This is a genomic window from Parafrigoribacterium humi, assembly GCF_040227205.1.
In the GTDB taxonomy this organism is placed as follows: Bacteria; Actinomycetota; Actinomycetes; order Actinomycetales; family Microbacteriaceae; genus Parafrigoribacterium_A; species Parafrigoribacterium_A humi.
This window is the reverse complement of the sequence record NZ_JBELOA010000001.1, coordinates 308763-366433: the sequence shown is the minus strand read 5'-3', so window position 1 is coordinate 366433 and position 57671 is coordinate 308763. Positions and strand designations below refer to the sequence as shown.

Sequence of the window (57671 nt, the reverse complement as noted above, 5' to 3'; positions counted from 1 at the left end):
GTCGTCGTAGAGCATCGCGATCCACTGAACAGACCAGTCCCACGGGGCCGGATATGCGGGGAAGTTGCTGGGGAAGAATGGGTGGAGCTGGCCGTCGGCTCCCTGGCCCTCCGCGAGCGTCCTGATTGCGAGCCGCCTCAGTCGCGTGTCGCCATACCAACTGGCCGCGATCTGGGCGCGCGGTCGGGCATCCTCGATCCACTGTCCGTCCTCCCGGCCGGGAGTGTCAACGAACGCGTCGGACATCGTGACTTCCGCGTGAATTTCGCACAGCGTGACAATCTGGTCGAGCAGTTTGTGTCCGGACCGAAAGGAACCGAGTGGCTCGATCGGGTATTGAGACTTCACGATTCCCAGATCGTGGATGACGACGGTCCCGTCAGCGGGAAAGGTGATGTGCACGCTCATCCAGCGCGCGGTTCGCTCGTCGGGCAACTCGTAACGTCTGCGTTCTCTCGCGGCGAGCACGCGATCGGCATAGCCTTTCGCGACGACGCCATCGACGTCGATCCACCCGTCGTCGCCGACCAGGGCGCGGCCATCGAAGGGGGAGAGCGCGATCTCCCCGTACCCGATGTCGATGTCCGCGTCGATGTCTGCCGATGCTTCGACGAGGGGATAGCCGTGTATGGGGCGACCGAAGTCAACGGTGATGTAGCGAGTTTCACCCGCGCGCCCGGTGACCGTGACCGGCCGGCCGCCGAGGAGCGCGTCGGCGTCGCGTGCCATGCCGCTGTCCGGGCTGAGCCGGGATGCGGCGAGCATCGACGGCGAGTGCTCGCCCGGATCGGTTGTTCGGGCCGCGTGACCCGCGGCAAGGATCGAGATCGGATGCTGGTCGCTCTCCCGTTGTGCGGGTGTTTCGACCACCGCGGGCTCACGGGGCCAAGGCCCATCGGTGACGACGGCGACACGTGCCCATCCGCTGTCGTCGTCGGCCGCACCAATGACATCGTGGCGAAGGTCCCGCGCTGTTCTCGCGTTCCAGAGAACCGGAAAGCGGATGCGCGGGGCCTGGTCTGCAAGACCCAGGAACTGGGCTTCGTCGCTCCCGAATTCCTCCGCCGCCTTCCACCGCCAGCTCTCGTCACTGTTCAGCCAGGAACTTTCGAGATACAGCCCGGCATGGGCGTTCTGCGTTCTCTGGAAGGTCGTGATCGGGCCCCAATTGTGGTGCAGCACCGTGACGATGTTGGGGCCAACAGTCAGGTGCGCCGCAGCGTCGACCTGCTCGGTACGCAGGCGCGGCTCATGGAATCTGGTGACCTTGCGGCGAAGCGGATGCCCGCCCAGCCACAGCTGGGCCGTGCTGTCCGCGCCGAATCGCAGCGAACCGTCCGCGGGAACCTCATCGAGTGTGACGACCGTTCGGAACCAGGTGAAGGTGTTGACGGGCGACGGCCCGCCCTCGCTTCTCCAAATCCATTGTGCTGTCACGTACTGCGCCCTCCGGTTCGCATCAGGATACCGAGGGGCGGGAACAGGAACGCGCCCGCCCCACTCGCTCATTCGATCGTGACCTTGTCGAGGAACGCCGTGTTGTCTCCCGCGGTGGTTCCCCTGAACTCGAGTGTGTGAGATCCGTTCGTCGTTGTGAAGCTCGGCGAGGTGAAGCTCTGGAATGCACCGCTGGACGGCGGGGCGAACGCGGAGGCGTTGATCCTGGTGCCATCGACATAGAAGTCGAGCGCCTGGGCGCCGCCGTTGTTCGTGCGCTGGGCGACCGAGAATGTCACGGTGTGCGCCCCCGCCGAGAGGTTCAGCGCCTGCTTCACCGAATCCGTTCCCTGGATGAACGCGGTCTGCTGCCCGTCGGCTGCCGACTGCGCACCGCTGAAAGCGCTGTGGTTGCGCTGCACTCCGGTGGACCCGAGGTACTGCCACACGCTGGCCGGTTCGTAGCTGTAGAAGTTGGCCGAGGGGTCCTCGAAGCCGCCGTCACGCAGGCGGTTCACGAAGAGGTCACCGGTCCCGGAGACCACGATGCTGTCGATGTTCGTCTGACCAGTCGTGTCGATCGGATCGACCCGCAGCCAATTGACTTCGCCTGTCCACAGCGGATTCGACGCCACATCGATCGTGTACGTGGTGTATCCGCTGTTCGGCTGCACGGCGAAGGGCACGGCCTTCGACTCGCTTGGGCCGGGGGAGGACGTGGTCGTGAAGTACAGTCTTCCGGCCGTGCTGCTGGTGGCGTTGCTCATCCGCACGGTCACCGTCGATGCGGTTGCGGCATTGAGGTGCAGTTGGTTCGATGCCGACTCGACCCTGGGATCGTTTCCGTTCGAGGTCAGGTTGAGCGCGTTCGGATCCGTTCCCACAGCGGTACTTGATGTCGCGCCATAGACATTCCAGCCCGCTTCGTGACCGCTGTTGAATCCCCAGTTGTACGCCTGGCCCTGGCGGGAGGTGTACGAAACGCTCGGCGTCCAGCTCGCCCTGTCGTACGAGGATTCGCCGTTCTCGTTCGTCTCGAAGCGGATGGTGTCTCCGGCGTTCACGGACAGGTTGTCGAGCACGTAGCTGACGCCCGTGTACTCGTCCCCTGCCGCGACCGTCTGCGTGCCGCTCGCGGGCCAGACCTGTTGTCCGTTCTTGGTGATTCTGGCAAGGATTCCGTTGCCTCCGCCGACGTTGTCGGACTTGAGGATGCGCCCGCGCAGGCTCACGGTCCCCGTGCTCGGTGCGGTCCAGGCCCTGGCGACCCAATTCGTGGCCGAGGCTCCAGGGTGCTGGTCGAACTGGGTGATCTCCGGCACGGATTGCCCGGGTGGCGTCCACTTCTTGTAGGTGGAGTTGTAGATCAGGTTCGTGTAGCTCGACCCGTCGAACGACTGGTACGACCATCCGTTCTGGCCCTGCACTCCACTGAAGTCCGCCGCGGAGAAGTACACGTCTCCGGATCCGTTGGACAGCGTGCGGTTGTTCGTCGTCGAGAAGCCCGCGAATCCATTGCCCTGGTCGTAGAGGAACTTCCTGTTGACGTTGATGTTGTCCTTGATCGTTCCCGTGATCGGTGACGAAGCGCCGACCATGTTGAGCACCAGGACCGGGCCGAACCCCTGTGCCACCCCGTTGTTGATCATCACGTTGGATGACGACTCGTTGTTTGTCGAATAGTCGCCTGGACGGCCTCCGAGGCGCAGGAACGACATCGCCGAACCGGCGGTGTTTGCGAAGAGCGAGTTGCGGGCCCTGACGTTGTTGTTGAAGATCTCGAAGTCGAGCGCGTTCTCATCGTTCGAACCCGTGTGCATGACATTGGTGAACATCGAGTTCACGATCGACACGTCTTCCAGATGACCCAGAATCACGGTCGTCGTGCCGCCGACGTTCCAGCACGGAGCCTCATTGTTGAGCGCCGAGTTCATGACGACCGCGTGCGTGACAGTGAACAGGCGGAGTGCCTCGTCGCACTGCCAGTTGTCGTCATGGCTGGTCAGGTGGTCGATCACGACGTTCCGCACCATTACGGCGCCTGCCCCACCGCTGCCGCCGACGTTGGAGGTGACCTGCTCGCCCGGCCCGAGCATGTCGATGCCGATGGTGTTGAGATTGTGATCGCCGCTGACGTAGTTCATCCGCACGTCCCGGATGAAGTAGTCCGAGGCGGAGAAGGTCGTGTGCTTGCCGGTGATCTGGATGCCGGAGGAGTTGCGTATGTTGTCGGCTGTCGCGCTCGCGAGCGCGCTGCCGGTGTTGTTGTCCTTGTAGTAGATGACGCCGTTGATGTCGTGGACATAGACATCGTCGAAGCTCAGCCCGTTGTGGCCGGTGGTGTCGTAGTAGGCGAGGATGCCCGAGGCCGCGTCCGACACCTCGAGGTGGCTGAAGCTCCAGTAGTCGCCGTTGACAAGCTTGATGCCCCGGTCATCCACCGAGCCGTTTCGGCTGATCTTCGGGTTGGCGCCGCTGCCGTACGCGCTGACAGATATTCCATTCGATGCGGTGCCGGAGCCAGAGAGGTTCATCTGCTGGTTCCAGGTGGCGCCCTTCGCGAGAAGAATTTTGTCGCCGGGGCCGAATGCGCCGTGCGAATTGATCGGGGTGAACGTGCACCACGGCTGCGCGAGCGACGCAGGGCCAGTATCACTGCAATTGGAACCGGCCTGGTTGTTCACATAGAAGGTGGTGTTCGTTGCCCAGGCGGGCGTGCTGATCCCGGTGAGCGTCAGCGCGGCAAGCGTGGCCGCGGTGAGTGCGCCTATCATCCTTTTCTTCATGGCAATCCTCTTCGTCGGTGAAGCCGGTGTTGCTGGAAAGGGCGGGCCTTCCGGTGCTGAAGGCCCGCCCCGTTGTGCAGGACGCTATCCTGCGCGTCTTACTTCGTTGCCCAGTCTTCTGTCCACTTGCCCTGGACCGCCTGTTCCTTCGCCCACGCGATTCCGTTGGCGTTCATCTGTGCCAGCGTGTCCTTGAGAGACGTGCTGCCGAGGAGGTAGCCCTCGTACTTGTTCTTTGCGGCGATCGCGGCGGGTACCTGGAAGAGCCCGCTCTGGCCGAGGGGAGGAACGGTGGCCCAGGCACCCGTGTTCATGGCTTCGAGCCCGGGAGGGGCCGTCAGGCCGGTGACAGCGGGAATGCCGCCGGTCTTGTCGAGCCACGACTGAACCTTGGGGCTCGACACGTACTGCAGGAAGGTGATGGCCGCGTCGCGCTGAGCTCCCTTGATGTACGCCGGGATCATGTAGGCGGTTCCGCCGGCGGTCACACCGAACTGCGCAGGCTTGCCGGATGCCAGGCTCGAGTCGCTCTTCGAGAGGGTCGGGAAGGGCACTGTGCCGTATTTGAAGCCCGCGTCGGCGAGTCCGGTGGTGGCGAAGTTTGTTCCCCAGGCCATGGCGGCCTTACCGCCGGGGAAGTCCGTTCCGCCGGTGAAGGCACCCTGCGACTTGATCCCCGACCAGTTCGGGGTTGCGCAGCTGTCGTAGAACTTCTTGAGCATCTTCAGCAGCTCCGCCGAGCCCGGGTCGGTCGTGACGTCGAGCTCGCCGGTCAGGTAGGCATGGGCGATACTCTTCTTCGTGACAACGGCGGCCTTGCCCGCGCTGCCGTCTGCGGCGAACTGGTTGATCTCCTCCGCCTCGGGGTTCAGCAGCATCGAGTTCAGCGCCACAACGGCCCAGCCGGCGGGTAGGTTGCCGCTATCCGTAGCGAGCGGCGCGAAGCCTGCATCCTTGATCGCCGTGCACGCGGTGGTGAAGCCATCGAATGTCTTGAGGTCCGAGACATCCACATGCGCCTTCGTGAGAATGCTCTTGTTGTAGTAGATGCCGACAGCAACCAGGTTGAACGGAATCGCCTCATAGTTGCCAGCCGCGTTCATCAGCTTGTCTGAGTCTTTGAAGTACTGCGGGATGAAGTCCTCCATCCACGACTTTCCGGAGGACGAGAACGGGTTTGGCTTCTTCAGATAGCTGTTGAGGGAGACGACCTGATCGGGCGTGTGAGTGGTCTGGTTGAAGATCAGCTCAGGTGCCGTGCCCGCCGTCAACTGGGCGGCAGAGGTCTGCGACCATGACGCAAGCGGCAGCACGTTGGTCTTCAACGTGATCGTGGGATTGTCCTTCTCGAAGGCCGCGACCAACTTGTCCCACGCGGGTCCGAAGGTGGTCGTGTCACTCGTGAACTGGTTGGGGCCCGAGAGCGTGATGGTGACGTGATCCGCTTTGCTCGGTGTTGACGACGAACAGCCGGCAAGTGCGGCCGCGACGCCCAGCACGGCGACAGTCGCGATTGCCACCAGGCCAGTTCGCTTCTGCCGCAACGTCTTCGTTGTTATTAGCATGCTTCCTCTTTTCTTGGTGTGATACGGGAACTGCGGTATATCGTTTCATTCGCGATCCGTAAAGGACCGTCCGTTACTCGACTTCGAGTGCGGCTAGTGGGCGCCGGGGAGACCTCCCTGCACTCCGGCGAGAAAGTACTTCGACAGGAAGGTGAAGAGTATGACCAGGGGCAGGCTGGCGAGCAGGTATCCCGCCATGAGGGGCCCATAATCGGTCACGTTCTGGCCCTGGAAGAACTGCAGGCCTACTGACACGGTTCGCAGGCTGTTGTCCGAAAGGACGAGCAGCGGCCAGAAGTAGTCGTTCCACACCTCGCTGACAATGAGCAGCGCAATCGTGCCGAGAACGGGTAGCGAGAGCGGAAGCATGAGCGAGCGATACATGCGCGCGCCGCTGGCACCATCGATACGTGCCGCGTCGAACAGCGACTGCGGGATGCCCTCCACAAAGTTGCGAATCAGGATTGTTCCGAGAACGAGCCCGCCCGCGGTGTAGGGAATGACGAGCACCACGTAGGTATTGAGCAGCCCGAGATCCTTCATCACGATGAACAGCGGGATGAGCTTCGCGAGGCTCGGCACCATCATCAGGATGAGTACCGCTCCGTAGATGAAGCTCTTGCCCAGGAATCGGTACCGTGCGAGCACAAAGCCGGATACCGAGGCGATGGCCAGGATGAGCACGAGGGACAGCACCGCGACGATGACCGTGTTGATGAGATACGGTGCGATCTGCATCCAGGCGACCCCGTAGTTCTCGAAGTGCAGCGGGAAGGAGATCTGCCAGAAGCTGTCTGCGAACTGCTGGTTGGTCTTGAGCGAGGTGACCAGCATGAAGAGGTAGGGGGCGAGTGACACGGCCGCCAAAACGATCAGCACGACTTTCAAACTGAGCTGTCGCGACTCCCGGGTTCTGGTTGCGCTCACATTGCACCTCCGTCCGCGGTGCCGCTGTCACCTTTTCGCACGAGCACGACTACTGCGCCGAAGGCGAGCGTGATGAAGAACAGTGCTGTCGACAGGGCTGCAGAATAACCCCAGTCACCGCCCTGGAAGGCGACGTTGATCATCCTGAGGATGGGCACCATGGTCGCGTCGTTTGGACCGCCTGCCGTCAGAACCTCGGCAACGAGGCCGTATTGCAGGGTGCCGACGATGACGAGGAACACCAGCAGGCGAACCTGGCTGGCCATGAGCGGCAGGTCGATCTGCAAAAACCTTGTGACCCTGCCGACGCCGTCGAGCTGGGCCGCCTCCAGCACCTCCGACGGGATGTTCTGCAGGCTCGAGTAGAAGATCAGGAACGGCAGGCCCGCAATGAAGGGGAAGCCGACGAAGAGCAGGGAGAGCAGCGCCGTGCTCTCCTGTCCGGTCCAGTTCTGGGCGAGCGCCTGAAGCCCCAGGGCTTTGAGCGTCTGGTTGATGACTCCGTCGTTGGGGCTGTAGAAGAAGCCCCAGACGAGCGCGGTGACGACCGCGGGAAACGCCATCGGGATGATGAGCAGCGTGCGGAGGACGAACTGCCAGCGTGCGCTCTTGAGAGAGATGAGGAGTTCAGCGGCGAGCAGCGGGATCGCCCACGACACGACCGAGAACACGAAGATGTAGCCGAGGTTTCTGAACGACGTCCACCAGATCTGGTCGTTCATCATCGTGACGTAGTTGCCGAATCCGATGGGAGTCGATTCGGAGGCCGGGTTCCAGTGGAAGAAAGACCAGAAGATGGCGGACAGTGCAGGGTAGTACGAGAACCAGCCGACGATGAGCGCCAGCGGAAGCAGGGCCAGGTAGATCCACCAGCGGAAGACGCGCCTGCGTGACGCGCTGCTGTGCGGCTCCGGCTCGGGGGACGGCGATGCGATGACGGGCACGGTCTCCACGGACAACACCACGGTCATCACCTCATCCTCGAGTTGGAACTCAAATAAAACGTTTCACTATCTTGTTCCGTCTGCGGGCGGTACGTCAAGTGATTTTGGTGAATAAATCGATTCATTTTTCTTGTCCTACCAAGTCCGCGTCACTGTGCTGAACCCGACCTCGCTGAGATGGAACCGGGCGCGACTGTCGTTTTCGGTCGGGTAGACGGCCAGGGCGTTGTTCGCGAGCGCGTCGCCATATTCCAGCCCCACCTCGATCGCGGTTATCGTGACCCCGTCATCGAGACCCCCGGTGTCGACAGCAACACGATTCCATCCTGCAGGCCACCCGGTCGACGCGTTCTTCCGTGTCTCTCCGTTACTCAGATGCAGGATGAGGAGAGGCTCAGCGGTCTGTTGCGGCACCTCCACGCACTGGTCGATGAGGGCGTAGACGAAGGTGATTCCGTCGGCCGCGAGTGGAGCGGGCGGAGTGAGGATCACCGTGGGAGCATCGTTCTGAGACCCGTGCGCCGTGCCGACGACCTTGAGCACGGCATGGTCGGGCTGTTCGTGGGGGGCCGGCATGCATCGGAGCCGCGGGAGCATCTCGAGAGCGGGATCCGCTCGACCGGGCGCGAGCTTCGACTCGGTAAGGAGAGTGCGTGAGCCGACCACGTCCGCGGCGACCGGAGCGGAGGGGAGGGTCACGCGCTCGAGCGGAGGCTCGGGGGCGTGAAGGGTGTCGATCTCGAACTCGACCAGGTGCGTGCCCGGCGAGAGCACGGCATCCGCTCGTCCCTCGATCACCAGCGTGGCCTCGCTGCCCGGGGGAACGTCCACCTCGATGCGCACCCCCGACTCGCTGCGCGCGTATCGGATCATGACCTCGCCGCGGACCGTTTCTGCGCGGAGTTCGAGTCGGTTCACGCCACGGACGAATTGTGGTGCGACCCGGAATCTCGAGTATCCCGGTGCCGTCGGCGTGAGGCCGGCGAGACCCTCCCAGGTCCAGGCGGCGAATGGCCCGCCCAGGCCGACGTGGTTGAGGGACCCGGTTCCCGTGTTGGTCGGATCGATCCACCAGCACTCCCAGAACGTGCCGGGGCCTGAGCTGATCATGGCCCCGACGCCGGGCTCGTCTGGCTGCAGGAGGATGTCGTAGACGACCTGGGAGCGGCCGAGCGCCGTGAGCGCCCTGACCACGCTGCGCGTCGTGGCAAAGCCGCTCGACACGCGGTTTCCCCGTGCCCTGATCAGGGCGACGAGACGTTCTCCGGCTGCACGGGCGTCCGCCCCGGTGAGGATCCCGGCTTCGATGGCGGTGGCGTACGACCCCTGCGATCCGTTGCCGAAGGTTCCCGTGGTCGGGTCGAAGAATGCGCGACGTGCGGCTGCGCGCAACTCGTGGGCGGCCGCTCGGCGGCGCAGCGCGGCATCCGATTCGCCTATCGACTCTTCGAGAGCGGCGAGCGCCAGCAGGCAGTCGATCACCGCCGCGGTGTGATGAATCGGCGGTGGAGTCTGCTCGAGTGCCAGCCAGTCGTGGCCGTAGCTGATGGGCGAACGCGAGATGACGCCGTCATCATCGGCGCACGACAGCTGGAAGTCTGCCCACCTGCGCAGCGTCGGGATTGCCCGCCGCACGAGTCGGAGGTCGCCGTAGTGCATCAGGTGGCCCAGGAGCATCCGGTGCAGCGCCGATCCCCAGACCGGGTCGGACGGCATCCGATTTGCGTGCACGTCGGGCGTGACGGCGGGCAGCTGCCCGTCCGTGCCCTGGCTCGTTTCGAAATCCGCGATCCATTTGTTGATGAAGGTCTCACTGTCGAACGCCGCGAGTTCATATTCTGCGACGGATGCGGTGTCGCCCGTCCAGGCCGCCTGCTCTCGCGTGGGGCAGTCTTCCGGCACGCCGTGGACGTTGTTCAGCAGGGTGCGCCTGGCGGTGGCAAGAAGTCGATCGATCGTGGGGCTGTCTGTCACGACCGTTCCCGACGAGGCAAGGTCGGTGTGCATCGAGTATGCGGTCACCTCCACCACGGCGTCGTCGGGGAGCCCGCGGATCTCCACGTAGCGAAAACCGAAATAAGCGAACCAGGGCTCGAGGAGCTCGCCCTGGAGGCCTCTGGAGACGTATTCGACCAGCTGCCGATCTCGACCGTGGTCATAGGGCATCGTGAGGTTCGTCGTGTCGATGTGGCCATCCGTTCCGACGTGCTCACCGTGCAACACCTGGATGACCGTGCCCCGGTCGATCTCCGACTGCACAACGAGCTTCGATCGACCGGCGATATTCACTCCGACGTCGAAGACGCGGGAGCCGGCAGAACGATGGATCTCGGTGGGAGCGAAACGTTCGACGGCGTGCAGCGGAGGAGTCGGATCTGCCGAAATGTTGAGCGGGGGAGTCGCGGGAGAGCTCGGTGATGCCGCCGGGTGCAGCACGACGGGGGCTGCGGGCAGCTCGGAGGCAGCCAGGGCAGCGTCGGGATCGTGGCGTTCGAGGTAGAACGGCTCGTCGACGGAGATCTCGCAATTCTGCACTTCTGAGCGCGGGCCGGGAGCAACACGAGTTATCGATCCGTTCTCATGCCACAGCAGGAGCTCGGCGAGAAGCCTCGGAGATTCTGCCGTGCGATCCCACTCCCCGACGCCGGCGGCGAATGCGATCGTGTTGTCACCATCCTGGAGGAATTCGGTGACGTCGTATGTCCTGTAGAGAGCGCGGACGAAGTCTGTTCTCGTCGGGTCCATCCTGTCTGGATTGACGTCGCGGTCATTGACCCAGGCGCGCAGGACGCCCTGGCCGGTGAGATAGAGCCGCGCCCTGATGACGGGGTTGGTCGTGCGGAACGGAGTCACGATTCGAGCGAGGTGGTCGACCGCGAGCCACTGCGCGTGCCAGTCCGAATAGTCGAACGGCCCGGTCTCCACGGTCGAATGCGCCCAGGGCGACCATCGCCCGTCGCCGTCGGTCACGCGCACTCCCCAGCCGTAGCTCGAATGAGGTGAGAGTTCGTGCCCGACCGTGATTTCAGTAACGGTCGAATTGATCGTTCCGGAGCCCCACAGCGGTTGGCCGAACGAGTCGCTGAGCTCGACCTCGAACCCGGAGACGCCGCGAGCTGCACACCCCGGAGTGATCTTCCAACCGAGCACCGGAGTTGTCGTTGCTGCGCTCACGACGTGCAGCTCGCCGGGAACCCGTGCCGTAGATCGGCCGTCCACGACGAGCCCGAACGGGGCGTCGAGGTGGTCACCAGCGAAGGTCGCCGTGGCCGCCTGACCACGCGCGTCATTGGCGTCCGGTGAAATCATCTCTGGCACTGTCCTCGTCACTCGACCTCATTGTCAGCACGTCGCTGTCTGCGGTGAAACGTATCACAGGTTTAGACAACTTTATTCACCAAGTTTGCAGTCATTCCAGTGAGAAAGCCGGAGTAATCGATATGATCGCAGGAAGACACCGGCGCGTCGTGCCGAAGAGGTCGCGCGAGTCACAGGAGCGTTCAATTGGTCAGCATTAGGGATGTGGCGCTTCGAGCCGATGTGTCGATCGGAACGGTGTCGAAATACCTGAACACCCCCCTGCGCGTGGCACCAGAGACCAAGAAGCGCATCGTCAAGGCGATCAAGGATCTGGGGTACGTTCGCAACGAGGCCGCTCGCCAGCTTCGTGCGGGCGAGAGCCGCACACTCGCCTTCGTGGCACTCGAACTCAACAACCCGTTCTTCGGAGACGTGGCAGACGCCATCGAGCGGCGCGCTGCCAAGAACGGGCTCTTTCTTTTCATCGTGAGCAGCAATGGCAACCCCGAGCGCGAGGGCCAGTACATCGAGATGTTCGCGGAGCAGCGCGTCTATGGCGTGATCCTTGCCTCTGGAATCACCAGGAAGCGAGAACTCGATCTCCTGTCCAAGAGACGAATACCGACTGTTCTCGTCGATGCCTATGGCGATACATCCCAGTTCTCGTCGACATCCGTGGATGATTTCCTCGGAGCAGAGAGGGCCGTCAGCCACCTGATCGAACAGGGCTGTCGCTCGATCGTGTTCGTCGGAGGCGAGATTCAGATTCACCAGATCGCCGAACGACTGCGCGGAGCTCGCGCGGCCGTTGACGCGCATCCTGGGGTGCGGCTCGAGGTGATTCCGACAGTGGAGAGGTCCGTGCGTGCTGGCCGCGCCGCGGGAGAGCAGTTGCTCGGCCGGGCGAAGAAGGATTGGCCCGACGGGGTCTTCGCGGCGAACGACTCGCTTGCCATCGGAATCATGCAGGCGATCTCGGCGACCTCCGGCCTCCGCATCCCGGAGGACATCGCGATCGTGGGCTACGACGACATCGACTTTGCGTCGTCCGCTGCTGTTCCGCTCTCGACAGTGCGCAGGCCCCGCGAGGTCTTCGGCAGAAGCGCTGTCGACCTGGTGCGGGACCAGGCGGAGTCCAAGGAAGATCTGCCCGTGCGCAGCATCGTCATCCAACCGGAGCTCATCGTGCGTCAGAGCTCGCTGCGTAAGTAGCCTCGCTCCAGTTCTCACCGCGCAATCTTCATCGGGCGGGTATCACTCGAGTTCGAATCGTCGCTCGCGGTTGACCGCGCGATACCAGTGCGCTGAGGACTTGTAGCTTCGGTCGAAGGTCTCGGGGTCCACGCGCACGATGCCGAAGCGCATCGTGTACGCCGCCGCCCACTCGTAGTTGTCCAGGAGAGACCAGAGGTAATACCCCTGGACGCCGAGGCCCTCGTCGTGTGCCCGAACGGCCCGCCGCAGGAACTCGCTCACGTAGCGAACACGATCGACATCGTCGACCACGCCGTCGTTCGCCTCTCCCTCGACGGGTGTGCCGTTCTCGGTGATGTAGATCGGCACGGTCACCCCGTATTCATGGCGAGCGACCCGAACCGCGTCGAGGAGAACGTCGGGGTATAGCTCGCTCCCGTTGGAGAGATAGTTGCCTCCGGGCTTCTGCTCGACCAGGTCCGGCGCGGTGGTGTCGGCGGTCGAGTCGACCACGACGCGCGCGTAGACGTTGAGACCGAGAAAGTCGATCGGCTGTCCCGCCAGGTCGGAATCCCCTTCGCGAATGTCGGGGAGAGTGTCATCTCTTCTGAGCTGCGCAAGCGAACGATCGCTGAGGCCGCCGGCGAAGAGCTCGTCGAAGAAGAAGTGGAAGGACTCGTCTTCCTCGCGGTCGGCGATCTGTCTGTTCTCTGCGGTGTCCGCGGCGAGGTATCGCTTCCAGACATCGATGACGATCCCGATCTGCCCGGGGGAACCCGCCGCCCTGAAGTTCTGCACAGCCCTGCCGTGGGCGAGCATCGCGTTGTGCATCGCCTGTTTGCCCTGGCGCGGATCCTTGATGCCCGGGGCGAACACGCCCAGACCGTAGCCGACCCAGAGGGAGATGGGCTCATTGAGGGTGGCCCAGAGTCGAACCCGGTCACCGAAGCGAGCGAATGCCACCCGGGAATACTCGTCGAACCAATCGACGACCTCGCGGTTCGCCCAGCCTCCGCGATCCTGCAGCGCCTGGGGAAGATCCCAGTGATAGAGGGTGACATTCGGCTGAATTCCGGATGCGAGCAGGCCATCGATGAGTCGGTCGTAGAACGCGACCCCCTCCTCGTTCACCTCGCCGACACCGTCGGGGATGAGCCGCGACCAGCTGATGGAGAACCGGTAGGAGTCGATCCCGAGATCTCTCATGATCGCGAGATCTTCGTCGAGACGGTCGAAGTGGTCAGACCCACGATCACCCGGAACGTCGTCGCGCACCGTGCCGGGGGTGTGGCTGAAGGTGTCCCAGATCGACGGTGAGCGGCCTCCGCGGTCTGCGGCTCCCTCGACCTGATAGGCGCTCGTGGCGACCCCCAGGATGAACCCATCGGGGATTATTACCTCTGTCACTGGGCCGGTCCCACTCTCGCAGTCGGTGATCGCTCGCTTGACGCGGTCGAGGAGCGTGAATAGCCTCGGGTGAAACGATTCACGAATCATGATACAGAAATCGCGTTGCGCACGGTGACCATCGTCCGCTGCGGTGACCTGTTCGAGGCTGATCGCCTGCACCTGAACGCGTCTGGATATCGCGTGTTCGCCTCGGTCATCCGCCCTGCACTGGTTCGCGGATGATTCGCAACCGGAGCGTTCCGGACTCCGCTGCCCGGCAGCGCGCATACACGGCGTCGTGACGGGTGCGCCTCCACGCGGCGCGATAGGAGGACAGGTTAGGCTTGCCTAGGCGCGATTGCCCACAATTCGTGACATCGAGGAGGCTTCAATGGCAGATCTCATTGACACCACTGAGATGTACTTGCGCACCATCTATGAGCTCGAAGAAGAGAACATCGTTCCTCTTCGCGCGCGCATTTCGGAGCGCCTCGGCCATTCAGGGCCCACGGTCTCGCAGACCGTCGGACGCATGGAGCGGGATGGCCTGGTCGTGGTCGAGGGCGACCGTCACCTGGCACTCACCGAGGCCGGACACAGCAAGGCGGTGAACGTGATGCGCAAGCACCGCCTCGCCGAACGGTTGCTCTCCGACGTGATCGGCCTGGACTGGGCGCTCGTGCACGAGGAGGCATGCCGCTGGGAGCATGTGATGAGCGAGCAGGTCGAGCGCCGCATCGTCGAGATGCTGGAGCATCCGACGCACTCGCCCTACGGCAACCCGATCCCCGGGCTCGAGGGCCTGGGGCAGAAACCCACCGGCAAGTTCTCGGACGGCGTGGTCAACATCGTCAACTACGTGTTGGGCGCCGTGGGCCCGATCCAGGGGACCATCACGCGTCTGGGCGAGCCGGTGCAGTATGAGCCCGAACTGCTGGAGCAGTTGAGGGCCGCGGGCGCGGTGCCGGGCGCGCGGGCCAGCTTCACGGCATCCGGTTCCTATGTGCTTGTGCAGGTCGAGGGTGCCGACGAGGGGCTCGAGCTGCCCAACGAGGTCGCCATCCACGTCTACGTCGGCATCTGACGCTACGCGTAATTAGCTGGCTAAATTCTGGTCGCTGAGCTCGTCGAAGCGTTAACGAACGGTAACGCGGCGCGCCCTGGTAAGAGGCGTGCCCTTTTTTGCGTTAATCTGGGTGTCTTGCAACTCTGAGAGTGATTTCGGGAGAGCTGATGTCTGATCGCCGCACCATCCACGCCTTGGATGACCGCGGCTTTTTTCACATCCGGCATTTCTGTCAGGTGAGCGGATTCGTCCGCGCGCGCACTTCGGGCACTGTCACTGCGTGACGGTGCCTTTTTTGTTTGACAGTTTTCTCTTCACTAGCTGAGCCGCAGGACGCATCGAAATGCCTGGAAGCCGTCCAGGGATCTGTCGATTGGATGAGAATGCGCACGCTAGTCCTCAACGCGGGCTTTGAGCCCCTCGCCGTGGTCTCCTTCAAGCGAGCGCTCGTGCTCGTGATGAATCAGAAGGCGACGATCGTCTCGGCGGATGCGGAGCATCCGGTGTACGGTTCGTCCGGTTCGTGGGCGCGCCCCTCGGTGATCCTGCTCACCCGTTACGTGCGCATTCCGAATAGTCGGCTAATCCCGGTGTCGCGCCGCGGTGTGCTGCGCCGCGACAACCACCGCTGCGCATACTGCGGTGGCTCGGCGAACACGATCGACCACGTGCAGCCGCGCTCGCGAGGCGGGGCGGACAGCTGGGAGAACCTGGTGGCCTGCTGCCTGCGCTGCAACAACAAGAAGGGCGATCGCACCCTCGCCGAGATGAGCTGGAAGCTGCGCATCCGCCCCCGCGCTCCGCACGGCACCTCGTGGATGGTGCGCGGCATCGAGCGCGACGTTCCCCAGTGGGAAGAGTTCCTGGCTCCTGCTGCCTAGCGCGGTGGTCGAATAGCGAGCGACGAGCGTATCGAGACCCCCACGCTTCGACCCGCACCATCCCTAACTTCGGAAGAATTGCAACACGCCGCCCAAAACCGTCACTTTTCCCCGGCGTTTCGCATTTCCTCCTGAGTTATCGTTGTCCGCCGGCTTCTCGGATGTCCCCGCTAGACTTTCCAAGCCAGCCTCTGTAGCTCAACGGAAGAGCAGTTCCGTCCTAAGGAAACGGTTGGGGGTTCGAATCCCTCCAGGGGCACCAAATGTTCGTCTCTAGAACCCTCGACCAAGGAAATCTTGGCTGAGGGTTCTTCTTTTTGCCCCGCAGCGGTTGTGGTCGCCATCGGTTCGGTGGTCAGGATCATCTCGAATGGCTCCGCGAGTTCGGTGCGGATCTCGCCATTCTGGTCGACAAGGATCCGGACGAAGAGCGCCTGGTTGAAGCGTCTACGGATATGGTCGGGCGCTCTGCGATAAGCCTCGTAGCAATTTTGGAGCAGCTCCATCGCGCTGACGAGGTTGCTCTCTAGCTCTGAGAACTTGATCGTCATCGTCGAAAGCCGCTCGGAGATAGACGAAAGCTGGAGTGAGATTCCACTTTGTTCTGCGGCGTACAGGTCCGCCGGAACTACACCGTCAAGGTGGCCATCGAGCAACTTTTTGCTGCGGGCTTGCAGGCGCGCTTGCTCGAGCAGAAGGTCGTGCTGTAGCCGATGGGTCTGTTCCATCCCCTCTTCAAGCTCCTGCTTTAAGGTGATTTCTATCTCTGCACGCAGTTCGGGGCTGAGGGCAATCGTCCGATAGTGATCGACAATCTTGCTCTCGACAAGGGCAATGTTGACTGCGGGTTGTAAGCAGTCAGTTCGTTTCTCGTGACGGCCGCTGCAGATGAAGTACTCGTAGGTAGTTCCGTGTCGATTGACAGCATGGTGCACGATTAGTCGGCTGCCGCAGTTTCCGCAGAACACACTGCTTTTCAAGTAATGGTGATGGTCGCGTACCTTCTCTCCGGCGACGTGGGACGCCATGACGTCTTGCACCTTTTGCCATACAACCTCATTGACGATCGGTTGATGGCGTCCTGGATAGACAGCGCCTTGAAACCGGACTTCGCCCTTGTAGTAGGGGTTCATGAAGATCTTATGGAGCTGGTTCGCCTGAATCGGCTTGCCCGGTCGAGCAGGTGTCGGGGCTGAAATAAGGCCGCGATCGACAAGCTCTTCCGCGAGACTACGGATCGTCCAATCGCCGGTCGCGTAGGTCTCGAATGCCCAGGCAATTAGTTGGGCACGTTGCTCGTCGACGACGATGGTGCGCACTTCGCGTCCCTCGGCGTTGGTGACGCCGGCGTTGTGATATCCGATTGGTGCTTTACCGGGTGTGCCACCGGTCTTCGCTTTTTGGTGCATTCCTTTGAGGACTTCGTTGGCGAGGTTGCGCGAGTAGAACTCCGCGATCGACGACATGATGCCGTGCAGGAGCATGCCGCTTGGTGTCTCATCGATGTTCTCGGTCGCGGACACAAGCCGCACCTGCGCTTTTTGCAGCGCCAGGTTGATCGCCACATCGTCGGCGCGGTTGCGGGCCAGGCGATCGACTTTGTGGACGATGCAGTAGGCGATCGGTTGCTCCCGAACAAACTCCAGCATCTTCTGGAGTTCGGGCCGATCGGCTGATCGAGCGGACTCACCTCGATCGACAAATTCTTCAACGATGTCTGCGCCGAGCGTTGCAGCGACACGTCGGTTCGCCTCGCGTTGGGCAGGAATTGAATAGCCCTCCGGGTCGCCATCTCGTTCAGCTTGTTCCTTTGTCGACACCCTCAAGTAGCTCACTGCATGCGGTCGCGGTGACGTCTCGGGTTCGGTATTCATTGCGTTGCCTCCCTTCCTCTAGTCGCCAGATTTGGGGCGGCATGTGCTCCTCCCTCGGATTGGCCTCCTGAAGATAGCTCCGTTGCACGGAGGAGTCCAGATGTTTGGTGTTGCGGAATTGTCTTCACTCCAGCCGTATCGGGGGTCGATCTGCCAGAAACGAGATCGATGAACTTGCCTGGTGCCACGGCGCAGAAGAGTCGTTCGTCGAGTAGCTTGTCCGCCTTGATTGCGGCCATAAGATGCTCCCGGCGTCGGGCCTCGACCATGAGCCAGACAACCTTAGGGAACACACCTGCGTCTGTTTGCTCACGGCCGCTTTCGAAGTAGCGCTGGTAGATCTTGCACTTGCCGATGACGGTCGGGAGCGATTCGGTCCCGTTGTCGATTTCGATGAACCAGTGGTCTTCGTATTCGCCAACAGCGGTAACCGCGTGAAGGTCCGGTTTGAGTATTTGGGCGGTCCCGCCTCGACCTACGAAGGTGCGCCAGTTCGTTGGTTCGGTTGTCACTGTGACGAGTTCAAGATCACTCCGGTGCGCGGCTTCCTCAAGCATGACGCGGGTCTCCGCGACGGCGAGCGTGTGAGCGAGGAAGAGCGCTGATGGGTCGAAGGTGCGCTGACGCTTCGTGTTCTTGGTGGTTTTTTCGGCGCGCAGGAGGCGGTCGCCTGCGTCGTCGATGCCCCAGATGTACGACCCGGAGCCTGCATGGATGCCTCCGATCTGCCTGCTGAGTTTGAAGATGAGCGCCCGCAGCTCCAGCCGAGTCATCACGCGAATGCATGCGCGGATTGCTGCGCCGGGAGATGCGTGATCCCAAAACAGCAACCGCTGAATCTGTTTGGTTGTCAGGAATCTGTGCTCGCGGATTAAGCGAAGGATCTCCATGTCGCGAGGCGTCACCATCGATTGCAGCATGGCGATGCTGTACGTGCCTAGACGGTTATTCGGGGTCATGGTTGTCGCCTCATTTGGTCCGGGACTACCACCCGGAATCGGGTGGTAGTCGGCTCCCGAAACGGCAGATATTGGGCCAAAGACGCCGGAGTCTGGCAGGTGTTCGACGATGCGAACGGATACCCGACCGGACGGTCAGATACACACTTCTGATCTGTCATGACTGACTCCGTGTGCGCCGACCGATCGGCTCGTCTGCAGCAGGTTTCCGAGCATTGGCAACTGGTGCAGTTGAATCGGTCGCCGGTTCTGGGTCCCGTCCGTAGCGGGCCTGGCTTGCAGCGACGATTTCGACTGTGTTTGACATCGTCGCTGGGGGAGGCAAGGTCTGACCAGACACCCAGCCAAGGTGTCGCCCGCTCCTCATGAGGGAGGTGTAGATGCCGTACTGCGGCAAAGTCATGAAGTCTTCGGCGACAAGTTCGGGTGCCATCGCTGCAACCTCGCGAGCATCTTTCGCGCCAAGGCCGAAGACGATCTTGTTCAGTGCGTTTGCGTCGAGCGCATTCTTCGTGTCGGTCGGAAGTTGATCTCGGAACTGATGTGCGAGATTCCAGACGACGCCGAGCGAGCGCGAACGGGCGAGGGCATCGGAGAGATCATTGCCGCCTAGATGGATAAACTCCTGCAACTCGTCAACGTAAATGGACACAGGTGGGCGGCTCAATTTGGGCAGTGCCGCGCGGCCAAGTGTGAGCTGCCAGAGTTGCGAGACCAACAGCGATCCGAGAAGCCGTGCGGCATCGTTGCCCAAGATTCCAGTGTTGAGAGGCACGAGCAAGACCTTGTGTTTGGTAAATACCTCATCAAGCTGGAACTTCGGTTCGCTCTGGTCTAATACCCGCTTGAGACTCGGGCGCAGCAGAAACTGGCGCAGCCGGGAGAGGACGGGACCAGCAAACTGAGCTTGCTGCCGCTCTGACATTGCGCCGTACTCAGCCCACAATGACTCAAGCCCGTCTGGATCGTTGAGGCCACCGATCAAGGTCGACCGAAACCGCGCATCGGTCAGAAGTCGTGGAAGCCACGTCAACGTCGCGCCCGGATGGCTGGCCAGCGTCAAGGTCGAGGCGCTCACCATCTCGCTGGTTCTAGGCCCGAATGCACCAGGGAACAGATCGCGGAAGATTGCGACGACGCCATCTGCAATCAGTTCGGCACTTGTGCCTGGCACGCGAAGTGGGTTGAGTCCGACCGGGGCCGAGTCTGTCGGGTCGAGCACGGCCACATCTCTTCGACGCGATTGCGGGATGCGTTCGAGAACGTCTTGAACGAGATCGCCTTTCGGATCGATCACCACGAGTCCGCGCCCTGCTCGAAGGTCGGCCACAATCAGGTTGAGCATGGCGGTCGACTTACCCGAACCTGTCGGCCCGACAATAACGGAGTGAAAGAGGTTGTCCTCGATACTCAGACCAAGGGGCTGAGTATTGCCGGGTGCGGTGGTTCGGGCGAAGACGCGGACCTTCTCGACGTCGGTGGTGGATAGTCTGAGCGCTTTGGGGTGTGCGGCCGGAAGTCCCGGGAGGTCGTCGGCTTCGAGTGGCCACGCGATCAGGCTGAGCGTCTCGGCGATGCTGAGGTGCAGCGGCGTCCAGAACGGGACCAGCGCTCGATCGAGCGAGTCACCGGAGTCTTTGACAAAATTCATACGCACGCCTGGTGCTTGCAGCGTGCGAAGTGCCGAAAGAAGTCCTTGCATAATCGTTATGCGACGCGCCTCCGAGTTTGCGGTCGCTGCCACTCGGATGACTGCCTCGAACCCGGGCTGACTGGCTTTGTCGCGCATGCGTCCGGCGAGCTCACTCGATGCTGGTCGTCCACCACTCGCAAGAACGTCGAACCACGACTGCGTCGGGTCCGCAGGTCGCGCTGCGAGCGTCTGGGGCGAGCGACCTCGCGAGAGTACGACTTGGAGAACAGCGTGCTCTTCACGGAAATGTGCCTCGGTGAGAGAGGCGAGGAGAGCCCGGGCCGCATGTGGGGCGTTGTCCGCAGCAAGGTGCAGTTGCTGGCCCTTTACCTGAAGGCGGGCGCTGCGGGCCACCCGTGGCCGGACGTCGCCCTCAGCGCTTGTTGCCGTGCCCGACACCAGCCCCTCAATGGCGCGGGTGACGGCCTTCACCTGGTGGGCCGGTGTTCCGACCACGTGGGTGACTGATCCCTCTGAAACACGAACCTCCCAGATGACCGGTTGCCGAGTTAGGTCTGAGGCCAAGCGACGCAGTAGTCCCGAGGCAAGCTGGGTGTCCAGCGGAACAGGCCAGTGCACCTGCTGCCAAACAAGCGCGCGACCTGGCTCAGGAGGCCTCATCTGGATCCTCCCTGCCGTGCTTTCCGTCGGAGTGTTCGGCTTGGGCCTGCGCTTGAGCTTCGGCATCAGCTTGCGCGAGTGCGATCAGCGCTCGACTTAGCTTCCGAAGATCCGGTGGGTTACGGCGAACAGTTCGTACCGAGATACGCCGCTCATAGGAACGTTTCGATTGTTGACGTTTCCGAATGCTCATGACTGGCTCCCATAGGATCCAGTGAGGCCCACCCCTGCGCAAGGTCCCTCACGCCTTGTAATACAACTTTTCGAAATTATGTCAATACCCAAATGGCTGCACGGGTGAGCGATCGGACGCGTGTGACCCCGAGAATTCGGGAGGCGAATGGCTTGCTGTGATGAGGCTTTCACCAGCGCGCCCGACGCAGCCGAAGCCAGAACGTGACTCCGGCGATCACCAACAGGACCACCACGCCACCCAGTAGCCACGGCCAGATTGACTCCATGAGTTTCACGCACAGCCAAAGCACCAAGCACGCGCCGAAGAGAAGCATCACGGCATTCCAGGCGGTGCGAACCGGCCCAGTCGGTTCGGACATCTCTACGCCACATCCGTTTCACTCCTTGTGGCAGGAGAGTCGGGCACCGGCCAGCCCGGTAGATCGACGTCCGATGGAATCTCATTACCCCAGACGGCCCACCCATGGTGAGGCCTGCGAGCAAAGAGCTCAAGATACGGGCTGGGAGAGACGCGCTCGATGATCTCGTGAACCTCTTCGGGTTTATGCGAATGGTCTTGGAGCGGGGCGAATAGCCACGTGCCTTGACCTCTGAATTTCACCGGTGCTTTGCCCCGAGTACCGAGCATGACGTGCTCGGTCATGTTGCGTAGATAGACGCCGAGTCCGATCCGAGGTTTGATCCAGGTCAAGATTGAGCGATATTGGAAGCCCCAGGCCTCGAGCACCTCCTGCCCGAGAGGAACGGTCGCGTTGGTCACCCAGAGCCAGCAATGCGCATCGTCGGATGTGATCTCGCGGATCGCTGGTCCCATGCTCTTGATGGCTTCTAGCGACATGGTGCCGTAGTGCTTTTCTCCAGATTGGCCCGTCCATGGCGGATCTGCGACTAGCGTTGAATACTTTGGTTGTGTCATTGAAGTTCCTCTTTTCTGCTGTCGGTCTTAGATCGTGCGGCTTTCGCCCGCGCACAGCTCCCTGAGTGAAGAGCAGAGCAATCTCACCGGCAACTGTCCGATCGTTCCCAGTTCAGAGCGACCGGACAGTCGCCTTCCGTTGGTGCCGTGCGGAACCCGGCGGCGATTGCGGGTGTTGTAATTCGGTCAACGAGGGGGCGTGGACTCGTCCCTCGATACGAGGAACGACTCCCGAATGAGCGCCTTACGCGCCTCGTGCGCATCGGCGCCGAGCTGTGACGCGAGATCCAGGATGGTCGCTCGCATACGGGCCTGAACTTGGTCCAGGTCGGCCTCGATGCGGGCGATCTTCGCCTCGCGGCGGCGTTCCCACCAGTTCATGGTTTCAACGATCGCGATGACAAGACACGCATACAGGGCGAGCACCAGGACAGAAGTACCGATGGTCTCAAGCACCCTCACCACCTCTGAATCGCTTGGGCGGCACCCATGGCGTAGGCGTCGACGATGTGCTTGTAACGTGCCTCTCCGATCGGGGCGACCTGGATCAGGTGCTGCTCCAGCGCCGACAGCGCACCGACGTTCTGCAGTGCCGTGTTGGTCAGCAGCGCCCGACCCTGCTCGTAGGTGTCCGCGACCAAGGCTTGCGCCTGGACCCGTTCAACCTCACGGCTTGCCTGACGTTGCATGCTGCCCGACATCTGGGCGAGCCCATTTGAGCTGAATGCACCGCCTGTCGACATCAGCTCGGTCTTGGAATTCAACATGTCCACTCCTTATCTCGTATCCCAGGACCTCTTGGAACTGGGCTATTTCGACGCTAAGTGCGGGCGAAAGTCTGGGGAGAAAGTCGGAATAAAGTTGGAATTACCGCCGCGCTAACCACCAAAGGGTCCGATGACATCCCGCACACCCCAAGCCGATGACCTCGCCTACGATTTGGCGTTCCTAAGGAAAGGCGAGGGCTTCACCCAGCGCAGGCTGGAGCAGGTACCGCTCGTCGCCGGACTACTCCGACAGGCCGAGGATGATTCCTTCGAGCGGGTACGGAGCCGCATGGTCTCGGCAATCGGATCGCTCGACGAGCGCGAGGCCGCACTCCTTATGGACGTTTTCGCGCTCGGTCCAGACATGGCACCACTGACGCGGCTGCAGGAGCGCCGGAAGGCGCATGCCGCCAAAGTCGAGCGCGGCATCGACACCGTCGCTAACCGCGAAACAGTCGCCCTTCAGCATCTAGTCTCCAAGCTTGTTGCTGGAACCTATGCGCAATCGCCGCTGACGCTGGACGTCCCTGAGATGCATAACGGCATCATCTACGAGACCACCAGCACCCTGATCGTCGTGGAGAACCGCACATGGAAAGAAACCCGCGAGCACTACCGATTCGTCGCTACCTTCGACGAAATGGACTACCTCACTATCAGCCGCTCCTACCCGGCGAAGGCGACCGCCATCTCAGGAGGTGCTTTCACTGTCAACTCGCGAGAGACCTCGAAAGGCTTCAACGACCACTTCTGGCACCGCGACACGACTGGCGAGCGTAACGAGCCGATGCGGCGCGGTGAGGTCTACGACCTCAAGTTCACCCTCGAACCCGAAGAAGCGGCCGAAGAGCGAGACACCATCGTCAACGCCAGTCGCGCCTTCCACGAGCGCTCGCTCCTCGCCTCGATCCAGGTCGGCTTCCTCGGCGAGAAACCGAGCACGGTCTGGACCTACCAACAGGTCAGCTTCTTCGCTCAACCGGGCACACCAAACGACAGCAACCAGATCCAACTCGATGACCGAGGTGTTGCAACGCTTCGACTCCGCGACCTCCACGGCGGTCTCTTCAGCGGCATCGCCTGGACCTGGTGACGAGAATTATCAACGAGGGTTTATCCCGGAAGCCTGATCCGGGTATCTAACCCCAAAGACCCTGGCTCTACGGCAATACGCCTAAGACATCGATGTCCGGAGCGTTTCCGTACCTGCGCACGACTAATAGCCGCAGCGGAGGGACTAGCCGAATCGTCTTTTTACGCTTGACTCATTACCGCTCATGCTCCATAGTCATGCTCAGAAATGTGGACGGCATCATCAAAACCACTTACTAAACATGACGGCCGACGCGGTTTCACGATCGTCGAGCTTCTTATCGTCATCGTGGTCATTGGTATCTTGGCTGCGATTACCATCGTCGCCTACAACGGGATTCAGCAAAAAGCACATGTGGCAGCGTTACAAAGCGATCTGAACGGTGCCGCCACGACTCTCGAGGTAGCCAACATCAGCAACGGAACCTATCCGACTGATCTGTCCAGCGCTGGACTGAAAGCTAGTGCTGGTACGACGTATCAGTACACGTATACTGCTGCTGGTAATAGCTACTGCCTGACGGGCACCAACAGCGGCGTGTCCTACATGGTCTCAACAGCGAATGCCGTGCCGACGGTGGGTACATGCAGCGGAGATATCAGCTGTGTCGCCAGCGGACCAAGTATTACCTGGACTCAACGCACCAGTGCGGGAGCCAAGAACTGGTGGGGTGTTGCTTCCTCGATCGATGGCGTAAAGCAGGTGGCCACTGAATACGCGGGCGGGTATATCTATACGTCGACAGACTCTGGTGCGACGTGGACTCAACAAGCCAGTGGTGCGAAAGCCTGGCTATACGTCGCGTCATCCTCAGATGGCACAAAACTCGTCGCAGATGAATACGGCGGTTATCTTTATACGTCAACTGATTCTGGGGTGACTTGGATGCAGCGTACAAGTACTGGCGCGCAAATCTGGTGGGGTCTCGCCTCTTCGGCCGACGGAAGTAAGATTTCTGCGGTCAATGGCAGCACTGGGGCAGGATACCCCTTTACTTCTACAGATTCTGGCGCAACCTGGACACAGCGGACAAGCGCAGGTTCACAAAATTGGGTCGCGCTCGCCTCATCATCAGATGGTACAAAGTTAGTCACTGGGGCATACGGCGGCGGTTACCTTTCCACTTCTACAGATTCTGGTGCGACATGGACACAGCGGGCAAGCGCAGGGGCCAGAAGCTGGCACTCGGTGTCGTCTTCGGCTGATGGTACAAAATTGATCGCGACCGACAACGCACCTGGCTACATCTATACCTCCACAGATTCGGGGGCAAATTGGACTGCGCGAACGTGTGTCGGATCCAGAAGTTGGGGTTGGACGGCGTCTTCGGCCGATGGCACGAAGCTGGTTGCTGGGGTCTATAACGGTGGCTATATCTATACCTCCGCTGATTCTGGTGCGACATGGACACAGCAAACGAGCGCTGGGTCAAGGCATTGGTACGGCATAACCTCTTCGGCCGATGGGACGAAAATCACAACCCTCGACTATGGCGGCTACATTTACACAGGGGTTTACTAATAACCCTTTCCGACACCGTTCCCAAGCATCGCAATTTGCGCTGAACCTCAGAGGTAAAACAGAGCGAAAAGGTTCTGGGATTTTGGTCCGGACTTGTGCGTCGGTGGCATGGACTACCCGTGGGCGCGGGGCGATCGAAGAGGTAACGATACTTCCTGACTGTGACGAAGCATGATTGTAACTGAATACGGGTGACAGCGGCCGATTTTGGGCAGAGTTCTCCCTACCCAAGATGCTTTGCGCGTTTTTGGCTAGCGCTTCTGCTGGCTCTTCGCCCTGGCAAGTCGGACGGCGCGAGCGTTCACGCGGTCTGATACCAGGGGAAGAAGCCGAACAAGGAAGACTCCAAGTCCGGTCAGCAGAGGCGTCACGAGAGCCAGATCCACAAGGATGCTGTGCATAACGCGACCTCCCCTCTTGGGTGGGTGTCAGTCATCTCGACTGACGCGACCGCAGCGCAGTGAGCTGCGGAGTTGTGGTGCCTCGCGGGCACAAAAAAAGCCGGTCGATGACCGGCTGAAAAATGGGCGCAACTATGACAAGCACTATCAGGATAGGCTTCGCGGCGGTCGACTGATGTGGGACACGCCGACGGGCGACTTCGGCACGAGGAGCTGTGCGGGCTACTCATCAAAAAATCCCCGGTCAATAACCGAGGATTTAGGCGCACTTCATGCGCGCACGTCCCACGCTACCAAGTACTCGGATGGTGTGAGCCACGACACTCATAAATTGAAGGCCCCAACTCGATTCGAGCTGGGGCTGTGGCTAGTTGACCGCGACCACCTTCACTTCGCCGGGCGGCTCCCAAACCTCCATCAGCGTCAGCGCATTTCTCGCAGCTTCGAAGAAATCTGCGTAGGTCTTGCCGATTCGGACCCACGTGTTGAACTGCTTACTGAGGCAGGCTTGGACCTCATAACTACTCGTTTCGAGCAGCAATGCGGTCAACTTCTCCGGCACGTCGTTCATTCTTCCTTGGTGGTATTCACCGAGGATCACGACATCGCCAACGAGGAAGTCGCCGCCCAAGCTGCCTGGAGTGAGGAGCCACCAGAGACAAGTCGCTCGTCGATTGACCGGGAGCTGCTTCATCTTGCCGTCTTCATCGGCGACGATCACCAACGGGTGGCCATCCATCTTGACTGTTTCGATGTACCCGCCGACAGCCGTTTGGTAGTCGGTCAGGTTCTGAAACTCGACCTTCTGAAGTGCGAGCCGTGTTTCGTGTGGGATGACGATGCCTGTGACCATGGTGATCACGTTCCTTTCGTGAGGGGTTACTCCAGCCGGGTGGCTGGAGAGTTCCCTCCGCGAGAGGGTGTGGCACAGTTTTTCGGAGCGGCCCCGACGGCGAGACCGAAGCCTCAAGCCGTCAGGGTCAACTCGGTACGCCTAGCTACCTCCGTCCTTCTCAGAGGTTGAACGGGTCGACGACGAAGTCTTTGGCTTCGCTGTCGTGTTGTCGAAGATCGCCGCAATGGCACCACGCTTGGTGGCAGCTTCGCGTTCGATCTCATCCCGGACGAACTGTGCTCGCTGAAGCACGGAGGGATCAGACTTTGTCTTCTCGATCCATGCCTCGATTGCGAGGCGAATTTCGTCCGTGACCGTGCGGTCGTTCAGTTGGGCGATGATGTCCAGTTGAGCGCGGACGTCTTCCGAGAGGCGGACGGCCAGGGTTTTGATCTGGCCATAGCCTGCGCTGGTCGCGCGTGTTGAGTCGCTCATTGAGCGTCTCCTTCCTTGGTGTGGTGCGGCCGGTGAACCCCGAATGGGTTCTCCTGTTGAGCCGCATATCACCAAGGAAGAGGTGCGGTGCCGAGTGCGAAATGCACTCAAGGCACGCTCTGAGTGAAGCACTACCGGTGAGACGGAACAACTGTCCGATCGCTCAAAGGCACGCGCAAGTTACCATCACCAGATGGACGGTCTAGATGTTCCAAACTGTGGGGTATGTCTCAATCCAATGCAGCCCGCTGTCGGGGGATGGCGGTGTGACGAATGTGAGGAGCAACCGATACCACGTGAAACTCCCATAAGCTTTCCAGACTTTGTAATCCCGGAGGGGATATTCCGCTATGTCCCGTCTCGGTTGCCGACGCTGATTGGAAAGGTCGTGATGCTTGCGGCGCTTCTCGAGACGAAGGTCGAAGGGCTCGCCTCAAGCGTCGACAATGCGACCCAGGATGTGTATGGAGGGAGGGGGTTCGTGGAGAACTCATCGACGATCCGGAAGCGACTTCAGCATTACTGCCGTGATGCGGCAGAGCAGGAGTTCTCTGCCAATGTGTCGATCCTTCTTGATGAGGTCGACGCTGTGCTCGAAGACAGGAACTTTATCGTTCATGGGGTGTGGCCGAAGAGTACAGATTTTGCTTGGTGGGGGTGGAAGCCGAGGCGAAAGACGAAGAGCTCATCACGGCCAGATTGGATCGAAGGCCGAACATTCTCTCCAGATGAATTTGTCGAGATCTGTCAGACACTTGTCGCTCTACTCGATAGGGCCCAGCGGGCAATCGAGGTGGCTGGTTCTTTGCCTCGACGCCCCTAGGCCGCTCGCGAGGTCGGTTGACTAAAATCGCCACATTCCTCATAATCAGCGGCAGGTAGAGGCGACCCAAGTCGCCGGGAGATTAGCCGTGCAACATCCGAGACGACGCAGAAGTTCGCCATATTCTGACACCCAAGTTCCCGAGGGTTGGTTGTCGGTGCCCGCCGCTAGTCTGGGGGGATCATGACGAGTCCTACACTTCAGATCGGGCACAACGGTGGTTCCCAAGTCTTCGGGGGAACCTATGGCCACGAGGAGAAGAGGCGCGGGGCCATCTTCACCAAGCAGTCCGTGGTGGACTTCATGCTCGATTTGATCGGCTACGACGCATCAGACGCACTTTATGAGCGGTCCCTTCTCGAACCTTCTTTCGGGGGCGGAAGGTTTCTTCTCTCGGCCATTGAACGCCTGGTAGAGAGTTGGAAGTCCGGCTCTAGTAATGCTGACTACAAAGTTTTGCTGAATGCGATCCGTGCGGTGGAACTTGATACACCTACTTTTACGAGCTTCAAGAGACAGCTTCGCGAGCGGCTAAGACAGTTTGGGTTCAGCGAATTCGAATCGGCTCATCTTGCCGATACTTGGCTAATCAATGCGGACTATCTCTGGACGAAATTTGACCAACACTTCGACTATGTGATTGGTAACCCACCTTACGTCCGGCAGGAGCTGATCGATCCCGACCAACTGATTGCTTACCGGGCAGAATTCCATTCAATGATTGGTCGCGCAGATCTCTACGTCCCTTTCATCGAGAAATCTCTTGATGCGCTGTCTCCGAATGGAAAATTGAGTTTTATCTGCGCTGACGCCTGGGTCAAGAACGAATATGGTCGAGCGCTTCGCGCCAAGATTGGTGCTGGCTTCAATCTGCGTGACTACGTGGACATGTACGGGGTAGAGGCCTTCGAAGTCGGAGTCGGAGCCTATCCATCGATCACGGTAATTGAAAATAAGGCACCAGGATCGAGCCGTGTGGCCAAAGCGGAGTCTGCAGATCGCACGTATCTTACGGGGCTACTTCGTGACATCATCGCCCCAGACGGTCCAACCAGATCTGCTGCGGTGCAGCAGATTGATCGGGTCGCAAACGGCACCGCTCCCTGGCTTCTTAGCATCACGCATCAGCTGCCAATCATCCGGCACATGGAATCACGATTTCCGACACTTGGCGAAGCTGGTTGCAGGATTGGTATCGGCGTCGCAACTGGTAATGACGAGGCTTTCATCGCGCCTCTTGATCAACTCGACGTAGAGGATGATCGGAAACTGCCGCTCGCTACGAACAAGGACGTTCCGAACGGGCAGTTGCAGTGGACTGGCAAGGGAATCGTTAACCCCTACACTGACGAGGGTCCGCTCGTCGATCTGGCTCAGTATCCGCGTCTCGCGGCGCATCTTGAGTCTTACCGTGCTGCGCTTGAAAAGAGGCACACGGCAAAAGCGAACGTCGCTAGTCGCTGGTACAAAACGATCGATCGAATTACCCCCAGCTTAACTTGGGAAGAGAAGCTTCTGATCCCGGACATCAAAGGCGACGGTGACGCCATCGCCTATGACCCTGGAACTCTCTACCCGCACCACAATCTTTATTTCATTACTTCGACCAAGTGGAATCTGCGGGCCCTACAAGCGGTCCTTCGATCTGGCATCGCTCATCTTTTCGTCGAGGCCTACTCGGTGAAGATCGGCGGTGGCTACCTACGCTTCCAGGCGCAGAACCTAAAGAGAATCAGAGTTCCTGAGTGGGGAAGTCTGTCTGGCGACGTTCAAGCGGAACTCATCGACGCCGGAGAGTCGGGCCGAAAGCTCGAAACGACGCTGTTGGAGCAGATGTACAAACTAAATGACGGGGACCTTGGGTTCCTAGGGGGAACTAACTAGATGGCAATTGATCTATCCGACTATGAAGCGAAGACAGCGGACGCGGTCCATCATTTTTGGTCGACGAGAAGTGCTGCCTCGCTCAAGCAAGCTGAGGGTGGAAAGGTTGACCAGGGCGAACGAGCTGGCGTTACGTCCGGAAAAAACATGGACGGGTTCGTCAAGTTAATCGCCGACCTCGTCGAGGCGAATGGGCTCCACGATGCCGAAGTCAATACTTCCCGCGCTCTTGTTACGCTACCCGGCTATTTTCGGCCCACGAAGGACTGGGATCTGGTCGTCACGAGAGGCGGCCGACTTATCGCTGCCATTGAACTGAAATCACAAGTTGGTCCATCGTTTGGGAACAACTTCAACAACCGGACTGAAGAGGCAATCGGCACTGCGCACGACTTCTGGACTGCCTACCGAGAGAATGCCTTCGGTGCGCAGCCGCGACCATTTGTCGGGTGGCTAATGCTTGTGGAAGACGCTCCAGAATCACGACGCCCAATGGAACGCGAACGATCTCGACATTTCAAAGCGTTTCCTGAGTTCGAACATGCATCGTATCTCCAACGATACGAGATTCTGTGCCGCCGAATGGTACAGGAGCAGCTATACACCAGTGCCTCGATGATTACCTCTTCTCGTGATGGCGGGGTGCTCGGCGAGTTCAATGACATGAGCGATATCACGAGCTTGAAGCGCTTTGTTGCGACTTTTTCGGGCCATATTGCGGCTGAGGCGGTGCAGTAACGTGACTGCCGGGGAGGATCACAATGGCCGATAACGTCTCGGACATAACGAGTCTTTCGCTCTGGTCCGATGAGCCAGCCAATACGGATCTTCTATCCTTTAATGCGATTGCCGAGACAATCGCAGATGCCTTGTTTGATGAGAAGCTCAACCCAATCGCGTTAGGCGTCTCCGGTTCTTGGGGCAGCGGCAAGACGACCGTTCTGAACCTCATTGACGCACAAGTGATGTTGCGGTCTGCTGCCGACGATGTGAAATCAGTGCTCGTAGTCCGTGCAGATCCCTGGCGCTATGACCCATCTGTAGGCCCTAAGGAGAGCTTGATATCCGAGGTTCTGACGGCGCTCTCCACGGAGTTCTCGGACGTTGATGCCGTCGGTAAGACTGCAGGGGATACGTTCAAGAAGCTAGTCAAGAGAGTCAACTGGGCCAAGGCTTTGAAACTTGCTGCGCGTACCTCGCTCACTCTTCAACTTCCGAAGCTTGATGATGTTCTTGATCTAGTAAGCGATACCCCTGAGACCCTCGACTCGGAGAAAGGAATGATGGCGTTCAGAGAGGAGTTCCGAGCCTTCCTTAAAGAGCCTGCTCTTGCGCACGTTTCCCAAGTGGTTGTGCTCGTGGATGACCTGGATCGTTGCTTGCCGGACACCGTTGTCGAAACGCTTGAAGCAATACGCCTTTTCCTCTCGGTCGAGGGAATGTCTTTTGTTATCGCTGCGGATGAGGAGCGGGTTGCCGATGCGATCCAGCAGAAGCTCAAGACGCCGAATGCTTCGAATGAAGAGGAGGGTGTCGCTAGCCTCTACCTTCACAAGATCGTTCAGACGACGATCCCGCTGCCCGCGCTTAGCTACTTTGATACGCGCGCCTATCTCTTCTTGCTCCTTGCTCAATTCAAGGCTTCCCAAGAGGCCTATGACCAGCTCGTTCTCGATTGTTCAGCACTTCGTATTGGAGCGGGCAGTCTTGATGACTTATCGCTGCCGGCCGGACAAGATCTCTCAATGGAAGTAGCGACGGCGTCTCGATTGACACCAATTCTCTACGAGAAGTTCAAGGGCAATCCACGCCGGATAAAGCGCTTCATGAATGATCTTAATGTGCGGACCTCTGTGGCCTCGAAGCGGGGAATCAAGCTCGAAGCCGACGCCATCGCAAAGCTTATGGTGCTCGAGAAGCTGCTCGATGGTGACTTTACAACTGTGCTCGACTGGCTGGCGAAAGGTCAGCTTCGACCACAGCTTGAAGCGTTGGAGAAAGTGCGGACCAGCGGAACAAAGGTCACGGACGAAGGCAGCGATCCTAAGCCGGTGAAAGCGGGTAAGCGGCAGGTCGAACCAGACGACGACACGCTTGGTGGATTCTCGGCGACTATGGTCCGATGGGCCAAGCTTCCACCCGCACTGGATGCGACGGCAGTCTCCGGTTATCTGACACTTGCCGCAGCCTTCAAAGGACGGCAGTTGGTAGACGAATCGCTACCGGAGCAACTTCGAGACATCGCGGCTGCGCTTACGTCGAGCTCGCAGATCGACCGCACATCCGTTAAAGATGAAGAACTGAAACAGATGCCACTTGGGGATGTCACTGAATTGTTGCTGCACCTAGGGCGTCGGATGCAAGACGATCCGTCTGTGCAGCTGAACACGGTGAACGCGATCTTGACTCTATCGACGCTACATCCTCAAGCACTCGGAACCGCGAAGATTGCCCTGAGCAAGCTTCCATCACAAGAAGTGGCTATCTCGACAGCACTCCTCTTCAACTCTGACACCACTCAACAGTTCGCGGAGCTTCTTGCTTCTTGGAAAAACGGTGCTCAGGATGACCGATTAGTTAAAGCGATTGATTCCGTAGTGAAAGGATCGAGCTAACAGTGGGTACAAGTGGTTCTTTTAAAGGGAGCGGTGGAAAGGATGCCGGCAGCCTTCGGGGTGCCATATCTGACTGGCTGGGTGACGCAGCCAGCGACTCTACGGTTCCACCACCAGAGGCTGGAACCCCATCAGACCCTAATGTCGCGCAACCCGGTGTAGCTGATCCACATCACCTTGACCCCGCGAGTCTCGCCCCTATGCTTCGACTCTGGCGAAGGGGAGGTGGGGGCGGTGACGGACCGAGTGGTGGCGGTGGAACAGGAGCGGGTGGAGGCGGCGCATCTGGTCGTTCCTCTGGTGGCCCGAGAAGGACGGTCGGACGTGTAGCTGGTCCGGCTGGACGGGCTAGTTCGCTTGTTCGAGCATATGCAACGGGAGATCGTCAAGCGCTTGAGTCGGTCGGCCTTAATTACGATGAACTGCGATCACTGAACGACCCATTAATCGTCGGGCAGAAGATTGCCGCGGTGGCTTTTGATACTCAGCCTGATAGTTCAATCGAAGACAGTGAGGCGAGGCTTATCGTTGCCGAACTGATTACTTGGATGCTGGACGCTCCAGCGGAATTACCGCGGCAGCCTGACGAAGTTGTCCGCCACACCATAGAGCTCATGGTCCTAAAGGGGACTCTTAATGAGGTCGGTTCTACCATTCGGGCCGAAAAAGATCACTCCAAGAGGCGAGCTATCGAAGCCGAGGTTGCTTCTGCTGCACGAGTGGTAGCGAGCAAAGTCACGCTCGACAGTGTCGGGACGACGTCTGCTGCGATTGCGGAGGCTATTGAAAAAGGTGTCGGCCAACTCTCCGGAATATTCGGAGACAGCAAATGACCACACTTGCTCTCGCATTGAGTCGGGCCGAAGTCGACAAGCTCGTGGGCATAGACGAGGTCTTCTTGTGGGACGGTTCCGTCAACGATAATTTCAAGTCGCTACTTAGGCCGGATCTTTCGAGTCTCGGTCCGGTTGCTCCGCTGAACGCAGACTTTGTCAGGATTGCACTCACCGTATATGCGGCAGATCACTCTGTCCTCCGCAGGGCACGCGGTTCCAGCTGGAATCGGCGTGAACTCGATCTCACTATCCCCGTGAGCGACCCCAGCGTGTGGTCAGCTCATGTGGCACAGCTGGTCGCGGCAGTCAATTTTCTTACTGGGGATTCCTGGAAGTTCTCATTTTCGAAAGCGGAAATCGCTGTCTCCAAGGTCTCCATGATCGGCGACACCTCCAAACGGGTTGTCCTTGTCAGTGGTGGTGCTGATTCGGCAACCGGAGCGCTGGTTTCTGCTCATGGCCTCACAGGTGATGAGACGCACACGCTTGTCTCTCATTCGAGTTCGAGCGTGGCGGGAACTCCTCAGCGCAATGTGGCGATTGCACTTGACGCCTCCTATCCAGGAAGGGCAGCTGCGCATCACCAGGTCTTTCTAGGTCGCGTGCGGAAACGGTTGGATGGAACTTATTTCCGCAACGAGCCATCGAGCCGTTCTCGGTCGTTACTTTTCTTGGCGCTAGGTCTCGCTGTCGCGAGCCAGTCTGGCAACCCTCTTTGGATTCCTGAAAATGGATTTGCATCGCTCAATCCCCCACTTGGACCAGAGAGAATCGGAGTGCTCTCAACCAGGACTACACAGCCATGGTTCTTGGAACAAGTAAGTTTGCTACTGGCAGACGTCGGAGCTCACGGCGTCATTGAGAACCCATTTCAGAAGATGACAAAAGGAGAGATGTTTGCCGAGGTGGCGAAGATCCTGGGTCCTGTAGAGGCGTCAACATTCTTGAGTGCTACGAACTCTTGCTCGCACACTGACCAGCACCATATTAAAGGCGTCACAAGTGGCACTCATTGCGGGGTGTGTTTCGGGTGTGTCGTTCGTAAAGCCTCGTTCAAGGCTTCCGGAGTTGTGGATCGGACGACGTATCTCAGCGACGAGAGTGCAAAGTATGCGAAATATCTCGAGCCGAAGTCCATTCTGGAAGCAACTCGTGACTTCGTAGAATCGGGTATCGATATGCCAACGGTAATGGCAATGCCTCTACCTGACGGTCTTGGAGTTCGTGAGGCGTTTGAGCTGTGTGAGCGCGGATTAAACGAACTTGGAGAATCGCTGATTTGAGCGCACTTCCACCTCTTGACGTACACGCTCATATAGATGCTTCAGTATCAAAACGAGAGCTTGAAGATCTCGGAGCTGTAGTTTTCATCGCGACGCGTTCCATTAGCGATTATGAGTTAGTGAAGGATCGTGACGACCTTGTAAGTGTTTGGGGGGTCGGTTGCCATCCGTCTCTCGTCGGCGTCCAAAAGGCTTTTGACAGCGCAGCATTTCGTTTAGCCGCCAAGGGCACTCCGTTTATTTCAGAAGTGGGGCTCGATGGGACTTCTCGGGTCGCTATTAGCAAACAGGAGGAAGTGCTCCGGGACGTCCTCGCGATCTCTGACGATCTCGGCAGAATTGTCTCTCTTCACTCATTTGAAGCAACAGCAAATCTAGTCGCGCTCTTAGACGGACGACCTTTGAAGTCTGGTCACATTCTTCATTGGTGGCTTGGTGATCGCGCAAGCACTCGGAAAGCAATCGAGCTAGGTTGTTATTTCTCGGTCAATGCGTCTATGGCGCGAAACACTGAGGTACTCAATGACCTGCCACTAGATCGAATTCTTTTTGAAACAGACCATCCCTCGGGCGATCGTTTTTCCTCGAAACCTCGCCTACCTGGTCGAGTTCAAGACGTTGAGAGAACGCTTGCTCGTCATTACGGAATCACCGAACGCCAGGTTCGAGATCAGGCATGGAGAAATTTTGCAAAACTCGTTGAGTCCACTTGCACCTTGGGCCTAATGCCCGAGCCCGTGAAGAAGATGCTTCTGTCGGTAAAGAGGACGTAGGTCCATAGATAGTTTGGATTAACGCAGCGCCGCTCTCACCGTCTTTGGGTCTCGTCTCAATTCCCGCCCTATCGCATTTAGTGACAGCCCCTGTTTGTGCAACGTCCGTGCTTGTTCTATCTCGGGCTGTTCGAGCGGAAGCTTGCCAACCCGGACGCCGCGTCGCTTCAGATGCTGGGCAATCGTAGTGCGATGAACACCATAGATGTCGGCCAGATCGTAGAGTGATCCCACTCCTGTTTGATAATCGTGGACCATCTGATCAATCTCGATAGCCGAGAGGTGCTTCACGCTGGAGTGGAATGGTCGCCCCTCTCGTGGCTCGACCTGCAATACAGCGGCCATCTCGCCATTTTGGAGGAGCCGAAACAGGTTTCTCACCCCTGTTGTTATGTTCGCAAGCACCTCGCTTTGGTGCACTGTGTGATGTCTCGGGACGTCGTTGATCGGCGTACCGGGCGAGCACGAGTCCGCACGATAAACCCTCGCTGGTTGAACAGCCGGGGCAAGCGCGTCAGGCGACCCGAACCGCAGCGGCGGCGCTCGTCTCTTCGTCTTCGGGGTGGGGGAAGCCCGTCGATTCGCGGCCGACGATGTGGTAGTCGGCGAAGATCTGGCGCGGGGGGATCGGCTCGCCCTTTTCTTCGATGCGCTCGAGGAGCATCTCGACGGCGACCTGGGCGATCTGGTCGCGGCCCGGGTCCACGCTCGACAGTGAGGGCAGGGCGAAGCGGGACTCATCGATGTTGTCGAAGCCGATCACCGCGGCATCCTCCGGTACCCTCACGCCGGCCTCGCCGAGCGCCCGCAGCGCGCCCAGGCCGAGGGTGTCGTTGAAGGCGAACACGGCGTCGAAGTCCACGCCATCTTGCAGGAGGCCGCGCGTTGCGGCAGCGCCGTTCTCGCGGTGCCACGGAGCAGCATCCCGAACCAGCTGCGGGTCATACGGGATTCCCGCGGCCTCGAGCGCTTCGCGGTAGCCGCGCAGGCGGAGGTTCGCTGAGCGGATGTCGTCCCTGTGGCGCGGGTGCGCACCTATCAGCGCGATGCGGCGGCGCCCGATGCCGAGGAGGTGCTCGGTCGCGGCCCTGGCCGACTCCACGTTGTGCATCGTGACGTGGTCTGTGGCGCCGCCGAACATCCGCTCGCCCAGCAGCACGAGCGGAAACGAGACGTTGAGCTTCTCGATGTCGTCTTGGCCGAGCGCCTCCGGACTGAACAGCACGCCGTCCGTGAGGCGGAGCCGCTCGCCCGAGAGCACCGCGAGTTCGCCATCCCGCGTCGCACCGGTCTGGTCGATGACCACCGAGACGTTGTGGCGCAGGGCGGCGCGGATGATCGTGTCGGCGAGCTCGGCGAAATAGTTCTGGCGGAGCTCGGGTATCGCGAGGCCGATCACACCGGTGCGCCCGGATCGCAGACCACGGGCCGTGAGGTTCGGGCGATAGTCCACCTCGGCGATGGCAGAAAGCACGCGCTCTCGGGTGGAGGGCCGCACGTGGGGGTAGTCGTTGACGACGTTTGAGACGGTCTTGATCGACACGCCCGCAACCCGGGCCACATCGTGGAGAGTCGAGACCATGTGCCCTTCCCTGGCTTTTTCGATGGTGCGGGACAAATTTTTGCGGTTTCGCTTGACAGTGCGTCTGAGCTTAGCAATAGTCTTATTACAACGTTGGAAGTGCAACGTTGGAAATTAGGTATCGGAACCGAGTACGGTGTGGCACGCGGTCTCCTCGCCGCGTGCCACAACTCGCCGATGAACAACACCGACAGAGTTATCCACGCATTCGAAAGGTATTGATCAGTGAAGATTAAAAGAGTGATCGCGGCAGCCGCGACCCTCGTGGTCGCGGCCTCTCTGGCCGCCTGTTCCGCTGGTGAATCGAAGAGCAGCGACGCGAGTAACTGCACCAACAAGATCACCAAGACCGATGCTCCCGTCGTGACGATGTGGGCGTGGTATCCGAACATGGAGCTGGTTGTCGACAACTTCAACAAGGCGCACGACGACGTGCAGGTCTGCTGGACGAACGCGGGCGCCGGAGGCGCAGAATACGACAAGTTCCAGACGGCAATCTCCGCGGGCAACGGCGCACCGGACGTCATCATGGTTGAGGCTGACCGCATCCCGGCGTATCAGGCCCAGAACGCCCTGGTCGACATCAAGAAGTTCGGCTACGACGATGTGAAGGACAACTTCAGCGAAGGGGCGTGGAAGGACGTCTCCGTTGGCGACGGCGTCTACGGCGCCCCGGTCGATGGCGGCCCGATGGCGATGATCTACCGAAAGGATGTCTTCGAGAAGTACGGCATCACGCCGCCCACCACCTGGGCCGAGTACGAAGCGGCCGCGCAGAAGGTCAAGGATGCCGGCGGACCCAAGTTCGGCGACTTCCCGGCGAACCAGCCGGCCTACGTCACCGCACTGCTGACCCAGAACGGGTCGGAGCCCTTCTCCTACTCCACCTCCAACGGCGGAGAGATCGGCATCAGCCTGAACTCGGAGTCGTCGAAGGAGGTGCTGGACTACTGGGCCGGAATGACCAAGAAGGGTCTCGTCGGCACTGAAGACCAGTTCACCCCGGAGTACATCGCCGGCGTGATCGGCGGAGACTACGCAACCTACCTCTCGGCCGCCTGGGCCCCTGGTTACCTCCAGGGTGCGGGTGTCGGTAAGGGTGCGGACGCTGACGTGTGGGCAACCGCTCCGATCCCACAGTGGGACCCGAGCAACCCGGTCCAGATCAACTGGGGTGGCTCCGCCTTCTCGGTGACGAGCCAGGCCAAGGATGCGAAGCTCGCGGCCAAGGTTGCCTTCGGGGTCTACGCGGATGACGCGTCCCTCAAGGACGGCTGGGTCAACCAGATCATCTTCCCGCTGAACGTCAACGCGCTCAACGACCCAGAGTTCATCGACCTCAAGTCGAAGTTCTTCGGCGGCCAGCAGGCTAACAAGGAGGTCTACATCCCCGCGGCCAACGGCTACAAGGGCATGACCTACACGCCGATTGGGCAGTACTACTACAGTGCGATCACGAAGCAGATCGCGTCGATGAACGACGGATCCATCACCGGGTCCCAGGCAGCCGACGCGCTGCAGAAGGACGTTGCGAAGTACGCGACCGAGCAAGGGTTCACCGTCAAAAAATAGGTGACCCAGCGCGGAGGGCCGGTCCGTGAACTCACGGGCCGGCCCGCCGTCGCTCCCTTCCACCCCTTCCCCTCAGAATGGGAGTTTTCATGACCGCCCCATCCGTCACATCCGCGCCATCGCTGACGTCTGCTCCTCCGGCGCGGCGTCGCCGATCGAAGACATCGCGCCAGAACCTCACCGGGTGGCTCTTCGTCGGCCCGTTCGGGATCGTCTTTCTCGCGCTGCTCATCCTTCCGCTCGGCTTCGCGCTCTACCTCAGCCTGTTCCAGAAGGCACTGATCGGCGGCACGAAGTTCGTCGGCGCGGGCAACTATCTCAAGGTCTTCACCGACCCGTCGTTCCTCGATGGCGTGTCGTTCGTCATCCGGTTCTCGCTCGTGCTGATCCCGATCCAGATGGCCATCTCGCTCGCTATCGCGCTTGTACTCGACGCCGTCGTCACAAAGTTTGCGCGCTTCTCTCGCCTCATGATCTTCATGCCGTATGCCATTCCCGGCGTCATCGGTGCGCTGATGTGGGGCTTCCTCTACAGCAAAAACTTCGGCCCCATCGCAGACATCTTCGGCGCGTTCGGGATGGCCGGGCCGGACTTTCTCGGCAGAAGCCTGATCTTCTACGGCCTGTTCAACGTGGTGACCTGGCAGTGGGTTGGCTACTACATGATCATCTTGTATGCGGCGCTGCAGGGCATCGATCCAACGCTCTACGAGGCTGCCCGTATCGACGGTGCGTCACAGTGGCAGATCACGATGCGCATCAAGATTCCGCTGGTCTCGCCCGCGCTCATGCTCATTCTCGTGTTCGCGCTCATCGGCACCCTGCAGTTCTTCAATGAACCGAAGATCCTGCAGCCGCTCGCCGCCGGGTCCCTCCCGAATGACTTCACCCCCAACATGTACGCCTACCAACAGGCGTTCTCCTTGGCGAACTACAACTACGGTTCGGCGATCTCGTTCGCGCTCGGCGCCGTCGTCTTCATCTGCGTGTACATCTTCTTGTTCGCGACTCGCAAGCGAGGGAGCTTCTTCTCATGAGCACCACAGTGACCAGGCGCACGCGTCGCACCTCACGCCACATCCCGATGCAGATCATTCTCGGCCTGCTCGTCGTCTACTTCATGGTCCCGTTCTGGTGGGTCATCGTGAACAGCTCGAAGAGCTCTGCCGGCCTGTTCGGCGGGGGCAACGCGCTGTGGTTCGCGCCGGATGTCAACTACATCGAGAACTTCGTGCAGCTGTTCACCTATGGCGGCGGAATCTTCACCCGGTGGCTCGCGAACTCAGCGCTCTACGCGTTCGCGGGTGGGATCGGCGCGACCGTGCTGGCGGTGCTCGCCGGATACGGGTTCGCGAAGTTCCGCTTCGGCGGGCGGCGCGCGGCCTTCGCGATCCTGCTCGGTGCCGTGATGGTCCCGATGACGGCGCTCGTCATCCCGACCTTCATCCTGTTCTCGCAGGCCGGCCTCACGAACACGATCTGGGCGGTCATCCTGCCGACGCTGCTGAACCCGTTCGGCGTTTACCTCATGAACGTCTATGCCCGCGATGCGGTGCCAGACGAACTCATGGATGCCGCACGAGTGGATGGCGCGGGCGAGTTCAGAACGTTCCTCCAGGTCGCTGTCCCGCTCATGCGCCCCGCGATCGTGACTGTTCTGCTGCTGTCTGTCGTGGCGTCGTGGAACAACTACTTCCTCCCGCTCGCGATGCTGTCAGACAACCGACTCTTCCCCGTGACGGTCGGAATCGGACTCTGGCAGTCGACTGCGTCGACCTACGGGGCGGCGGGTGGCGAGAGCCTGTGGAGCATAATCATCCTTGGCTCGCTGGTGTCGGTCATCCCGCTGATCATCGCCTTCCTGTCCCTGCAGCGCTACTGGCAGGGAGGGCTGTCGATTGGAAGCCTGAAGTAGCTCGCCCATATCCCCTTCATTGACCTGCACCTGAGGAAGCCGTGATATCCGCACATCTCACCATTGACCCCCACTTCGTCGTCGGGCCGATCAACCGTCGGCTTTTCGGTTCGTTCGTCGAGCACCTCGGGCGGTGCGTCTACGACGGCATCTACGAGCCGGGACACCCCGATGCCGACGAGGACGGGTTCCGGCGCGATGTGATCGCACTCGTGAAGGAGCTGGGCGTCTCGACCATCCGGTACCCGGGCGGCAACTTCGTCTCGGGCTATCGCTGGGAAGACGGAGTGGGAGAGCGGTCGGAGCGACCGAGGCGCTTGGACCTCGCGTGGCACTCCGTGGAGACCAACCAGATCGGGCTCGACGAGTTCGCGGGCTGGCTGGGCAAGGTCGATGCAGAGCTGATGTACGCCGTCAACCTGGGCACGCGCGGCATCCAGGAAGCGCTCGACGTGCTCGAGTACGCCAACCTGCGCGGGGGAACGGAGCTGTCGGAGCGCCGCGTCGCCAACGGCGTGGTCGAGCCGTACGACATCCGGATGTGGTGCCTCGGCAACGAGATGGACGGGCCGTGGCAGCTGGGCCATTCGACCCCTCGCGAGTATGGTCGCCTCGCCCTGAAGACGGCGCGCGCCATGAGACAGGTCGACAAGGATCTCGAACTTGTGGTCTGCGGAAGCTCCCACGCGCAGATGCCGCTGTTCGGCACCTGGGAGCGGATCGTGCTCGAGGAGACCTACGACGAGGTGGACTACATCTCCTGTCACGCGTACTACGAGCCATTCAATGACGACTACGGGAGCTTCCTGGCCTCCGCGGTCAACATGGATCGCTTCATCGAGTCCGTCGTCGCGACCGCGGATCACGTCAAAGCCATGCACGGCAGCAGCAAGACGATCAACATCTCCTTCGACGAATGGAACGTCTGGTACAACTCCCGCTACACAGAGGTCGACAAGATCACGGACCCGCAGGAGTGGCCCGTGGCCCCTCGGCTGCTCGAAGACGTGTACTCGGTCGTCGACGCAGTCGTGTTCGGCAATCTCCTGATCTCGCTCATCCGTCACGCGGACAGGGTGACCGCCGCGAGCCTCGCCCAACTGGTGAATGTGATCGCGCCGATCATGACCGAGCCCGGTGGCCCGGCCTGGAAGCAGACCACGTTCTTCCCCTTCGCGCTCGCCTCGAAGCTGGCGCGCGGAGTCACGCTCGAACTCAAGCTCGACTGCCCGAGCTACGAGACGGAGCGCCACGGCACGGTCGGAGTCGTGGATGCTGTGGCAACGCACGACGAGGAGACCGGCGACACCGCGGTCTTCCTGGTCAACCGCAGCATGGACGAAGCCGTCGAGCTCGTGGCCGACGTGACCCACCTCGGCGAGGTGTCGATCGCGAGCGCCGAGAGCCTGCACGACGCAGACATGCACGCGGCCAACACGCTCGCCGACCCCGAGCGGGTCGGGATGTCCGTGAACGAGTCTGCGAACATCGTCGACGGCCAGCTGCGCATCGTGCTTCCCCCCGTCTCGTGGACGGCAGTGACGCTGCGATAGCCCGCCGGCCGCTCGCGCTACCTCGGGAGGGTGCTGCCGGGGAAGCTCCGCACGGGGTGCACCTCGTAGTCGAGCACGCCGGCCATCACGGCGGGGTCGGCGTCCATGATCTTCGTGGTCTCCTCGACGCCGCAGTCGAAGATCCCGAGTCCGCGGAAGTCGCTGGCGTCGATGGAGGGGCAGACCACGGGGAGTCGGCCGTCGCGGTGCAGGGCGACGTTGCGCATCCCGTGGCTATAGATGATCGCGTCTGCCCCGTCCCTGTGGCGGTTGGGCCCCGGGGAGAGGAGCACGACCGAGTAGTCCCTGGCGGTTGCGCGCAACGCCCGGAACTCGTCGTCGCTGATGGGTGCCGGAGTCGAGGTCATGATCCTGTCCATGCTCTGTGTGGTAGCTGGCGCCAATTGTAGGCTCGGGAGTGCGGGAAAGCACCGGCCGAATGTGTGCGACTCTCGGCCCAGAAACTGGGCGATCGCCTGCTCCGTGACCGGGGTGAGGAGGTTAACGAGGCTGCCGTCTGGATCGCGCAGGAGCAGCCGCGATTGCTCTCACGCAGGCGCGACGCGCTCGTGGCCGGGATCGCGACCATCGTCTCGGAGATCCTCGCGGATTGGGCCGAACTGCAGTTGTTGCGGCGCAACAGCATCGCCGAAATCCTCGAGCGCGTGCCCGACAGTGCACTCCGGCCCGGGCTCACCCGCGACGCTGCCGTCGACACCGCCTGGCTGATCACGAGTCCCGAGAGCTATGATCTGCTCGTACGCAGGCGTCACTATTCGCCGGATGAGTTCCAGACCCGGGTGACGCAGTCACTGACGACGACACTGCTGGATCCATCGGGTCGCTGACCGCCTGCCGAGGCCCGCTGTAGCGGTGAGTAACGTCCAGCGTGGCGCGCCGGGAGCGGCGTAACGTTGAACACATGAATCTTGGAAAAATCCTTCTCCGCGTCGTCGTCGGCGGCGTTTTCGTCGGTCACGGCCTGCAGAAGCTGACCGGGTCATTTGGCGGACCCGGTCTGGCCGGAACGGAGAAGATGGCAGAAAATCTTGACCTGCATCCAGCCGCACGCAACGCTCTCGCGGTCGCCATCACCGAGACGGCAGGCGGCGCGGCAATCGTCGCCGGTGCGGCAACACCGCTGGCCGCGGGCGGACTGATCGCGTCGATGCTCACCGCCGTGCGCAAGGTGCACTTCAAGAACGGCCCGTGGAACAGCGCGGGTGGCTACGAATACAACGCGGTGCTCATGGCGGCCGTGGCCGCGCTCGCCGGTGGAGCAGGCAAGGTGTCGATCGACGGATTGTTCGGCAAGGCGAAGTGGGGTGCGAAGGGCACGCTCTTCGCGCTCGCCGCAGGTGTCGCGGGATCTCTCGCGGTTGTCGCGCTCGGGCGGCGCAACGCACCGTCACCCGCCGAGGAACTGGACGAAGAAGCCGAGGCGGATGAGGATGCCGCAGCGATCGAGACCGCGGGCGGCGCCGACTCCTGAGCGTCGTCCCCTAGTGTGAGGACATGACCGAATTCGCGGCCATCGCCGCCTGCATTGTCCTCGCGGCTTTGGCCGTATTTCAGGGTTTTCTGATTGTTGGCGCACCGATCGGGCGGTTCGCCTGGGGAGGGCGGCACGACATCCTTCCCTCGCGGCTCCGCATCGGCAGCGCGGTCTCGATCGCGCTCTACGCGGTGTTCGCGGTCGTCATTCTTGAACGCGCGGGTCTCCTCGCGTTGTTCGGGACTGCGTTCGTGCGGGTGGCGAGCTGGGTGCTCCTCGCCTACTTCGCGCTGGGCGTGGTCATGAACGGCATTTCGCGCAGTCGCTCTGAGCGCAACCTCATGTCTCCGGTCTCGCTCGTGCTCACCGTACTGCTACTCCTGGTCAACCTCGGATAGCGCACAGACCGACGGCCTCGACTGTCCCGGCGACACGGTGACGTTGGGATACTGGAAGGCGTCGGCAGGAGGTTTTCGGATGCGCGGTGACCTTGCGTGAGTCTGCCGTGGCGACGCAGGCGCATGGAGTTGCCGGTCAACAGCGATATCGAGGTCGCCCGCAGCGTCGCCGGTGTGTCGGTGATGATCCGGATTCGCCCGAGCTACCTCGCGCTCGCGGCGCTCGGTGGTGTCGCGGGCACCGCCGCGCGCTTCGGGATCGTGTCGATCACACCGAGCTGGCAGGCGCTCTCCGCCGGCACGGTCATCGTCAACATCCTCGGCCCGCTCATGCTGGGTATGCTGCTGCAGTTCCTGTCTGAGGGAACGGCGTCGAAGCGATGTCGCGCGGTGAAACTGGTCGCGGGGCTCGGCATGTGGCTGGGTCGCGTTCTCTGACACTGAGCATCACCCCGCCGCGGGTCAATTCCCGGTCGCGTGATCGAGAATCTTCTGCCAGACGCTCACGATGGCCAAGGTCCCAACGCCACGCACCCGCACGAGCCGCGAGTTCGGCACTCGCTTGCGCAGCCATCGACCGGCTGCCGCACCCAGCGTGCCGCCGGCGTCACCGTAGATGAGCACGGTCGGTGCGTTAACTCGACCCAACTCGTCGGCCCACGACAGGTCCTGTGCTGCGGCCGAATCGATCTCCACCCCGACCGTGCCCTGGATCGCCGCCTGAGCAAGCATGTGGTCGAGCCGCAGGCCGAGACCAGACAGGTCGAACATCGGATCTGTGGGATCGATGCCGAGTGACGCCCGGTCGAAGGTCGGCGGCCCCGGTTCCGCGGAGTCTCCCTCGACATCCGGTAGTGGTTCATCCTGCGCGCTCTGCAGCGCGCGCACGGCAAGACCAACCACCGCGGCCCGAGTGATCAACGACGGATGCCGCGCCGCCAACGAGAGCGCGATCGCCCCGCCGAAACCCCAGCCGACGACCCCGATGTCGAGAGCCTGCGCGTTCTCGGTCTGCGTGCCGTCGCTCGTGAGGTACTCCGCGATGTCGTCCGCTCTCGCCTGCACCAGCCGCGATTCGTTCTCGCTCAGGGGATCAGAGCTGCCATAGCCCGGCCTCTCGAAGGTGACAACGCGCACACCTGAGTTGCGAGTGACCAGTGGGTTCGGGTCGAAGCCGCTGGCACCGGGCATCGGATGGCACAGCACCACGAGGCGGTTCGCGAACGGATCGCCGAGAGTCGACACCCCCATGCGTCGGCCGGACGACAGCGTGAAGGTCTGGTCGGTCATGGGGAAGTGCTCCTTTTCTATCGCGGGCGTTCCATCGCGGGTGCCCGGTCAGGCGACGCGAAATGGTTCGGCGTCGAACTCGCGGAGCGTGAGACCGTTGCCGGGTTCTTCTCGAGGAGTAATGGTCCCTCCGCTCGGGTCGAGCACGCCGTCGAAGAACATGGTCTCGATGCGCACGTGGTCGTGGAACCACTCCAGATGTCGGAGATTCGGGGTTGCCGCGGCAACGTGGGCGTGCAGGTGCGGGCCGCAATGCCCGGAGACCTCGAGGCCGTGGCTGGCGGCGACGGCGGCAGCGCGCATCCACTCGGTGATGCCACCACAGCGGCTCGCATCCACCTGGAGACAGTCCACTGCCTGGGCCTGGCACATTCGCCGAAAATAGCTGAGGTCGAACCCGTACTCGCCCGCCGTCACGTCGGCATCGATGGCGTCGCGCACCTCGCGGAGACCGTCGAGATCGTCGGAGGACACGGGCTCCTCGAACCAGTGCAACTCCAGCTCGCTCGCCTCGTGGGCGATGCGGATGGCCTGCTTGCGTGTGTAGCCGCCGTTGGCATCCGCGAACAGCTCCGTGTCGGCGCCGATGATCGTGCGGGCCTGGTGAAGCCGGGCGAGATCACGGGATGGGTTCGTGCCCCACGATTCCCCGATCTTGATCTTGACCCGAGGGATGCCCTGGTCGATCGCCCAGCCACCGAGCTGTTCCTTGAGGCGCGCCTCGGAATATGTCGTGAACCCGCCACTGCCATAGACCGGCACATCGTCGCGCACCGCGCCGAGGAGGTGATGCAGTGGTAGATCAAGCAGGCGTGCTTTCAGATCCCAGAGGGCGATGTCCACCGCGGAGATCGCGTAGCCGATCGCGCCCTGCCGGCCGCTGTTGCGCACGGCTGTGACCATCGCGTCGAATCGGGCACCGACATCCAGGGCGCTCTGACCGACGATGAGTGGCGCGAGCGTATCGGTGACCACTGCGCCGCATTGGGCAGCACCGTAAGTCCAGCCGGTGCCGACAGTCGAGCCCGAGCGCGCCCGCACGAGCACCATCGTCGTCGAATCCCAGGCAATGGTGCCGTCTGCCTCCGGCTCATCGGTGGGAACGGTGTAGACCCGTGCCTCGACGGAATCGATTGTGCACTCGCCCGCTGGCTCAGTCATCAGCGCTCGACTTCTGTTGCGCGATGGTGGACTTTTTGCCGGTCGCGGCGCCGTGGCCTACCAGTTCCGCCTGGATCTGCTCGAGCGACTTGTCTTTGGTCTCTGGAACTTTCCAGGTGAAGAAGGCGATCGCGAGAATTCCGAGGAAGCCGAAGATGAAGAAGGCACCCTGGCGCGTCACGAGAGCGATCAGCGTCAGGAAGGTTCCCGCCACGAGGAAGTTCGCCGCCCAGTTGAGCACCGTCGCGAACGACATCGCCTTGCTGCGAATCCCGATCGGGTAGATCTCGGAGATCATCAGCCAGAAGACCGGCCCGAGCCCGACAGCGAACGAGGCGATGTAGACGATCAGTGCCACGAGGGCGAGGTAGCTCGCGTGGTGTTGCAGCCACGGCGAGGCGAAGAAGACACCAAGGAAGATGATCGCGACCGTGAGTCCGATGGTGCCGATCAGCAGGAGCCGACGTCGGCCCACGCGGTCGAGCAACAGGACGGCGATGATCGTGAACACCACGTTGGTGACTCCGACGAAGACGGTCTGGGTGATGGATGCGCTGTTGGTCAGGCCGGTGGTGGAGAGAATCGTCGGCGCGTAGTAGATCACGGTGTTGATCCCCACGAATTGCTGGAAGATCGCCAGGCCCGCTCCGATCCAGATCAACGGACGGATGTTCGGCTTCAGCAGATCGCGAATGGTCGTCGAGCTCTCCTTCTCCTTCGCTTCCTTGACGTCCTGGATTTCCTGCTCGATATCGGCATCCGGGTCCGAGCCACGCAGCTTCTTGAGCACCTCGCGCGCCTCGTCTTCCCTGCCCTGCTCCATCAGCCAGCGCGGCGTATGCGGCACGGTGAGCATGCCGATCGCGAGCGCAGCTCCGGGTACCACCCCGACCCCGAGCATCCAGCGCCAGCCATCCGGCACCGAGGAGAACGCAAAGTTCACGAGGTAGGCGAGCAGGATCCCCGAGGTGATCGCGAGCTGGTTGAACGAGACGAGACCGCCCCGCACTTTGGGCGGGGAGACTTCAGCGATGTACAGCGGAGCCACGAACGAGGCCGTTCCGACCGAGAGTCCGAGAACGAAGCGAAACACGATGAGCATCGGCACAGACACGGCGAAGGCACAGCCGAGCGCGCCGATGACGTAGATGCATCCGGAGATGACCTTGGTCCACTTGCGGCTCAGTTTGTCTGCCAGGTAGCCGGAGATGATTGCCCCGAGAATCGCGCCCAGGAGCAGGACGGAGACGATCCACTCCTGGGCGACGCTGTTCGCGTGCAGGTCCTTCTTCAGATAGAGGAGGGCACCGGAGATGACCCCGGTGTCGAAACCGAACAACAACCCGCCGATCGCGGCGATGACCGAGATACGCACGAGCATGCCGTTGCCGCTGGCCCGTATCCCGCTGACGAAGTTACTCATGACCCACTCCTTGCTTCTCTGCGCTGTGGATTGGTGATGCGGTTACTTCTCTGAATCGTTCTCCTGGTCGATGCCGAGCTTGCCCTTGACGCGTTCGACGCCCTCGACCAGGAGCGCCTTGGCCGAGTCCTTGATCACCGCGAAGCCGTCCGGATCGCCCTTCAGCAGCGCCTCACCGGTCTTCTTCGCGTATTCGAGGGTGATGTGCGGTGGCAGTGGTGGCACGTTCTTGCTCGTGTACGCGTCGATGAGCGTGACGCCGCGGTTTGCGAACGCGGTGTCCCACGCTTTCGCCACCTCGTCATCCGTCTTCACGCGGATGCCGGTGAAGCCGAGCAGCTCGGCCCACCCCGCGTAGTCGATCGACTCGACATCCTGCGACGTCGACCAGAGCGGATTTGCGTCTTCCGTGCGCATCTCCCACGACACCTGGGTGAGGTCGTCGTTGTGCAGCACCATGATGATGAACTGCGGGTTGTCACCCCACTTGTCGAGGTATTTCTTGATCGTGATGAGTTCGTTCATCCCGAGCATCTGGAATGCACCGTCGCCGATGGTGCACACCACGGTGCGCTCTGGATAGGCGAACTTGGCCGCGGTCGCGTACGGCATCGCGGCGAGCATCGTGGCGAGACGGCCGGACAGGTCACCCATCATGCCTTCGCGCAGGCGGATGTGGTGGCCATACCAGTCGGCAGTGGAGCCAGCATCTGCTGTGACGATCGCGCGCGGGGGAAGGCGCTTGTTGAGTTCGAAGTAGACCCTGCGCGGGTTCACCCCGTCGTCGTAGCCCACCATCGCCTGGGCTTCCATCTCGTTCTCCCACTCGATCATGTCGTGGGCGACACCCTCCTGCCATGACAGGTCGCTCTTCTGTTCGAGCAGCGGGATGAGCGCGGCGAGCGTCTCCTTCACGTCGCCCCACAGATTGAGTTCGGTGGGGTAGCGCAGGCCCATTTGCTCGGGCTTGAGGTCGACCTGGATCGCCCTGGCCTGTCCGCTCTTCGGCAGGAACTGGCCGTAGGGGTAGTTGGTTCCGAGCATCACGAGGGTGTCGCATCCACTCATCTGGTGAACGCTCGGCAGGCTTCCGAGCAGCCCGACCTGCTGCGAGTGGAACGGCACATCCGAGGGGATGACCTGCTTGGCTCGCAGGGTCGTGATGATTCCCGCGCCGGCCAGCCCGGCGGCCGTGAGCACCTCGTTAGTTGCGCCGTTAGAGCCGTGCCCAACCAGGAAGGTCACCTTGCTGCCCGCGTTGATGATGTCGGCGGCGGCCCGGATATCCGCGCTCGGCGGCACGATGCTCGTGGATGGAGCGACGGCGCTCGACCTCGACACCCAGTTCGCGGGCGTGAGCTTCGGCATCTCGAGGCCCTGCACGTCATGGGGGAGGATGATGACTGCAGGCCCGAGATGAATCCTCGCCGTGCGGAAGGCGGTGTCGACCACGGCCTGGGCCTGCTCGGCCGAGACAATGGTCTGCACGTACACCGCGACATCCGCCAGGCTGCGTTCGAGGTTGCTCTCCTGCTGGTTGAAGGTGCCGAGCGCGTTCAGGCCCTGCTGGCCGACGATCGCGACGACGGGCTGATTGTCCATCTTCGCGTCGTACAGGCCGTTGATCATGTGGAACGCACCGGGGCTCGATGTGGCGATGCACACGCCGACCTCACCGGTGAACTTGGCGTGCGCCGTGGCCATGAGGGAGCAGATCTCCTCGTGGGTGGGCCGGATGTAGTCGAGCCCGTCTCCCTCGCGTTCGGCACGTCCGAGCGCGCCGTCGAATTCCCCAATGCCGTCGCCGGGAAAGGCGAAGACCCGGCTCACGCCCCATTCCTTGATCCTCTGGATTACAAAGTCACTGACGTTCGCCACGGTTCAACTTCCTTTCGTTGCTTCGAGTAGTCGGTCGGCGGCGCGTGCGGCGTTGGCCATGATGGTCAAAGCCGGATTCGCGCTGCCCTGCGTCGGTAGCACGCTGCCGTCGACGATGAGCAGGTTCGGCACGGCAAAGCTGCGGCAGTCGGCATCCACCACGCCCTCGTTCTCGTTCGCCGCCATGCGTGCGCCGCCCACGAGATGTGCGTTGCGATCGATGGTGATGACCTCGTCGGCGCCTGCCGCCTTCAGGATGCGCTCCATCACCTCGGTGGCTGCTTTCAGCAGCGCACGATCGTTGTCGCACTGGCTGTAGTCGAAGCGCGCGATCGGCATCCCGTGCCGGTCCTTCTCCTGTGCGAGCGTGATGCGGTTGTCCGCTTGCGGCAGGAACTCGCACAGTGCCCCGAGGCAGGCCCAGTGCACGTAGTCCGTCATATAGTTGCGGAAGTCTGCGCCCCAGTGGCCCTGCGCCATGACGTGCTCGGCCCAGGTGATGGGCAGCGGCGACACGGTCTGGATCGAGAACCCGCGCTTGTATGGCTTCGTCGGGTCGGTCTCGTAGAACTGCTCTGAGCTCACTTCGGGCGGCGGGCCCTTCCACATCCGCACCTCTCCGTCGAACCGGCCGGCCGTTTGCGGTGCGCCTTGCACCATGAGGTAGCGGCCCACCTGGTCGAAGTCGTTGCAGAGTCCGTTCGGGAAGCGCTTCGATGTGGAATTGAGCAGCAGCCGCGGGGTCTCGATCGAGTAGCCGGCGACCGCGACCATCTTCGCGCGCTGGAAGTGCTCCGTGCCGTCCCGCCAGTAGTGAACGCCCGTCGCTCTCCCGGTGCGCTCGTCGATCTCGATGCGGGTGACCATCGAATCCGCCCGTACCTCTGCTCCGTGCTCGAGGGCATCCGGAACGTGGGTGATCAACGGCGAGGCTTTCGCGTTCACCTTGCAGCCCTGCAGGCAGAAGCCGCGATAGATGCAGTGCGGGCGATTTCCGAAGCGCCCGTTGGAGATGGCGACCGGGCCGACCTTCGCGGTGATGCCGCTCGCGAGAGCACCGCGCTGGAATATTTCGCCGTTGCCGGAGACCGGGTGCGGCCGCTGTGGATACCCGTGCGGGTCACCCCACGGCCAGTCCTCTCCCGCGACCGGCAGCTCGTTCTCGATGTCGTCGTAGTAGGGCTTGAGGTCGGAGTAGTCGATGGGCCAGTCCGCACCGACGCCGTCGTCACTCATCGTGCGGAAGTCGCTCGGATGGAAGCGCGGGGTGTATCCCGCATAGTGCACCATCGAGCCGCCGACGCCGCGCCCGGAGTTGTTCGAGCCGAGAGGAACGGGGTCGCTGCCGCCGATTTCGCGCGGCTCTGTCCAGTAGAGGGCGTGCGAACCGGCCTCGTCGCTCACCCAGTCGTCTTCCGGATCCCAGAACGGTCCGGCGTCGAGGGCGACGACGCGGGCACCCGACCGCGCCATCCGCTGTAGTAGGGTCGAGCCCCCCGCGCCGCAGCCCACGATCACGAGATCCACCTCGTCGTCGTCCGCGAAGGTGCGCATGTTCTGCCGCAGCCTCGGCTCGACGCGGGCACCGTCCGGTGTGATCAGCCAGGCCGACTCGTTGCGCTGCTTCACGCCGGTCATCGCTGCACCTCGCGGAGGCGTTCGAGCCGCTCGCGGCGCGTCTTCAGCGGGTCGTCCGCGGGATGGGTGTCGTGCACCTCGATGCCTTCGAGCCGGTCCACGCCGATGTTCTTATAGCCTCGCGGGTAGGCGGGGCCGTCGAAGCCGATCTCGTTCCAGGCGAGCGGATGCGCGTAAAAGGCCGTGCATCCGTAACGGGTCCAGAGACTCCACACGTGCGCTGCCGTCATGCCGTGCCACTTCTCGGCGCCCAGGTCCTGGATGCCCTGCAGCAGTTCGGCCTGCTCGTCCCACGTGCACTCGGCGAACGCATGCCCGTAGCGGTCGGCACTGTCGTCGTCGAGAGCGGCGAGAGTGCGCTGCCACGCCATGTCATCCGGTGGCATGGTCTCGTAGTGCCAGCCGTCGGTTTCGTGGTCGGCAAGACGAGCATCCACCATCTGCATGACCGGCACGCGTGGCTCGTGAGGCTGGTAGAGCAACTGGTCGAACAGTGCGCTCGCGGTCACCTGCTCCCGCGGCGTGAAAAAGCGTGGTGCCGCGGGTGACTCCAGCCTTTTCGTCACCACTGTGCGCGTCTGTTCGTCCCAGTGCTTGGCCTGCGTGGTGACATCGAACCCCGGGAATCGTCCGCCGCCGCGGGCTGGGCCCGAGGGCAGCGGCATCGGCCCTGCGCCCTGCGCGCTCATTTCTCGCGCCGCAGGATCGCGGCCAACAGCCCCATACCGCCGACGAGCGTGACGAGGAGGGGGGCCATCAGCGGCGGCCCCATCTCCATGTTGTAACGGAAGTTCGTCCAGCCTCCCGGCTTCTGCTTGATGCCGCGTCCGTGCAGCCAGAGTCCCTGGAGTCCGTTCGCGACGATGGTGGCGGAGGCCAGTGGCAGCACGGTCTTGGCTGCGCGGTGGCTCACAACGCCAGCCACTCCGGCAGCGGCGCCCAGAGGCCCGAGAATGACGGGAACCCACATCCACTTGTTGCCGAAGCTCGCCTTGTCGTGCTCGAAGAAGATTTCTGCGGCGGTGACCAATGCTCCGCCCGCGGTGAGTGCCGACAGGCTTCGCTCGAAGCGGCCCGTGCGCACGTTGCGCACCAGACGGTCGATGCCGTGTACGGCCTCGGCAGCCGCCTTCGTCCTTCTCATCCTCACTATGGACTTCTCGCTCTCCGGCCACGTGCGGGGCGATGGATCGTCCAGTTCGGTGACGTGACCTTCGTTTTCACAGTGCGCTCGCGCATTACGCAGTTCAACCCGCGGCCGGGTATGCACAGTCAACTTGCGGGCAGCACGGATTCAACTCCCAGAAAAAACGTCGCCGGCGCTCAGCACACATGGCGCTTCCAATCAGGAGGGGTACTCTGCCCGTGGCAGTAAGGAGATCACCATGCTTCTCGAAGGCACAAGCATCATCGTCACTGGCGGAAACAGTGGCATCGGAGAATCCATCGTTCTCGCGGCGGCGGCAGAGGGGGCGAACGTCGTCATCGACTACGTGGCGGACCAGGAGGAGACCAAGGACCTGGTGTCGATGGCCGAGAAGCTGGGCGGCCACGCCGTCGGGGTCAAGGCCGACGTGAGCACCATCGCGGGCATCCAGGCGCTCGTCGACGCCGCCGTGTCGAACTTCGGGCAACTGGACGTGCTGGTCAACAATGCCGGAATCGAGACGCGCACCTCGGTGCTCGACACCACGGAAGACGAATACGACCGCGTGATGGACGTGAACCTCAAGAGCGCGTTCTTCGGCACTCAGGCCGCGGCGAAGCGGTTCATCACGCAGAAGACGCCGGGCATCGTGATCAACATGTCGTCGGTGCACGAGGACTGGCCGATGCCGGGCAACACCGCATACTGCGTCTCCAAGGGTGGGATGCGGATGCTCACCCGCACCGCTGCCGTCGAGCTCGGCGAGCACGGCATCCGAGTCGTAGGCGTCGCACCGGGTGCCGTGGAGACCCCGATCAACACCTCGACGATGGAAGACCCGAAGAAGCTCAAGACGCTGAACGCCGCGATTCCCCTCGGGCGCATGGCCGCAGCCGCCGAGATCGCAGACCTGGTCGTGTATCTTGCCTCCGGCAAGCAGGGCTACATCACCGGGACGACCATGGTCATCGACGGCGGTCTCATGCAGGGCAGCGTCGGCCTCTAGGAACCATCACTGTCAGTTCGGCAGTCGGCGCACTGCGGTCGCCTCGCGGACGACCGCCCACGCATCCGCCACGGGGCCGACGTGTCCGAGCTTGTCTGGATTGATGACCGAGCGGATGGTCTGGATCTGTCCGTCGAGGATGTCCAGCACCAGAGCATTGACCACCTTGTTGTCCCGGTCGCGGAAGATCGCGCCCGCCTGGCCGTTCACCTCCTGCGGCGCGACAGTGCCGCCGATCTGGAGGAACGGCACGGCGATTGCGGCGAGCATCCTGGCCACCTTCTCGGCCCCGAGGATGCTGCTGCCCCACTGTGGCGCCTTGCCGCCGCTGTCCCCGATCATCTGCACGTCGGCGGCGAGGAGTTCGCGCAAGCCGTCGACATCCCCCTGTCTGAAGGCACCGAAGAATCGCTCGGCGAGCTTCTCGCGCTCGCCGCGGTCGGCCTCGAACCGGGGCCGACCCGCATCCATGTGCTGGCGTGCGCGCACAGCGAGCTGGCGGCACGCCGTCTCCGATCGCCCCACTGCCGATGCGATCTCGGCAAAGTCGAAGGCGAACACCTCCCGCAACACGAAGACCGCGCGCTCAAGGGGACTGAGCCGCTCGAGCAACAGAAGGGCCGCCATCGATACCGAATCGGCCAGCTCGGCTGCCCGCTCCGGATCGTCGTAGGGATCGTCCAGCAGCGGCTCGGGGAACCACTGACCGACGTATTCTTCTCGGCGCACCCGTGCCGAGCGCAACACGTCGATCGAGATGCGGGTCACGATGGCAGAGAGAAAGGCCTTGATCGAGGTCGGTTCCGTTGCGGACGCCTCGTAACGCAGCCAAGTCTCCTGCACCGCATCTTCGGCCTCGCTCACGCTGCCGAGGATGCGGTAGGCGATGGCGAACAGCAGCGACCGCAGGTTCTGGAACTCGTCGATCCGAGTCACGCCAATCCTTCCTTGAAACCGTCACGCCACGACGGATAGCGCAGCTGCCAGCCGAGTTCCCGCTTCGCCTTGGCGTTGGAGAAGCCACGCCCCTCGGACATCATGACGACCGCGGCCTCGCCTGCCAGCAGTCGGGCAAGCCATACGGGCACCCGCACCGGGGGCTTTGCGCCCGCGCAGGCCGCCAGGTAGGGAAGCCACTCGCTGGCCGGGGCAGGTTCGTCGTCGACGATGTTGAACACGCCCCTCGCCTTCTGCTCCACCGCGAGCACGGTGGCGCTCGCCACATCGTCCAGATGTATCCACGAGCTATATCCGTCACCACTCCCGACGAGCGGATACTGCCGCTTTCGCACGAGGTTCACCTGGTCGTCGGTGGCACCCGGGCCGTAGAGCGCGCCGTAGCGCAAGACCGCGCCATCGGCTCCGAGGACGGCGTCCTCGAGGTGGCGGATGGCATCCGCGCCCCTGCGCATGATCGTTGTCGTCTCCGGGTCGAGCGGGTCCTCTTCGGTCTTCACCCATCCGCCTTGACGGATGCCGTTCCAACTAGCGTAACTTTGCGCGACGAAGTGGGATACACCGGTCGCCTCTGCTGCGGCGAGCAGGTGGTCCGTTCCCTCGGTGCGCAATCGGATGGTGGTGGCGAACCACCGATCGATGTGTTTGAGGTCGGGCTTGCCCGCGTGCGCCACGGAGATCGCGGTCATCTGGTGCACGATCGTGTCCGGCCGGGCCAGTGCCACGGCCTCTCCGACCGAGGCCGCATCGAGCCCGTCCATCACGAGGCCGTCTGCGCCCAGCTGCTCCAGCAGCCCCACCTTGCCCGGATTCGACGTCGTTGCCGTCACCTGATGCCCACGCGCCACGAGCTGCGGGATGAGCCGCCTGCCGATGACTCCGGTTCCGCCTGCCACAAATACCCGCATGTTCAACACCTTTTCTCGTCCGGGGGCTTTCCCCTACACGCTGAGACGACGTAGCCGACGCGCGTGTGACACGAACGCGCCATCCAATTGCGGCAAAGTGCGGGTGTTGGGTCCTGTCACCCACACTTTGCCGCAACTCGGCGCAGCAGGTGGCTCGGAACGGCGGCCTACTTTTCCGCGCGGGCCGGAAGTGGCATGTCGGAAGCGGCGAGCGACCCGAGCAGCGCGAGCGATCGGGCGCTCTCGGAGCCGGGTTCCGCGTGGTAGATCACGAGCAGCTGACCCGTGTCGCCGATGGATAGTTTCTCGCGGGCCAGCTCTAGCATCCCGAGCTGAGGATGCTGCATCCGCACGGGCGCGCCAACGAGCGCCTTGACATCGTGCCTGGCCCACAACTGGCGGAACCGTTCGCTGCGCAGCGAGAGTTCACCGACGAGCTGCGCGACGCGCGGGTCATCCAGGCGCATGCCGACGGAGGTGCGGAAGGCCGCGATCATCCCGACGATGGCCTGCTCCCAGTCCGGGTAAAGATCCTGTTCCGCCTGGTCGAGGAACATCGCGAGCATGCGGTTCTGGCCCACCCGGATGCTCGGGGACAGCGCCGTGGCCAGCGGGTTCGTCGCGAGCACGGCGAACAGTGACCCCTCCACGAACGCGGGCAGGCCGATCACGTCGAGCAGCTGCAGCACGCCGGGCGGCACCACCTCGCGATGTGGCCGCTTCGGTGCGGGGCGCTGCGAACCCGACAGGCTGAGCAGGTACTGGGTCGCGGCGGCGTCGAGCCCGAACACCCGGGCGAGCGCTTCGAGCACCTGTGGAGACGGGTTGCGATCCCTGCCCTGCTCGAGCCGCAGGTAGTAGTCGGCACTGACCCCGGCGAGAGTGGCGACCTCCTCGCGGCGAAGGCCAGGGGTGCGGCGCACGCCCGTGACGCGCAGCCCCACGTCCGCCGGGCTCACCAATTGCCGGCGAGCCCTCAGGTACTCGCCCAGTGCGTTCGTCTCAGCCACCCATCCACTGTAGGCGCGTGGGATATTCGCACCATGGTCCTGTCAGCCCCATGATCGACCTGCGGCCCATCATGCGAACTGGACGGTGTGCTCCTGGTCGAGACGCGGCATCCGCGCGCGGTAGGAGCCCTCGGTCGGATATCCGATGTTGATGGCGAGGAATGCGCCCCAGGCCCCGTCGCTGAAGAACTCTGCGTCGACCGCGCTCGCGTTGAACCCGGTCATCGGTCCCGCCGCGAGGCCGAGGGCTCGGATGGCGAGAATGAAGTAGCCCGCCTGCAACCAGGAGTTGTTTCGCGCGGTCTCGAGGCGCGCGTCGTCGTTGTTCGCGAAGTATTCCGTGAGGTCTGCCTTGTGCGGGGTCGTCACCGCGATGTTCTCGTGCCAGGAGCGGTCGAAGGCGAGGATGGCGACCGCGGGGGCTGCGACCGTCTTCTCGCGATTGTTGTCGTTCATGAACTCGCCGAGTTTCGCCCGACCCTCGGGAGATTGCACGAACAGCACGCGCATCGGCTGGAAGTTCGCGGAGGTGGGTGGCCACTTCGCCAGTTCCCAGATCGACCGAAGCTGCTCGTCGGTCACGGGGAGTGGTGCGAAACGGTTGGCCGTCGCGGCCTTGGTGAAGAGGGTTTCCAGGCTAGTGGCGTCGAGTTGTCTGGGTGCATCGGCCAGTGGGAGAGGGTTTACTGGGGTGGTTTCGAGAACGACGGTCATACGCTTCCTTTTCAGTGGTCACTCTTATTTTACTAGTACCACTTTCGAGACTAGCACCGGTAGACTGGCTGTGTGACCGGAGAATCGTTAGTGCGAGTCGCGCCCGAGGTGCGGCAGGCGCCGATGTGCGACAAGGCACTGACGCTGGCCTTCGGCTTTCTCGGCAAACGATGGAACGGCATCATTCTCGGCACGCTCATGGAGGGCACCGCGTCCTTCTCCGAGCTGCGTCGATCGGTCGCGGGAATCAGCGACTCCGTGCTCTCCGAGCGGCTCAGTGAACTGTGCGCAGCGCATCTGGTGATTCGCACCGTCGACGATGGGCCGCCCGTCGCGGTCGTCTACGCGCTCACAGAGTCGGGCACCGCACTGCTGCCCGCGCTCACGGAACTCACCACCTGGGCGCGTGACAACCTCAGGTCGGATTCGACGCCCGCCTGATCCTGTCACCCCCAGGGTCGGCATCCCCATGATCGTCGGGGCACTCCCTCGGCTGACGCGCGAGGCGCAGGGTGGTATCCGTTCGCGGCGACCGCCGTGACAGTGAAGGAACCCCATGACTGTGCACACACTCCCGGGCGGCACCTACGCGGTGGCCGACCTCGAACTCACCCGCATCGGCTACGGCGCGATGCAACTCGCCGGGCCCGGCGTCTTCGGGCCTCCGAAGGATCGCGTCGCCGCCATCGCGGTGCTGCGCGAGGCCGTCGAGCTCGGCATCACCCACATCGATACCGCCGACTTCTACGGCCCGTACGTGACGAACGAGATCATCCGCGAGGCGCTCGCGCCCTACCCCTCGCAGCTTCACATCGTCACGAAGATCGGCGCTCGTCGCGACGAGAAGGGCGGATGGCCGCACGCGCGCACTCCGCAGGAGCTTCGCAGCCAGGTGCACGACAATCTCGAGCACCTCGGCCTCGACGTTCTCGACCTCGTCAACCTGCGCGT

51 protein-coding genes, 1 tRNA gene and 1 pseudogene (2 of these 53 cut by a window edge) are annotated in these 57671 nt (G+C 61.9%); 24 read left to right on the top strand and 29 right to left on the bottom strand.

The genetic code is table 11. The features are described from left to right. The 6 genes from ABUA28_RS01715 to ABUA28_RS01690 all read right to left on the bottom strand — a co-directional run. Positions 1-1437, bottom strand: partial view of an alpha-L-rhamnosidase-related protein gene (locus tag ABUA28_RS01715; protein WP_349902168.1) — the 5' portion only. 1131 nt of this gene lie to the left of the window's left edge; the window shows 1437 of its 2568 coding nt (coding positions 1-1437); the start codon lies at positions 1435-1437; its stop codon lies off the left edge, out of view. 68 nt (positions 1438-1505) lie between these two features. Beyond that, entirely contained in the window at positions 1506-4223 is a 2718-nt protein-coding gene (locus tag ABUA28_RS01710) for a hypothetical protein (protein WP_349902166.1), read from the bottom strand. A gap of 98 nt (positions 4224-4321) precedes the next feature. Then, a complete protein-coding gene (locus ABUA28_RS01705) occupies positions 4322-5743 on the bottom strand; it encodes an ABC transporter substrate-binding protein (protein WP_349902164.1) in 1422 nt (473 codons plus the stop codon). A 138-nt stretch (positions 5744-5881) separates the two neighbouring features. Beyond that, on the bottom strand, positions 5882-6667 hold the full coding sequence (locus tag ABUA28_RS01700; RefSeq protein WP_349902162.1) for a carbohydrate ABC transporter permease: 786 nt from the start codon (positions 6665-6667) through the stop codon (positions 5882-5884). A 44-nt stretch (positions 6668-6711) separates the two neighbouring features. Then, on the bottom strand, positions 6712-7686 hold the full coding sequence (locus ABUA28_RS01695; RefSeq protein WP_349902160.1) for a carbohydrate ABC transporter permease: 975 nt from the start codon (positions 7684-7686) through the stop codon (positions 6712-6714). 108 nt (positions 7687-7794) lie between these two features. Beyond that, positions 7795-10968: a family 78 glycoside hydrolase catalytic domain gene (locus tag ABUA28_RS01690; protein ID WP_349902158.1), complete on the bottom strand. Its 3174-nt coding sequence runs from the start codon at positions 10966-10968 to the stop codon at positions 7795-7797. A 213-nt stretch (positions 10969-11181) separates the two neighbouring features. Here ABUA28_RS01690 and ABUA28_RS01685 point away from each other — a divergent pair, with 213 nt between their 5' ends. Further along, positions 11182-12171, top strand: a complete 990-nt coding sequence (locus tag ABUA28_RS01685; RefSeq protein ID WP_349902156.1) for a LacI family DNA-binding transcriptional regulator — start codon at positions 11182-11184, stop codon at positions 12169-12171. Positions 12172-12213: 42 nt separating this feature from the next. On the opposite strand, the gene ABUA28_RS01680 is transcribed toward ABUA28_RS01685, so the two are convergent. Continuing rightward, positions 12214-13560: a GH1 family beta-glucosidase gene (locus tag ABUA28_RS01680; protein WP_349902154.1), complete on the bottom strand. Its 1347-nt coding sequence runs from the start codon at positions 13558-13560 to the stop codon at positions 12214-12216. 373 nt (positions 13561-13933) lie between these two features. Between ABUA28_RS01680 and ABUA28_RS01675 the strand changes: the two genes are divergently transcribed. The 3 genes from ABUA28_RS01675 to ABUA28_RS01665 all read left to right on the top strand — a co-directional run bounded on the left by ABUA28_RS01675 (position 13934) and on the right by ABUA28_RS01665 (position 15751). Further along, entirely contained in the window at positions 13934-14626 is a 693-nt protein-coding gene (locus ABUA28_RS01675) for a metal-dependent transcriptional regulator (protein WP_349902152.1), read from the top strand. A 365-nt stretch (positions 14627-14991) separates the two neighbouring features. Beyond that, positions 14992-15489 carry an HNH endonuclease gene (locus ABUA28_RS01670; RefSeq protein ID WP_349902150.1) on the top strand — a complete coding sequence of 166 codons (498 nt, stop codon included), beginning with the start codon at positions 14992-14994 and terminating at the stop codon, positions 15487-15489. Positions 15490-15676: 187 nt separating this feature from the next. Beyond that, positions 15677-15751 (top strand) — tRNA-Arg (locus tag ABUA28_RS01665). Between the two features lie 547 nt (positions 15752-16298). On the opposite strand, the pseudogene ABUA28_RS01660 reads toward ABUA28_RS01665, so the two are convergent. From ABUA28_RS01660 to ABUA28_RS01635, 6 genes and pseudogenes are all read right to left on the bottom strand, one after another. Next, positions 16299-17363: pseudogene (locus ABUA28_RS01660) on the bottom strand (recombinase family protein); the annotation flags it as partial. Further along, entirely contained in the window at positions 17360-18322 is a 963-nt protein-coding gene (locus ABUA28_RS01655; RefSeq protein WP_349902148.1) for a replication-relaxation family protein, read from the bottom strand. The gene ABUA28_RS01655 and the pseudogene ABUA28_RS01660, both read right to left, overlap by 4 nt. A gap of 157 nt (positions 18323-18479) precedes the next feature. Next, complete coding sequence (locus tag ABUA28_RS01650; protein ID WP_349902146.1) at positions 18480-19973, bottom strand: type IV secretory system conjugative DNA transfer family protein; 1494 nt, start codon at positions 19971-19973, stop codon at positions 18480-18482. A gap of 1219 nt (positions 19974-21192) precedes the next feature. Then, entirely contained in the window at positions 21193-21747 is a 555-nt protein-coding gene (locus ABUA28_RS01645; protein WP_349902144.1) for an MT-A70 family methyltransferase, read from the bottom strand. A gap of 186 nt (positions 21748-21933) precedes the next feature. After that, positions 21934-22203 carry a hypothetical protein gene (locus ABUA28_RS01640; protein ID WP_349902142.1) on the bottom strand — a complete coding sequence of 90 codons (270 nt, stop codon included), beginning with the start codon at positions 22201-22203 and terminating at the stop codon, positions 21934-21936. 2 nt (positions 22204-22205) lie between these two features. Beyond that, positions 22206-22514 carry a hypothetical protein gene (locus ABUA28_RS01635; RefSeq protein WP_349902140.1) on the bottom strand — a complete coding sequence of 103 codons (309 nt, stop codon included), beginning with the start codon at positions 22512-22514 and terminating at the stop codon, positions 22206-22208. A gap of 130 nt (positions 22515-22644) precedes the next feature. Between ABUA28_RS01635 and ABUA28_RS01630 the strand changes: the two genes are divergently transcribed. Continuing rightward, positions 22645-23607, top strand: a complete 963-nt coding sequence (locus tag ABUA28_RS01630; RefSeq protein WP_349902138.1) for a hypothetical protein — start codon at positions 22645-22647, stop codon at positions 23605-23607. A 207-nt stretch (positions 23608-23814) separates the two neighbouring features. Then, a complete protein-coding gene (locus ABUA28_RS01625; protein WP_349902136.1) occupies positions 23815-25128 on the top strand; it encodes a prepilin-type N-terminal cleavage/methylation domain-containing protein in 1314 nt (437 codons plus the stop codon). Positions 25129-25896: 768 nt separating this feature from the next. On the opposite strand, the gene ABUA28_RS01620 is transcribed toward ABUA28_RS01625, so the two are convergent. Beyond that, positions 25897-26382, bottom strand: coding sequence for a DUF3846 domain-containing protein (locus ABUA28_RS01620; protein WP_349902684.1), 486 nt, complete (start codon positions 26380-26382; stop codon positions 25897-25899). Between the two features lie 141 nt (positions 26383-26523). After that, a complete protein-coding gene (locus ABUA28_RS01615) occupies positions 26524-26859 on the bottom strand; it encodes a hypothetical protein (RefSeq protein ID WP_349902134.1) in 336 nt (111 codons plus the stop codon). Positions 26860-27052: 193 nt separating this feature from the next. Between ABUA28_RS01615 and ABUA28_RS01610 the strand changes: the two genes are divergently transcribed. From ABUA28_RS01610 to ABUA28_RS01580, 7 genes are all read left to right on the top strand, one after another. Beyond that, on the top strand, positions 27053-27682 hold the full coding sequence (locus ABUA28_RS01610; protein WP_349902132.1) for a hypothetical protein: 630 nt from the start codon (positions 27053-27055) through the stop codon (positions 27680-27682). 183 nt (positions 27683-27865) lie between these two features. After that, positions 27866-29566: an Eco57I restriction-modification methylase domain-containing protein gene (locus ABUA28_RS01605; RefSeq protein WP_349902130.1), complete on the top strand. Its 1701-nt coding sequence runs from the start codon at positions 27866-27868 to the stop codon at positions 29564-29566. Next, entirely contained in the window at positions 29567-30304 is a 738-nt protein-coding gene (locus tag ABUA28_RS01600) for a PaeR7I family type II restriction endonuclease (RefSeq protein ID WP_349902128.1), read from the top strand. Positions 30305-30327: 23 nt separating this feature from the next. Then, positions 30328-32181, top strand: coding sequence for a KAP family P-loop NTPase fold protein (locus ABUA28_RS01595; RefSeq protein ID WP_349902126.1), 1854 nt, complete (start codon positions 30328-30330; stop codon positions 32179-32181). A gap of 470 nt (positions 32182-32651) precedes the next feature. Continuing rightward, the gene (locus ABUA28_RS01590; RefSeq protein WP_349902124.1) at positions 32652-33014 is read left to right on the top strand and encodes a hypothetical protein; all 363 of its coding nucleotides are present in this window, start codon (positions 32652-32654) and stop codon (positions 33012-33014) included. Continuing rightward, positions 33011-34300, top strand: a complete 1290-nt coding sequence (locus ABUA28_RS01585; RefSeq protein ID WP_349902123.1) for a hypothetical protein — start codon at positions 33011-33013, stop codon at positions 34298-34300. The genes ABUA28_RS01590 and ABUA28_RS01585 overlap by 4 nt, the downstream gene beginning before the upstream one ends. Then, positions 34297-35073: a TatD family hydrolase gene (locus ABUA28_RS01580; RefSeq protein WP_349902121.1), complete on the top strand. Its 777-nt coding sequence runs from the start codon at positions 34297-34299 to the stop codon at positions 35071-35073. Before ABUA28_RS01585 ends, ABUA28_RS01580 begins: the two co-directional genes overlap by 4 nt. An 18-nt stretch (positions 35074-35091) precedes the next feature. Here ABUA28_RS01580 and ABUA28_RS01575 read toward each other — a convergent pair whose 3' ends face one another. Both ABUA28_RS01575 and ABUA28_RS01570 read right to left on the bottom strand, forming a co-directional pair. Then, positions 35092-35418 carry a helix-turn-helix domain-containing protein gene (locus ABUA28_RS01575; RefSeq protein WP_349902120.1) on the bottom strand — a complete coding sequence of 109 codons (327 nt, stop codon included), beginning with the start codon at positions 35416-35418 and terminating at the stop codon, positions 35092-35094. A 169-nt stretch (positions 35419-35587) separates the two neighbouring features. Next, complete coding sequence (locus ABUA28_RS01570; protein WP_349902119.1) at positions 35588-36655, bottom strand: LacI family DNA-binding transcriptional regulator; 1068 nt, start codon at positions 36653-36655, stop codon at positions 35588-35590. Between the two features lie 225 nt (positions 36656-36880). Here ABUA28_RS01570 and ABUA28_RS01565 point away from each other — a divergent pair, with 225 nt between their 5' ends. The 4 genes from ABUA28_RS01565 (at position 36881) to arfA (ending at position 41695) form a co-directional block, all read left to right on the top strand. Beyond that, complete coding sequence (locus tag ABUA28_RS01565; protein ID WP_349902117.1) at positions 36881-38227, top strand: ABC transporter substrate-binding protein; 1347 nt, start codon at positions 36881-36883, stop codon at positions 38225-38227. Positions 38228-38316: 89 nt separating this feature from the next. Then, on the top strand, positions 38317-39264 hold the full coding sequence (locus ABUA28_RS01560; RefSeq protein WP_349902115.1) for a carbohydrate ABC transporter permease: 948 nt from the start codon (positions 38317-38319) through the stop codon (positions 39262-39264). Continuing rightward, on the top strand, positions 39261-40142 hold the full coding sequence (locus ABUA28_RS01555) for a carbohydrate ABC transporter permease (protein WP_349902113.1): 882 nt from the start codon (positions 39261-39263) through the stop codon (positions 40140-40142). The genes ABUA28_RS01560 and ABUA28_RS01555 overlap by 4 nt, the downstream gene beginning before the upstream one ends. A 41-nt stretch (positions 40143-40183) precedes the next feature. Continuing rightward, the gene (arfA, locus tag ABUA28_RS01550) at positions 40184-41695 is read left to right on the top strand and encodes an arabinosylfuranosidase ArfA (protein ID WP_349902112.1); all 1512 of its coding nucleotides are present in this window, start codon (positions 40184-40186) and stop codon (positions 41693-41695) included. Positions 41696-41712: 17 nt separating this feature from the next. Here arfA and ABUA28_RS01545 read toward each other — a convergent pair whose 3' ends face one another. Then, positions 41713-42075 (bottom strand): hypothetical protein, encoded by a 363-nt coding sequence (locus tag ABUA28_RS01545; RefSeq protein ID WP_349902110.1) that lies wholly within the window; start codon positions 42073-42075, stop codon positions 41713-41715. Positions 42076-42138: 63 nt separating this feature from the next. Here ABUA28_RS01545 and ABUA28_RS01540 point away from each other — a divergent pair, with 63 nt between their 5' ends. The 4 genes from ABUA28_RS01540 (at position 42139) to ABUA28_RS01525 (ending at position 44026) form a co-directional block, all read left to right on the top strand. Further along, positions 42139-42543 carry a hypothetical protein gene (locus ABUA28_RS01540; protein ID WP_349902108.1) on the top strand — a complete coding sequence of 135 codons (405 nt, stop codon included), beginning with the start codon at positions 42139-42141 and terminating at the stop codon, positions 42541-42543. A gap of 74 nt (positions 42544-42617) precedes the next feature. Beyond that, positions 42618-43187 carry a DoxX family membrane protein gene (locus ABUA28_RS01535; protein ID WP_349902106.1) on the top strand — a complete coding sequence of 190 codons (570 nt, stop codon included), beginning with the start codon at positions 42618-42620 and terminating at the stop codon, positions 43185-43187. 23 nt (positions 43188-43210) lie between these two features. Further along, positions 43211-43588 carry a hypothetical protein gene (locus ABUA28_RS01530; protein ID WP_349902104.1) on the top strand — a complete coding sequence of 126 codons (378 nt, stop codon included), beginning with the start codon at positions 43211-43213 and terminating at the stop codon, positions 43586-43588. A gap of 96 nt (positions 43589-43684) precedes the next feature. Next, positions 43685-44026 (top strand): hypothetical protein, encoded by a 342-nt coding sequence (locus ABUA28_RS01525; protein WP_349902102.1) that lies wholly within the window; start codon positions 43685-43687, stop codon positions 44024-44026. 24 nt (positions 44027-44050) lie between these two features. Here the strand turns inward: ABUA28_RS01525 and ABUA28_RS01520 are convergent, their stop codons facing one another. Genes ABUA28_RS01520 through ABUA28_RS01490 form a run of 7 tightly spaced genes read right to left on the bottom strand, consistent with a single transcriptional unit; the run spans position 44051 to position 52122 of the window. Next, entirely contained in the window at positions 44051-44878 is an 828-nt protein-coding gene (locus tag ABUA28_RS01520; protein WP_349902100.1) for an alpha/beta fold hydrolase, read from the bottom strand. A 48-nt stretch (positions 44879-44926) separates the two neighbouring features. Further along, entirely contained in the window at positions 44927-46039 is a 1113-nt protein-coding gene (locus tag ABUA28_RS01515; RefSeq protein ID WP_349902098.1) for an enolase C-terminal domain-like protein, read from the bottom strand. Further along, positions 46032-47462 carry a sugar porter family MFS transporter gene (locus tag ABUA28_RS01510; RefSeq protein ID WP_349902097.1) on the bottom strand — a complete coding sequence of 477 codons (1431 nt, stop codon included), beginning with the start codon at positions 47460-47462 and terminating at the stop codon, positions 46032-46034. Before ABUA28_RS01510 ends, ABUA28_RS01515 begins: the two co-directional genes overlap by 8 nt. A 42-nt stretch (positions 47463-47504) precedes the next feature. Further along, positions 47505-49340, bottom strand: coding sequence for a thiamine pyrophosphate-requiring protein (locus tag ABUA28_RS01505; protein ID WP_349902096.1), 1836 nt, complete (start codon positions 49338-49340; stop codon positions 47505-47507). A 3-nt stretch (positions 49341-49343) separates the two neighbouring features. Next, positions 49344-50978 (bottom strand): GMC family oxidoreductase, encoded by a 1635-nt coding sequence (locus tag ABUA28_RS01500; protein WP_349902094.1) that lies wholly within the window; start codon positions 50976-50978, stop codon positions 49344-49346. Continuing rightward, positions 50975-51667, bottom strand: coding sequence for a gluconate 2-dehydrogenase subunit 3 family protein (locus ABUA28_RS01495; RefSeq protein WP_349902092.1), 693 nt, complete (start codon positions 51665-51667; stop codon positions 50975-50977). The genes ABUA28_RS01500 and ABUA28_RS01495 overlap by 4 nt, the downstream gene beginning before the upstream one ends. Next, positions 51664-52122: a hypothetical protein gene (locus ABUA28_RS01490; RefSeq protein ID WP_349902090.1), complete on the bottom strand. Its 459-nt coding sequence runs from the start codon at positions 52120-52122 to the stop codon at positions 51664-51666. Before ABUA28_RS01490 ends, ABUA28_RS01495 begins: the two co-directional genes overlap by 4 nt. 241 nt (positions 52123-52363) lie before the next feature. Here ABUA28_RS01490 and ABUA28_RS01485 point away from each other — a divergent pair, with 241 nt between their 5' ends. Further along, positions 52364-53131, top strand: coding sequence for an SDR family NAD(P)-dependent oxidoreductase (locus tag ABUA28_RS01485; RefSeq protein ID WP_349902088.1), 768 nt, complete (start codon positions 52364-52366; stop codon positions 53129-53131). 12 nt (positions 53132-53143) lie between these two features. On the opposite strand, the gene ABUA28_RS01480 is transcribed toward ABUA28_RS01485, so the two are convergent. From ABUA28_RS01480 to ABUA28_RS01465, 4 genes are all read right to left on the bottom strand, one after another. Next, positions 53144-54067 (bottom strand): RNA polymerase sigma-70 factor, encoded by a 924-nt coding sequence (locus ABUA28_RS01480; RefSeq protein WP_349902087.1) that lies wholly within the window; start codon positions 54065-54067, stop codon positions 53144-53146. Beyond that, positions 54064-54996 carry an NAD-dependent epimerase/dehydratase family protein gene (locus ABUA28_RS01475; RefSeq protein ID WP_349902085.1) on the bottom strand — a complete coding sequence of 311 codons (933 nt, stop codon included), beginning with the start codon at positions 54994-54996 and terminating at the stop codon, positions 54064-54066. Before ABUA28_RS01475 ends, ABUA28_RS01480 begins: the two co-directional genes overlap by 4 nt. Before the next feature lie 167 nt (positions 54997-55163). Further along, entirely contained in the window at positions 55164-56006 is an 843-nt protein-coding gene (locus ABUA28_RS01470; RefSeq protein WP_349902083.1) for a helix-turn-helix domain-containing protein, read from the bottom strand. 69 nt (positions 56007-56075) lie between these two features. Beyond that, the gene (locus tag ABUA28_RS01465) at positions 56076-56720 is read right to left on the bottom strand and encodes a malonic semialdehyde reductase (protein ID WP_349902081.1); all 645 of its coding nucleotides are present in this window, start codon (positions 56718-56720) and stop codon (positions 56076-56078) included. 72 nt (positions 56721-56792) lie between these two features. On the opposite strand from ABUA28_RS01465, the gene ABUA28_RS01460 reads away from it, so the two are divergent. Both ABUA28_RS01460 and ABUA28_RS01455 read left to right on the top strand, forming a co-directional pair. Next, entirely contained in the window at positions 56793-57161 is a 369-nt protein-coding gene (locus ABUA28_RS01460) for a winged helix-turn-helix transcriptional regulator (RefSeq protein WP_349902080.1), read from the top strand. A 115-nt stretch (positions 57162-57276) separates the two neighbouring features. Next, positions 57277-57671 carry the 5' end (the start) of an aldo/keto reductase family oxidoreductase gene (locus tag ABUA28_RS01455; protein ID WP_349902078.1) on the top strand. It continues 469 nt past the right edge of the window, so the window shows 395 of its 864 coding nt (coding positions 1-395); it begins with the start codon at positions 57277-57279; its stop codon lies beyond the right edge, outside the window.

Excerpts from the sequence above, each read along its gene's own strand:
- ABUA28_RS01495 (WP_349902092.1), bottom strand. The coding sequence starts at position 51,667 with ATGAGCGCGCAGGGCGCAGGGCCGATGCCGCTGCCCTCGGGCCCAGCC.
- ABUA28_RS01515 (WP_349902098.1), bottom strand. The coding sequence starts at position 46,039 with ATGACTGAGCCAGCGGGCGAGTGCACAATCGATTCCGTCGAGGCACGG.
- ABUA28_RS01620 (WP_349902684.1), bottom strand. The coding sequence starts at position 26,382 with ATGGTCACAGGCATCGTCATCCCACACGAAACACGGCTCGCACTTCAG.
- ABUA28_RS01670 (WP_349902150.1), top strand. The coding sequence starts at position 14,992 with ATGCGCACGCTAGTCCTCAACGCGGGCTTTGAGCCCCTCGCCGTGGTC.
- ABUA28_RS01560 (WP_349902115.1), top strand. The coding sequence starts at position 38,317 with ATGACCGCCCCATCCGTCACATCCGCGCCATCGCTGACGTCTGCTCCT.
- ABUA28_RS01655 (WP_349902148.1), bottom strand. The coding sequence starts at position 18,322 with ATGACCCCGAATAACCGTCTAGGCACGTACAGCATCGCCATGCTGCAA.
- ABUA28_RS01485 (WP_349902088.1), top strand. The coding sequence starts at position 52,364 with ATGCTTCTCGAAGGCACAAGCATCATCGTCACTGGCGGAAACAGTGGC.
- ABUA28_RS01585 (WP_349902123.1), top strand. The coding sequence starts at position 33,011 with ATGACCACACTTGCTCTCGCATTGAGTCGGGCCGAAGTCGACAAGCTC.
- ABUA28_RS01695 (WP_349902160.1), bottom strand. The coding sequence starts at position 7,686 with ATGACCGTGGTGTTGTCCGTGGAGACCGTGCCCGTCATCGCATCGCCG.
- ABUA28_RS01510 (WP_349902097.1), bottom strand. The coding sequence starts at position 47,462 with ATGAGTAACTTCGTCAGCGGGATACGGGCCAGCGGCAACGGCATGCTC.
- ABUA28_RS01710 (WP_349902166.1), bottom strand. The coding sequence starts at position 4,223 with ATGAAGAAAAGGATGATAGGCGCACTCACCGCGGCCACGCTTGCCGCG.
- ABUA28_RS01490 (WP_349902090.1), bottom strand. The coding sequence starts at position 52,122 with ATGAGAAGGACGAAGGCGGCTGCCGAGGCCGTACACGGCATCGACCGT.
- ABUA28_RS01600 (WP_349902128.1), top strand. The coding sequence starts at position 29,567 with ATGGCAATTGATCTATCCGACTATGAAGCGAAGACAGCGGACGCGGTC.
- ABUA28_RS01690 (WP_349902158.1), bottom strand. The coding sequence starts at position 10,968 with ATGATTTCACCGGACGCCAATGACGCGCGTGGTCAGGCGGCCACGGCG.
- ABUA28_RS01475 (WP_349902085.1), bottom strand. The coding sequence starts at position 54,996 with ATGCGGGTATTTGTGGCAGGCGGAACCGGAGTCATCGGCAGGCGGCTC.
- ABUA28_RS01625 (WP_349902136.1), top strand. The coding sequence starts at position 23,815 with ATGTGGACGGCATCATCAAAACCACTTACTAAACATGACGGCCGACGC.
- ABUA28_RS01575 (WP_349902120.1), bottom strand. The coding sequence starts at position 35,418 with ATGGCCGCTGTATTGCAGGTCGAGCCACGAGAGGGGCGACCATTCCAC.
- ABUA28_RS01610 (WP_349902132.1), top strand. The coding sequence starts at position 27,053 with ATGGACGGTCTAGATGTTCCAAACTGTGGGGTATGTCTCAATCCAATG.
- ABUA28_RS01615 (WP_349902134.1), bottom strand. The coding sequence starts at position 26,859 with ATGAGCGACTCAACACGCGCGACCAGCGCAGGCTATGGCCAGATCAAA.
- ABUA28_RS01605 (WP_349902130.1), top strand. The coding sequence starts at position 27,866 with ATGACGAGTCCTACACTTCAGATCGGGCACAACGGTGGTTCCCAAGTC.
- ABUA28_RS01500 (WP_349902094.1), bottom strand. The coding sequence starts at position 50,978 with ATGACCGGCGTGAAGCAGCGCAACGAGTCGGCCTGGCTGATCACACCG.
- ABUA28_RS01595 (WP_349902126.1), top strand. The coding sequence starts at position 30,328 with ATGGCCGATAACGTCTCGGACATAACGAGTCTTTCGCTCTGGTCCGAT.
- ABUA28_RS01650 (WP_349902146.1), bottom strand. The coding sequence starts at position 19,973 with ATGAATTTTGTCAAAGACTCCGGTGACTCGCTCGATCGAGCGCTGGTC.
- ABUA28_RS01675 (WP_349902152.1), top strand. The coding sequence starts at position 13,934 with ATGGCAGATCTCATTGACACCACTGAGATGTACTTGCGCACCATCTAT.
- ABUA28_RS01465 (WP_349902081.1), bottom strand. The coding sequence starts at position 56,720 with ATGACCGTCGTTCTCGAAACCACCCCAGTAAACCCTCTCCCACTGGCC.
- ABUA28_RS01530 (WP_349902104.1), top strand. The coding sequence starts at position 43,211 with ATGACCGAATTCGCGGCCATCGCCGCCTGCATTGTCCTCGCGGCTTTG.
- ABUA28_RS01635 (WP_349902140.1), bottom strand. The coding sequence starts at position 22,514 with ATGTTGAATTCCAAGACCGAGCTGATGTCGACAGGCGGTGCATTCAGC.
- ABUA28_RS01520 (WP_349902100.1), bottom strand. The coding sequence starts at position 44,878 with ATGACCGACCAGACCTTCACGCTGTCGTCCGGCCGACGCATGGGGGTG.
- ABUA28_RS01555 (WP_349902113.1), top strand. The coding sequence starts at position 39,261 with ATGAGCACCACAGTGACCAGGCGCACGCGTCGCACCTCACGCCACATC.
- ABUA28_RS01570 (WP_349902119.1), bottom strand. The coding sequence starts at position 36,655 with ATGGTCTCGACTCTCCACGATGTGGCCCGGGTTGCGGGCGTGTCGATC.
- ABUA28_RS01645 (WP_349902144.1), bottom strand. The coding sequence starts at position 21,747 with ATGACACAACCAAAGTATTCAACGCTAGTCGCAGATCCGCCATGGACG.
- ABUA28_RS01535 (WP_349902106.1), top strand. The coding sequence starts at position 42,618 with ATGAATCTTGGAAAAATCCTTCTCCGCGTCGTCGTCGGCGGCGTTTTC.
- ABUA28_RS01545 (WP_349902110.1), bottom strand. The coding sequence starts at position 42,075 with ATGGACAGGATCATGACCTCGACTCCGGCACCCATCAGCGACGACGAG.
- ABUA28_RS01630 (WP_349902138.1), top strand. The coding sequence starts at position 22,645 with ATGACATCCCGCACACCCCAAGCCGATGACCTCGCCTACGATTTGGCG.